Raw genomic sequence first — 57671 nt, 5'->3', positions numbered from 1 at the left:
GTCAGCACCGAGTACAGCGATACATATCTCGCTGAAGATGAAAATTTGCCCGATCGACCTTTGTGTCTCGTCAAGCGCCTGAAAAGCCAGTCAGAGAAAACCAGCAAGCTATTCGATCTAGAAACGCGAGTGCTATATCGCTTAGGCCAACACGATCGCATACCAGAATTGTTAGCTCGATTTGAAGAAGATGGATATTTTTATTTAGTCTATCAATTCATCGAAGGACAACCACTCTATCAAGAACTCATCGAAGGTCAACCCTGGGAAGAACATCAAGTTATTGCTTTGTTGAAAGATATCTTAGAAGTGCTAGTCTTCGTTCACAAAGAAAATGTAATTCACCGCGACTTGCACCCTAAAAACTTAATCAAGCGCTCACCAGATAGCAAAATTGTATTAATTGACTTTGGGGCAGTCAAAGAAATCAATACCTCGCAAAATAGCAACGGTCAAACCAAATCGCGTGGCGGTGGCACTCAGCAAGAGTACATTCCCCCGGAACAAGCCATCGGCGCACCGAAATTTTGCAGCGACATCTATTCTGTCGGGATCATCGGGATTCAAGCCTTGACAGGGATGCGCCCGAAACAACTCAAAGTCGATAATTTAGGCAATCTTATTTGGCAGAAAAATGCAACTGTGACGCCGGAGTTTGCTAGCATTTTAGACCAGATGGTGCTGTACTCTTTCCCCCAGCGTTACCAGTCAGCAACTGAAGCTTTGGAAGCAGTTCAAAACTTGGGAGTCTGTCGTCATTAGTCATTAGTCAGTTGGTAGGGGCGGTGCCCCCGCGCCCGCCCTCCTGGTTGTCAGATTTGATACCAAATCTGGCTTGAATATCCCCTTTTTGAGTCCGCGAAACCCAGGGCAGTTTTATTGTCGGAAAAAGAAATCTGAAACTATCGAAAGCATCGCTCAAAGGTCGGATAGCACTTTTGCCAAGGTACGTAGTTGCGCTTCAGCGCTCTGTCCTAATCTTAGAAAGAGCGCTGAAGCGCAACTACGTACCTAATTTATATGACAACAATAAAACCACCCTGCTCTTGAGTCCGCGAAAGCGGACGAAAGTTTGTCTAGGATTGGTTTCAAGCGCACAGTTTTATCTTTTGTGAGGTTAGCGGAGCCAACGGATAGGATAGCACGAACCACAGCCACAGCAGCCGGTTGACAATCCGACTGCTATTTTTGTTGTTAGCGCCCTGCGGAGTCGATCGCACAATCCTTTACCATTACCCCTCGAATGAGTGAGTAAAAACACTCTGCCCGGAAGATGAATCGGGCGATCGCACTTTTTACCACCTCGCTGGAACAAGGAATAAGTAACAAACAATAAGGACAAATCCGAAAGAAAAAAGAATTTTTTATTTTAACTAACAATCAAGAAAAATCATTGAATTCTGACGAATGCCTTATACATCAAAGCCTGTTACTTTTAGTTGACAATCTATCTCAAGTTAGATAAGATCGTTAGTATTATGTGCTATCTACACCGTTATAACAATATCTTAAGCAGCTTGGTATATCTGGCAACAATATAAGTAGAGTGTTTATTGTTACCTTCTACACCTAGAAACTCACATAATTTGAGGGAGCGAGAAATTGGAATTTTTTGAACGATCGCAAAAAGTGCAGCCGCCCTCAACCCCAATTGCAGCACTCCAGTCTTTTTCCAAAAAAGCTGGTATTGCAGTAATCGCGATCGGCTGTACAGTCATGTTGGGTTGGATCTTTGACCTGCAACTCTTAAAGAGCATTTTTCCAGAACTCCCGAGCATGAAAGCGAACACAGCGTTCTGCTTTATTTTGAGCGGATTGTCTCTATTTCTGCAACAGCGCAGGCGCGCCAAATCAACAACAATTAAACCTCAGAAAATAGATAAAGCTTTAATTGTTTCCAGTTCACTTTTAATTATATTAATCAGTCTATTCACCCTAATTCAATATAGCTCTAATTTAGACTTAGGCATCGACCAACTGCTATTTAAAGACAATTCCAACCTCACAAGTATCTCAGCACCGGGACGGATGGCGCCGAATACTGCCACTGCTTTTTTATTGCAGGGAACTGCCTTGCTGCTGCTGTCTCTACGCCGCCCCAAATACCTGCGGGTTCAAATCTTAAGCTGTTGTGCATTTTTAATTGCATATCTGGGCTTGATCGGCTACATCTACGGCAAACCTTTCTTTTACACAATTGGCTATACAGGAATGGCTTTGCACACCTCCGTAGCATTTATTTTGCTGAGCCTCGGCATTTTATTTGCCAGTCCAGAGCGAGGATTGATAGCAGTAATTGCGAGCGATCGCGCGGGCGGCATCATGGCAAGGCGGTTGTTACCACAGGCGATGGTTATTCCGACTTTGGCAGGTTACTTCATCATCTCGGGAGAGCGGTTGCAAGCCTACTCCCCGGAGTTAGGAATATCGCTGTTAAGCGTATTGAACGCGATCGTTTTTACTGTTCTGATTTGGCAGAATGCCAAAACTATTTGCATCGCAGACAGGAGGCGCTATCGAACCCAACTGGGGCTGATCAAAGCTAAATCAGACTTAGAAAGTCAAGTTGAGAAACGGACTCTTGAACTGCAACTTGCTAACGAGCAATTGCAGCAGCAAATTCTCGATTCTCACACAACAGAGCAGGCGCTCCAAAAAAACTACAACCTGTTGCTCACAGTCATTAACAGTACGCCGACCGCCCTATTTGTCAAAGATATTCAGGGCTGCTACATGATGCTCAACGCTGCGGGAGCTAGCATCATTGGCAAGTCTTTTGACGACATTATCGGCCGAGATGACAGCGAGTTATTTCCGGCGGAAATTGCAGCCAATATTACCAAAACCGATCGCCAGATCGTGACAGCGGGAAAAACGCAAGTAATGGAAGAAGAATTGCTAGTTCAAGGAAAATTGCGGACATTTCTTTCGACAAAAAACGCTTATCGAGACGGGCAAGGAGAAATCAGCGGTATAGTTAGCATCGCGCGGGATATTACCGATCGCAAACAAGCAGAAGTCGCCAACAGAAGTCTGGCAGCAATTCTCGAAGCAACACCGGATTTTGTAGGTATCTGCGATCTCGACGGGCACGCTGTTTACATGAACAAAGCAGGCAGAAAAATGGTGGGTATCGACGAAAACGAAGATATATCGAACAAACAAGTTGGAGAATTCGCCGCAGCCTCAGCCCGCAACACCTTCCAGGAAGCGATCGCCACCGCAATCTCAGGCGGTGTTTGGAGTGGAGAAACAGCCTTCGTGTCAGCCTCGGGAGTCGAAATTCCCGTCAGCCAAGTCATCATCTCCCACTCAGCACCAGACGGCCAACTCGCATATATTTCTACCATCGCCCGCGACATCAGCGATCGCTTCCAAGCCGAAACAGCCCTGCGTTTAAGCGAGCAAAGATACCGATCGCTGATCGCTGCTACCGCGCAACTCGTATGGATCACAGACGCACAAGGAAAGCCGATCGCGCCCACAGACTGGATGGCATATACAGGCCAAAGCTTGGAGGAAGCTACAGACAACTGGTTTTCGGCGGTGCACCCAGACGATCGCGATCTCACGCTGCAAGCTTGGATGCGCGCAGTCGAAACCAAAAACCTCTATGAAATCGAACACCGCTTGCGGGCGTCTGACGGCAGCTACAGGCACTTTTGGGTGCGCGCAGTCCCAGTTTTAGCAACAGACGGCAGCATTCGCGAATGGGTGGGCACGCACACGGATATTAGCGATCGCGTCCAAGTATTGGAAGCACTCAAGCAATCAGCAGCACAGTATCGATCGCAAGCAGCCCAGCTCGAAAAAGCTTTCCGCGACTTGCACGAAACCCAAGCCCAACTAATCCAAACCGAAAAAATCTCTTCACTAGGGCAGCTAGTTGCCGGAGTCGCCCACGAAATCAACAACCCGATTAACTTCATCTACGGCAACATCACCCACGCCAGCCAATACGCCAAAGACTTGCTCGAATTGCTCCACCTTTACCAAGAAAAATACCCAAATCCCGTCACGGAAATTGCTTTATCAGCCGAAGAGATAGAAATTGATTTCTTAATGGAAGACTTTCCGAAGATTTTGGAATCAATGAAAGTAGGAGCCGATCGCATCCGCGACTTAGTTGTATCCTTGCGTAACTTTTCCCGACTCGACGAATCGCAGATGAAGCGAGTAGACATTCACGAAGGAATCGAAAGCACTTTAGTAATTTTGCAGCACAAGCTCAAAGCTAATTCAGTGCGTCCGGCGATCGAAATTATCAAAAACTACGGCAGCTTCTCCAAAGTCGAGTGCTATGCAGGTCAGCTCAATCAAGTATTTATGAATCTGTTAGCAAATGCGATCGATGCCCTCGAAGAATACAATAGCAAGCGTTCTCCAACAGAAATATATGCTAGCCCCAACACCATTCAGATTAACACCAGTGCGAATACAGACACAGTAACCATTCGGATTGCCGACAACGGGATGGGAATCAATCCTGAAGTTATGAGCAAATTGTTCGATCCATTTTTTACTACCAAACCCGTCGGCAAAGGCACTGGCTTAGGACTATCAATCAGCTATCAAATTATAGTTGAAAAACACCGAGGAAAATTGAAATGTGTTTCTGCACCCGGGAAAGGTGCAGAGTTTATCATAGAGATTCCCATTTCCCAGAATCTATCAGCCCAAGCAACGGAAAACATCAAGGAAAAGGAAATGGTGAGCAGTAATCAGTCATTAGTCATCAGTCATTAATGCCTGAGTGTCACACAGGTACGTAGTTGCGCTTCAGCGCTCTTAGGTACGTAGTTGCGCTTCAGCGCTCCGAGGGCTAAAGCCCAACTACATACCAGAGATACCATAGGCACGTAGTTGTGCTTCAGGGCTATTGGGGCTAAAGCCCAACAACATACCTTTCTTGGTACGTAGTTGCGCTTGGGCGCTTTTGGGGCTAAAGCCCAGCAACATACCTCGCCACATAAAACCCTCCGCAGTATTAAGCGACGCACCTTGCAAAATAGTCATCTCCCCGTCTGGGTCGATCGCCCAAAATCGCAATAATTCTTTACAATACAAGAGTAAATATAATTATTCACTTAAAAAAATCCCTTGAAAATGCCCGTAAACCAACTTTCTGCAACAACAGCCCCCATCCAAACACCGGAATTAGACTATGACATAGCCATAGTCGGCGGCGGCATAGTCGGCGCCACCTTAGCCTGCGCCCTCAAAGATTCCGGCTTAAAAATCGCCATAATCGAAACCCAACTCCCTGCCGCCGCCGCAGCCAAAAAACAAGCCTACGCAGTCACCCTGCTGTCAGGAATGATTTTAGAAGGCCTCGGCGTGTGGGAGCAAATCTTGCCACAAATCACCACCTTCGAGCAAATTAGCCTCTGCGACGGCGACTATCCCGGAGTAGTGGAATTCCACCGCCCAGACTTAGGAAATACAGGCAAATTACCCGTACCAAAAGAGGCATTAGGTTATGTCGGCGAACACCGAGTCATGCTGTCAGCTTTGCAGGAATCCTTAGCAAAAAACCCGAATTTCAGTTGGGTTTGTCCGGCGGAAGTAATCGAAGTAAAATATTTAAATGATTGCGCTGAAATAGCAGTAAAACAGAACGGTGAAACTCGGACAATTCGGACTAAATTATTAGTTGCAGCCGACGGTTCGCGATCGCAAATCCGCACATCCGCCAACATCGGCACTCGCGGCTGGAAATACTGGCAATCCTGCGTAGCTATCACCATTAAAGCCGAAAAGCCGCACAACGATATTGCTTTCGAGCGCTTTTGGCCGAGCGGCCCGATGGGAGTTTTACCATTACCAGGAAACCGTTGTCAAGTAGTTTGGACTGCGCCCCACGCGGAAGCAAAAGCTTTGCAGTCAATGGATGAAACAGAGTTTTTAGCTTTGTTGGAACAGCGCACCGGCGGGCTGTTAGGGCGCTTGGAATTGGAGAGCGATCGGTTTTTGTTTCCCGTGCAGTTAATGCAGAGCGATCGCTACGTGTTGCCCAGATTAGCACTAATTGGCGACGCCGCCCACTGCTGCCATCCCGTGGGCGGCCAGGGATTGAATATGGGCATTCGAGACGCAGGGGCGATCGCCCAAATCTTGCAGCAAGCGCACCAAAAAGGCGAAGACATCGGCGATTTGCGAGTATTGAAACGGTATCACAATTGGCGCAAAAAAGAAAACTTAATCGTGTTAGGATTTACCGATTTTCTAGATAGATTGTTTTCCAATACATGGCTGCCGATTGTAGCATTTCGCCGCTTCGGATTGTGGTGCTTGCGGACAATTCCCCCGGTGAGGTTTTTAGCATTGCGATTGATGACCGGTTTAATGGGGCGGCCACCGAAATTAGCGCAAAACTAGGTTCGTAGTGAGGACTTCAGTCCTTCCAATCCAAGAAACCGGGTTTTTACGATTTTTATCGATAATAACGAATAATCTCAAAAAAACCCGGTTTCTCGCCACCCGCGCACCATCTCAGAAACCGGGTTTTTTCCTGAATATTTGCAATGTTACGAAGTTGGTCGCAAAAACCCGGTTTCTCAACCCTCGTCACAAAAGTCAATCTGTACTTTCGTGCGCGATCGCGCTACAATAATCCGCTCAGATCAAACCCAGCCCTGACGGGAGTAGACAAACCATGCAACCCGAACAAGAACAAGAAATTCTCAGCCTGCGCGATCGCCAATTAACGCCCAAACAAATCGCCCGAAAGTTAGGATTGAAAGTATCCGAAGTCAGTACCTTCCTGATATCCCAGGCAGAACAAACAGCCCTCGCTAGCGCCGAAAAAGGAGATTTATTGCCCGTTGCTCAATGTCTCGTGGATGTAAATTTTGCCAATGTCTTGTTGCGAAATGAAACAAATGAAGCGGGCGGTTTGGGTTTAGTGATGGTTACTCGTTCCAAGGGATACAATCGTTTTGTTGCAGCCACTTATTTGATCGACTACTGGTGTTTGGGAGTGAAGGATGCCATGCCGCCGCGTAACTGCAACGATAGCCAATATAAAAATCTCATCGAGAATTCTTACTCGCCGTTTGTGGGATACGAAGAGATTAGTTTAGAGCAAGCACAAGCTTTGGTTTGGGGCGCGATCGCCTATGCCCAAAAATTAGGCTTTAAACCGCATCGCGATTTCGAGGAGTCGAAGGCTCATTTAGGAGAACCAACCAGCGAAATTAGCTTGAAATTCGGTCGCGATGGAAAACCTTATTATATTGAGGGGCCCTACGATGACACAAAGAAAATCATCAATACCCTTAGAAACTCTGTGGGAGACGGTAATTTCGATTACTTGTACGGGATTGGGTAGAAATTGATACGGTTCAGTTAATCCTTAAGAGGTATGAAATCAGCGCTTATATTCCTACCGCGCGCGATCGAATATTTCGATCGCCGTCAAAAAATCTCCTTCAAAATCATTCGCTGTAGGGGCGGGTTCACCAACCATAATCGCCTGAAACAAACAATCTCAAAAACCCGCCCCAACCCAACCAACAATCATCCGGTTTTTGCGATGCGATGCAAATTTCAGGTTGACGTGGGTTATCGGTGGTGTGGGGGCGGGTTTATCTAGATGGTTGGTAATTGTTAGATATTGTTGGTGAACCCGCCCCTACAAAATATCGTAAAATCATGATAAAATAAACATCGGTGTTATTGACAACTCCCCACAATGGACGAAACCCGCGATCGAGCCTACCTCCAATTAATTCACACCCTGCTGAATTGCCCTAACGGTGAAGAAAATCAAATCTTGAATGCAAACTCGGAATTGGTGGATGCTGAGTTAGTGCAAATGATGCTGGTTGTTGCAGCCCAATTGTCGGAAAATAATCAAGAAAATGCGGCTACTTTTTTATTAGAAACGGCAAGTCAAATAGCTAATTTCTTGGGAATGAACGATGACGGAGATAGCGATAATTCTGAAGTTGAAAAACCCCAAGAATATGCAAATTTTATCAGAGAATTATTGCAAGCAGAACAAGATAGCAATAGCGATATAAAAGTAATTTACCCGATGCTGATCGGGCGACAACATCTCCTCAATCACTGTTTTGCCGAGACTTTACAGCAAGTCGCCCAGAAGTTAATTGCCGAACATCCAGAAGCGATTGAGTCAATTGTCGCCACCATTGGAAATTTGAGTATTGATATTAGTAACTTTCCGCTGGGAAGTAGATCGAATAATATTGAAATTGCAATTACTGGTTATGAAATAGTTTTAAATCATCGGGAACCGGGAAGCGAAGATTGGGCAGGGATGCAAAATAATCTGGCAGTTGCTTACTCTGACAGAATCAGAGGAGAGAAAGCACAGAATATCGAAAGCGCAATCTCCTCTTATACTGCCGCATTATCCGTCCGCACCCGCGAAGCCTTTCCAGAAAAATGGGCAGAGACGCAAAATAATCTGGCAAATGCTTACTCGAACAGAATCAAGGGAGACAAAGCAGAGAATATCGAAGGGGCGATCGCATCTTTCAATACTGTATTAGAAGTTTATACACGCGAGGCTTTTCCAGAAAAATGGGCAGGGACGCAAAATAATCTGGGACTTGCCTACTCGAACAGAATCAGGGGAGAGAAAGCAGAGAATATTGAAATGGCGATCGCATCTTTCAATGCTGCATTAGAAATCTACACAGCCGATGCCTTTCCCGAAGATTGGGCGATGACACAAAATAATCTGGCTGCTGCTTACTATGACAGAATCAGAGGAGAAAAAGCAGAGAATATTGAAATGGCGATCGCATCTTACACTGCTGCATTATTCGTCTACACCTGCGATGCTTTCCCCCAAGATTGGGCAGGGACGCAAAATAATCTGGCAAATGCCTACTCGAACAGAATTAGGGAAGAGAAAGCAAAAAATATTGAAGAGGCGATCTCATTGTACAATGCCGCATTATCCGTCCGCACCCGCGAAGCCTTTCCAGAAAAATGGGCAGAGACGCAAAATAATCTCGGAATTGCCTACTCCAACAGAATCAGAGAAGAGAAAGTGGAGAATATTGAAATGGCGATCGCATCTTTCAATGCTGCATTAGAAATCTACACCAGCGATGCCTTTCCGCAAGATTGGGCAATGACGCAAAATAATCTGGCAACTGCCTACTATGACAGAATCCGGGGAGAGAAAGCACAGAATATCGAAAGCGCCATCTCCTTTTACATTGAGACATTAGAAGTCTACACCCTCGATACCTTTCCCCAAAATTGGGCAATGACGCAAAATAATCTGGGACTTACCTACTCGAACAGAATCAGGGGAGAGAAAGCAAAGAATATTGAAATGGCGATCGCATTTTTCGCTGCGGGATTAGAAGTCTACACCCGCAATGCCTTTCCAGAAAACCATGCTGGAACATTGTTTAATTTAGGGATTGCCTATCACAAACTTCCTAACTTGCAGCTAGCTTACAATACTTTTGCTGATGCCATCGATCACATAAATTTTCTCCGAGGTGAAATTTATTCGGGAGATGAGAGCAAACAGAAATTAGCAGAAGAATGGAACCAACTCTATCTGAACATGGTAGAAGTTTGCATTCAACTGCAACGCTACAATGAAGCTGTGGAATATGCCGATCGTTCCAAGGGGCAAAACTTAATAGAGTTGCTATCGGTGAAAGATTTGTATCCCAAAGGTGAAATACCCGACGCATTACGCCGAGAGTTGCAGCAGTTAAGGCTGAGAATTGCCGAAGAAAATCAACGTTTAAAACAAGCTGAAGTCAAAAATTACGACACCATCAACCAACTTCGCCAAGATTTAGCTGCAAAATATCCCTATACACCTCTGAAGTTTGGTGAAATCAAGCAATTAGCCGATGAAAAAACAGCAATTGTAGAATGGTACATTTTGATCGATAGTTTTTGTGCGTTCATCATCACTAATGACGATTCAGAACTACAACTTTTTTCATTTGATAAGTCAGATTTAGAAAAACTAATTGATTGGGGAAATGAATATTTAGGAGATTATGACAGCAACCGTCAACAATGGCAAAATAGCCTAGAAACAAAACTACCTAACCTAGCCCAAATCCTCCACATCGATGAGATAGTCAATGCGATTCCTAAAACCTGCGATAAACTAATCCTAATTCCCCACCGCTACCTCCACCTCCTCCCTCTCCACGCCCTCCCACTTACCAACAACACCGCCAAATATTTAATAGATGCCTTTCCCGGTGGAGTTTCCTACGCCCCTAGTTGCCAAATTCTCCACCAAGTCCAAAAATACGAACGCGGTAAATTCGATAAGTTATTCGCCATTCAAAACCCCACAGATAACTTATTAGCTGCCGAAATGGAAGTAGAAACCATCAAAAATATCTTCCTCAACTCAGAAATTTTAGCTAAAGGAAATGCCAAAAAAGGCGAACCATCAGAGTTAAAATTAGAAATAGCCGAAAAAGCTGCAGACAGCCATCATCTGTTCTTTTCCTGTCACGGTTCCTTCGATCGCAACGATCCACTACAATCTGGTTTAGAACTAGCCGACGGTACTCTCACCCTACAAGAAATCATCTGCTATTTCAACCTCAGTGAATGCAGCCTCGTCACCCTTTCCGCCTGCGAAACCGGACAAGTCCAACTCGACAACACCGACGAATACATCAGCCTCACCAGCGGTTTCCTCCTCGCGGGCTGTCCCAGTTTATACATCAGTTTGTGGTCAGTCAATCCCATTTCTACAGCAATTTTACTGATCAAAACCTACGAAAACCTCTACCACCAACCCGGTAAATTCGCCCTAGCATTAAACCAAGCCCAAATCTGGATGCGAGACACCGACATCCAAGGCTTCCTCGACTGGACAAACCAATGTCACCTCCTAGACAAAAAATGGCGACTAATTTTACAATACTTGCTGAAAAAAGACGCAGAAACTCAAAGAGTTTGTGCTAAAATTTATCAAAACCCATATTATTGGGCTGGCTTCTGTGCGGTGGGTAAAGGAGAGCAAAACATGAGTAATAGCGGCGACAAACTAGAAATATTCCAGCGATTAATTCAATCAGATTTATTTGTTAACTTGAGAGATGCCCTAATTTCTCTCAAAGCCGAACTAACGGACAGTGATGAAAAAAATGTCGAAATTATTGAAAATTGGCTGCAAGATAAGCCAGAAGTCCAGATTCCCTACCTAGCTGAATTGATGAGATATCCTACAGATAAATTACCCAACAAAGGCCGATCGACTACCACACCGGAACAACGAATTCAAATCTTAAAAGACATCATAGAAAATCTTACCGTAGCTGCGGAAAAACCTCCCGAACCAAAGCAAGCTCCGCCGTCTTCTCTATGAAAAACTTTAGTATCAGTGCGTGTTTTTTCCATCTCAATCAGACTTTAGCTGAACCTCTCGATCGACTTTCACCTAAAGCCGATTTAATTTGGGAAAATCTGATTAAGATCGGTGATAAACTGCCTTTCACTGAACTAAAAGATGTGAAATCTCAATTAGTTTGCTATGAGTTCGATGAAGAATCACAGGTTTTCAAACATCAGACAAAAGCCTTAAATTTAATCGATCGATGGTACCTAACCAAAGACCAAAAACCGATAGAACTTGCTGCCATTAACCAAAATGGATTAGCAATTAGCGGGAATTTGCAAGCATTTATATTAAACGATACCTACGCTTTCGATCTCACCTTATCTCCCGCAGAGTGCGATCGAGATATCGCAGCCGCAGACATCGATTTATTTGAACCTAGCAGCCTGTTTTTAGATTTTTCGGAAAACACTCTCGGTGAAACCATCTGGCTTTACGGCGAAACAAACATAGACGAGCCAAAATGTCAATCCGTAGCCGATGAATTGGTCGCGAATCTTCTGAAAAAAACTAACTTTACACCCAGATTAGTCGGTGAAGGTAAATTGCTCGAAGTTCCTTTATTTGAATACGAACTCTACCAGGACGATCGACCCAATAAACTATATCGGATTTTAGTTTGGATCGACAATCGATCGATATCTCCAGATGTCTCATCAGTAATTTACGACTTTTTATTTAGGTCACTTGGAACGCGCCACAAAATAGAATATGCCTACCAACAAGCGCAAGCAAGTTACAGTCAAGCCAGAAAAGTTTACAGCGAACTCGAAGCAAAGATTAAAGAATTCAAGCAAGATGAGCCATTAGAAAAACTGCAAAAAATTCTGGAATCAATGCCCGAACTATCCATGCAGTATCAACGGCAACTCAGAAATTTGCAAGCTCATTATACCACGATCGAAACCAATCAGCGCAACTATCAAACTTACTTGCAAAAATTCTGGCAACCGGGCGATATTCCCACTTGGCAAGAGTTTGGCGAAACTACCTGCAAGCGCTATCTCGACCAAATAGAAACCTACCTCAGTTATATCAAGCCCGGTAAAGATTTGAGCGGCGAATTGATCGATACATTGCGGGGTTTAGTGGCAATAGAACAAGCCAAGTTCGATCGCCAATCACAGATAACTTTACAGGATAAGGAGATAAATGAGAAGAATCGCGATCGAGAATTAGAAAATACGATTCAAGCAGTCGGTACCGGTATCGGCGTCGGAGTCGGCTTTGCGGGAATCTTAGCCGCCGGCTACCCCTTAATCGAAAAACCTTGGGATTTTCCCTCTCCTCAACATCCTGTGTTACCGCCTCATCCCTTCGTTATTGCGGTTGTAGTTAGTTGTTTATGCGGTGGTGGCTTGGGATGGTTGGCTTGGTTTTTCACTAAACGCCACCTCCAGAGTAAATCATCACCTGTGGAGGCAATTTCATCTAGTCGCGAAAGTCTACCTCCCTCTTAATTGATATTTGTGGGCGCATCAAAACCACAGAAACCGGGTTTTTTCCGAAAGCTGGGAGTTGTCGCCAAGTCTGTCGCAAAAACCCGGTTTCTCGCCACCCACCCAAATCTCAGAAACCCGGTTTTTTCCTAAATCTAGGAGTTGTCACCAAGTCTGTCGCAAAAACCCGGTTTCTCGCCACCACTTTTAGAATAACAATGGCTCAATTTTGGTTTGTACCTCCTCAATCACATCTTCAGATACAGACTCAACGAATCGAACACCGCGAACTTTCCAGTCTAGACACTTGATTTGATCTGCAAGAATCACTCCCTGAACTTTTAATCCAATTGGTAAAGCAACTTCAAAAGGATACCCTTTTTGTTGCTTGGTAATAGGCATAAATAAAGCTAAAGAACTTTTCTGATTATAAGCACGAGGCGACAGCACAAAACCAGGTCTAAGTCCTTTTTGTTCGTGTCCCTTAGTGGGGTCAAAGTCTAAATAAACAATATCGCCTCGACTCGGAATGTAGGGATTTGATTGTGTCACCAAACTTCATTCCCCACAGCAACTCCACTATCAATCTCAGTATGAAGATTTTCTGGAGTAATCGCCTCAATCAACTCCTCAAGCGAATACCGCCGACGAGTTATCGGTTCGATCGTCAGCCTACCATCTATCAAGACAAGCTGCACTTGGGAACCTTCCACTAAGTTAATCTCTTTAGCTAAATGCTGTGGAATCCGAACAGCAAGACTGTTTCCCCACTTTGCGATCGTCCCAACCATAGTCCAATCCTCTAGCTAGTAATATTATTCTCAGGACTTCACCCTTGTTTAAGGATGTATATACATAGTGTCTACAGTATAGCAACTAAATCTCAGAAACCGGGTTTTTTCCCAAATCTGGGAGTTGTCACCAAGTCTCTGCCAAAAACCCGGTTTCTCGCCACTCACCCGACGATACTCAATATAAAACAACTGCCAACAGTCAAAACTGCCAGCAGTTGTTTCATATATTCAATGCGGATGGCGAGACTCGAACTCGCAAGGACATAATGCCACACGCACCTCAAGCGTGCGCGTATACCAATTCCGCCACATCCGCTCTTTCTGACAATCTCTGGGATTTTTTGCGTTACGAGTTAAAGATTCACAGGCTGAGGTTCCTGACATTTAACTTGTGACTAGCCCTTTTCGACCACCGATTTAAAACCATAGCACAACTATCACCAAAATGTAAAATAAATTTTTATTAAGAATTTATGGGCAACCATTATCCAGAAGATACCGAAAGGGATTATTCTACAGAATATTGAGTGAATAAGCACCGAAGATGGGGTTCTCGAAAATTTTAATCGCTAATCGGGGGGAAATCGCCCTCCGCATACTACGCACCTGCGAGGAAATGGGGATTGCCACGGTCGCCGTTCACTCCACCGTAGACAAGCACGCCCTGCACGTTCAGTTGGCCGACGAAGCCGTTTGCATCGGCCCCCCCACCAGTAGCAAAAGCTATTTAAACATCCCTAACATTATCTCGGCTGCCCTGACGCGCAACGCCGCAGCGATTCACCCAGGCTATGGCTTCCTCGCCGAAAATGCCCGATTTGCCGAAATCTGCGCGGATCATCAAATTACTTTCATTGGCCCCTCTCCGGCTGCGATGCGGGCGATGGGTGACAAATCTACTGCCAAAGAAACCATGCAGCGGGTGAAAGTCCCCACAGTTCCCGGTAGCGGCGGATTGCTGGCGGACGATCGCGAAGCTTTAGCAATAGCCCGCGACATCGGTTATCCTGTCATAATCAAAGCCACAGCCGGCGGTGGAGGCCGCGGCATGAGGCTAGTCAGAGAAGCATCGGAACTCCCCAAACTATTCTCAGCAGCCCAAGGTGAAGCCGATGCAGCCTTCGGTAATCCCGGAGTCTACCTCGAAAAATTCATCGAAAAACCCCGCCACATCGAAATCCAAATCCTCGCCGACAACTACGGTAACGTCATCCACCTCGGCGAGAGAGATTGTTCGATTCAGCGCCGACACCAGAAACTCTTGGAAGAAGCGCCCAGCCCCGCCCTCAGCCAGAAACTGCGCGATCAAATGGGGCACGCCGCCATTGCCGCAGCTAAATCCATTAATTACACCGGTGCGGGAACTGTGGAATTTTTGCTTGACAAATCGGGCAAGTTCTACTTCATGGAAATGAACACTCGGATTCAGGTAGAACATACTGTGACGGAGATGATTACGGGGCTGGACTTGATCGCGGAACAAATTCGGATCGCCCAAGGTGAAAAGCTGCAAATTAAGCAGAACCAGGTAATTCTCAATGGTCACGCGATCGAGTGTCGGATCAATGCTGAAGACCCCGATCGCAATTTCCGGCCCCATCCCGGCAGAATCACCGGCTTTTTGCCTCCTGGCGGCCCCGGCGTGCGGATGGACTCCCACGTTTACACCGATTACGAAATACCGGCTTACTACGATTCTTTAATTGGTAAATTGATTGTATGGGGGCGCGATCGACCTTCAGCCATCCGCAGGATGAAACGGGCGTTGCGGGAATGCGCCATCACCGGCGTCCCCACCACCCTCAGTTTCCACCAAAAAATCCTCGATTCCCCCGAGTTTCTCAGGGGCGAAGTTTACACGAATTTTGTCGAACAGTTCATGGGCCAAAATGGTTAGTGGTCATTAATCAAACCCTGCCAGCAACAAAGGTACGTAGTTGCGCTTCAGCGCTCCTTATATATGCAAAAGAGCGCTTTCATCGCAACTACGTACCTAGATTTGAGTAACAAATTTTACAGTATTGTGGGATGGGCGTCTCGCCCGTCAAGAAAGGACGGGCGGGACGCCCATCCCACAAAATATGTGTAAATTATTTAATTTGGGTTCCTTGACATATGCAAAAGAGCGCTGAAGCGCAACAACGTACCTTGATGTGAGTAATAAATTTTACATCATCATCGTCAGGATGCCTTGCTGGCCGAGCATCATTTCTCGCAGCAAGCTACAGATGCCCACCCAGATAATCGGCGTAATGTCCACTCCGCCGATCGGCGGTACAATCTTTCTAGTTACGGCTAAAAAAGGTTCCGTCGGCCAAGCAATCAAACTCAACGGTAAACGACTCAGATTCACCTCGGGATACCAAGTCAGAACGATCCGAAAAATAAATAGCAAAGTCATCAATACTAGAACAGAGCCCAGAATCCAACTTGCAACGGTAATACCAGTCATGGGTCTTATCTCGAAAATCTTAAGTTTTGTGAAGTCAGCCTTTCATAATTTTAACCGTTTCACAGGTGCGATCGAACACGATCGGCAGAATTATTCCGGCCTTATACCTTCGGATGGAAAGAGTTAGAGGGTTTGAGGCTGAGAGGTTTAGAGTTTTTCAGGGTAAAAATATTGCTGGTAGCACCACATCCATTGCAAAATCCGTTGCCGAACTTCTCCCTGAGAACTGACTGCTGATAAAATTAATAAAAATCAAATTGTTGTAACAAAGGTCTTGAATTTATGACTCCTTCACTCGCGAACTTTTTGTACAGCCTGCTGGTCGGCGTTTCGCTGGTAGTCATTCCAGCAACCATCGCCCTGATCTTTATCAGCCAAAAAGACAAAATCAAGCGCACCTAAAAAGTCGGCGGGACTTAAGTCAGGCGCTGTAAGTCAATATTCGGCTGCACGTCGGGCATTTTCCGGCTTGTGAAACCTCGGCTACCAGCAACTGTGAAGGCAAAACCTTCGGTTGACGGCCAAGCTGAGGTTTTTTCCCGTTAAACTCATAACTATAAGGTGCGCTTCCCTGTTCTGAAAGCTTCACCGGATGCTGCCCTGTGAAACCACAGTCGGGATAACAGACTGACAGACTTATTGATAGATGTAAAATCTAACTCGCTAACATAGGAAAGAGATAGGAGATAGGCTAATGGTCAATTTAGGATTGAACTTGAGCAGCCTGTTAGGGATCATCCTAGCAGTAGCAGGGGCAGGACTGTACTTTCTGCGATCGTGGCGTCCCAAACTAGCCCGAGACCACGATATTTTTTTTGCAGCCGTGGGCTTGCTCTGTGGCGGTATTCTGTTATTTCAAGGATGGCGGCTTGACCCAATTCTGGCATTCGGTCAATTTTTACTTGCAGGTTCCGCCATATTTTTTGCAGCCGAAAGCATCAAACTGCGGGGAGCGACCACAGCCCAAGCTAAAAGTCGCTCCCAATACGTAGATGAAGAGCGACCAGTCAGCAACGCCTACGCTTACGATGGCTACGATAACGACTTCGACCAGATAGAACCAGAGGAAGACTACCCGCAGCGTCCCCGGATTAGAGGCAGTCAAGAAAATCGTTCCTCGCGGGAAGTCTACGACGATGAGCCCCGCCGCCGTCCCTCGTCGAATCGCAACGGTAGCGCGAACGCATCTCGGGAGTCGATCGATCGCCCTCCCTCGCGCAAACGTCCGGCGCGCCCAGAAGCCCCGCCCGCCCAAGGCTCTGACAACTGGGACGTTTCAGACAACCCCGAAGAAAGACCGGCCCGCAGCAGCCGCAACCGCCCCCCAACTTCGGAAAACCGCAGTTCTGACGCGCCGCCGAGAACCAAAAAACCCCGGCCTTCCGAAGCATCAAGGTCTCGCCCCGGCAACCGCGAGATAGAAGCACCGCCATCAGACTACGTGGAGTATCGCCCCGTAGAATACCCGGAAGACCAACCGGATAGTTCCCCCAATTTCGACAAATAGACAAAGATAAGTAGGTGGGTTAAACTAAACATTTCTCGCGCGATCGAGACAAATATTAACTGCCAGCCGAGAAGTCCCTCGGTATATTCAGAGGGGATGAATCTGAGCGTTAAGCGAAGTACCCCGAATGAATTACCGGAGGGATGAAAGGCTCGTCGGATGGAGGAACGGAAGCCGACAATTAAGCTTAGCCACGATGAATTAGTCTTCGGGGGCGTCTTGATTTTCAATGTACTTCCTAAGTGCTAAAACTGTGAGCAGGTCGAAAAAAAAGGAAGTTTCTATGCAACTGACGTACAAATACCGCCTCAAGCCCACAAAAACCCAATTGGTAACGATTGCGACTCACCTAGAACTATGCCGCCGTCAGTACAACTACCGATTGAGCGAAAGATTTATATGGTGGGAAGCAACGAGAACACCCGTCAACTCTTGCCCTTTAACTGCATCCATAGTACCTGTTGACGAGATTTATCAAAATATTCCCTTGACCAGAGTGCAAACTAGGGATGGCAGAAAGAAGGATGAGTCAGGCAATCCTGTAACCAGGAAAGGTGATGTTTTTTCAAACATTGAAGGCGGATATGTGCAGTGGCAAACCATCCAGTTAGCCGATCTAAAAAACATTAAGAAGCTGTTTCCTGACTACAAAGTTTTGAATTCTCAAGTTTTGCAGGATGTGGTCAACCGAGTGGAAACTTCCTTCTCAAATTTCACCACGCCCGACAAAAATGGCAATCGTAGAGGCAAGCCTCGGTTTAAAGGATTCCATTACTACAAATCTTTCACTTATCCCCAATTAGATAATTTAGATATTATCAAGGATCAGCAAAATAGGATTTGTATTAACCTTGCCAAAATAGGTCAAATACCGATGGCATTCCATCGTCCAATACCTACAGGATTCACGGTTAAGACGGGGACAGTTATCAAAGGAGCAGACGGGTGGTATATTGCCCTGACGCTAGAAGATAAGACGGTTCCCGTGACGGTTGCCGAAATTCAACCGACTGATGAAAACACTCTTGGTATTGACTTGGGAATTACCAATTACGCTTACCTTTCTAATGGCGAAAGGATTGAAAATCCTAGGTTCTTGAGGAAATCTGCCGAGAAATTAGCTCATCTTCAGGCGAAACTAGCGTCGAGAGTTAAAGGTTCTAAGCCTTGGAAAATTATCAAAGACAAAATTTCTAAGCTGCATCAATTTGTAGCCTTAGCGAGACTTGATTTTCAATTCAAAACAGCACATGAGTTGTTTGGCAAATGCGATGTTTTAGTGGTTGAAGATTTGAGTCTCAAGAATCTAACTAGATGTGCCAAACCCAAGACTGAGATTGAAAACGGTAGTCTGGTTTATCTGCCAAACGGTCAAGCGGCTAAAAGTGGCTTGAATAAATCAATACTTGATGCTGCTCACGGTCAATTTGCCAACGTCCTCAAGTATGTCGCCTGGAAATTGGGTAAAATCGTTTTGTTTGTCGATCCGAAGGGAACTTCCCAGCATTGTTGGCATTGCCTCAACAAAGTTCCGAAAGAATTATCCCAGCGGTGGCATTCTTGTCAGTGCGGCGAGTCTTTGGATCGAGATGAAAATTCGGCCAAACTTATCAAGAAAATTGGTCTGAATCACGAAAGTGGCGGGGGAACTCCGTCACTCAAAAAAGCCTTTGCAAAAAAGGAAAAAGAAGCCTGCGGTCTAACTGTACTCAGTTGACCGTCAGGTTTGTTCACGTTGCGTTTATTGATGCCCATCTACTTATTCTCAGATCTTAGAATGTTTAAATAACTAAAGTAGTGAAAAAAGCTAATAAAAACAATCTTGAAATATATTTAATAGTATTCCTATAAATAATCCTTATGAGGTTTGTAGTGAGGACTTTAGTCCTTCTCATATTTGCGGACGAAGGTCATCACTACAAATCTTTGCGATCGCACAAAATACAAATTCTGGAACTAACCCAAAGTACAATAGTCTAAAATCTAAAATCTAAAATCTAAAATCATCAATATGCCCTTACTGGAAATAGGAGACCCGGCTCCTTGGTTTTCGATTGCTTCGAGCAATAACCCCTTATTTCATTTCTCGACGGTTGGCGGCCGACGAGTCGTGCTGTTTTTCTTTGCTAGCGCAGCTTTTGAACAAATCCAAGTTATCCTCAAAAACTTTCAAGAGCTTTCAGAAGAATTCAAGACTTTGCAAGTACCGCTGTTCGGAGTGAGCGTTGATGCAGCAGACAAAGAACAAAACAGAGCCACACTAATTGCTCCGTCATTCATCTTTTTCTGGGATTTCGACAAAAAACTCAGCCAGCAGTACGCTGTTTCCCAAAATGTTGAAGAAAATGGAGTTGGAGGAGTTCAATATGCCCCCCAAACTTTTGTTCTCAACGAAAACCTTCAGGTAATTAACATTTTACCCATTGGCGAGCCACACCAACACGCTCAGCAAGTGTTGGATTTTATGAAAACTTTGCCCCCAATTGAGGAAGCCCGAGCCGCCACTCGCCACGCCCCGGTGTTGGTAATTCCTAACGTTTTGGACAAAGCATCTTGTCGCAGTTTGATCGATATATACAAGGCTGACGGCGGCACTCCCTCAGGTTTTATGAGGCAAATAGACGGGAAAACTGTTGGCATTCACGATGATAATTTCAAGAAACGTCGAGATTTATTTATTGAAAACCCGAATTTGCAGCGACAATTGAGTGCGATTATTCTGCGTAGGGTGGTACCGGAAGTACAAAAAGCTTTCCAGTTTAAAATTACTCGGTTTGAACGGTATTTAATAGCTTGTTACGATGCCCAAAGTGGCGGTTATTTTCATCCACACCGCGACAATACGAGCAAAGGTACGGTACACCGCAGGTTTGCGATGACTTTGAATTTGAATGTGGGGGAGTACACGGGGGGATTTTTGCGGTTTCCGGAGTACGCGCCGCACGGTTATAAAGGAGATTCTGGCACGGCGATTATTTTTTCGTGTTCTTTGCTGCACGAAGCGACGGCGATGATTAGCGGTGAGCGTTTTGCTTTGCTGTCTTTTTTCTATGGCGATGAGGATGCTGTGGTGCGGGACGCTAATCTTAAGTATATTGTCGATCGCCCGCCAGAAGATTCGAGAATTGCCGAAACTGCTGGCTTATCTTAGTTTTGCAACCAAACTCTGGCCCTATAAGTCGATCGACTTACCGAAAACTCAGCAGCAGGCGAAATCTTAAAGCAATCTCAAGCTTTAATTTATCCATACCCTTCTCCAAGTCCTAAAATAATTACAGGTCATAGTTAGCAGTTGACCCGAACACCTAACTGCTAACTGCCGATCGTTAAAAAATACTAATTCACGATCATGAATTTCAAACTTCTAAGTTTAGCGGTATCAGGAATTTTCATAGTTGGGGTTGCAGCCAGGGCTGCTGCGGTTGTTAAGGTGCCCCCCGGACAGCAGAAGGCAAATTTAGCGGAATTTAACTCGGTGCCTCGGACAGGCCCGATCGCCGAAAATGCCGAAGAACAAACGAATATTCGGGTATACGAAAAAGCCAGTCCGGCGGTTGTTACCGTCGATACAGCTAAATCTAACGGTAGCGGCACAATTATCAGCCCCGACGGCATGGTGTTAACCAACGCTCACGTTGTTTCTGCCGGCGGTACCGTAAATATAATTTTGTCAGACGGTAGAAAACTGGTCGCGGATGTCGTTGGATTCGGCGAAGAAGGTTTAGACTTAGCGGTGGTGAAGATTCGCGGTCAAAACAATTTGCCCACAATTCCTTTAGCCCGTGCCGGTTCGGTGAAAGTCGGACAACAAGCATTTGCGATCGGCAATCCTTTCGGTCGATTTCAAGGTACTTTTACAGTCGGAATTGTCAGCCGCATCGACGCAGCCCGTGGCTTAATTCAAACTGACGCGGCCATCAATCCCGGTAATTCCGGCGGCCCGCTACTTAATAGTTCTGGAGAATTAATTGGCGTCAATACTTCTATTTTTACTCGCGGCCAGGGCGGAGGCAATATCGGTATCGGTTTTGCAATTGTCATAGACAAAGTGCCAGCTTTCTTGAGTGCGGTGCGAGAAGGGCGAGCTCCCCGCGTTGCTCAAAGGCGATCGCCCTTTGGCAACAAATCACCTCAAAAAGTTGCGTTAAACGGGCCCGCCGTCACAGGCAAACTTACCGACAAGTCTAGCATTCTGCCCGCAGACAACAGCTTTTTTGACCTCTACTCCTTTGAGGGAAAAGCGGGACAGCAAATCACAATAGAAATGAAAAGTCAAGAGATAGACCCTTATTTAATTTTGCTCGGCCCCAACGAGCGCGAAATCGCGCAAGATGATAACGGAGCGGGCAATAAAAACGCCCGAATTACAGTCAGGCTCCCAGCAGATGGCACTTACACGTTGCTGGCAAATTCCAACGAAGCTAGGCAGTTGGGGGCTTATACGTTAGAACTGAAAGCGAGTGCTCCTAGCGCACCTTCTCGGGCGATTTTGCAAGAAGAAGGCGCTTTAGTCGCAGGTGGCCCGGTATTGCCTTCTGATAACAGTCTGTATCGCGAGTATACTTTTGAAGGTCGATCGGGTCAGTCTGTCAGCATTTCCCTGGAAAGTACAGATTTCGATCCCTATGTGGCTATCTTTGACCCTAACGGCAAATTAGTGGCAGAAAATGACGATGCGAGCGATTCGAGCAAAAATGCGTTTCTGAGCGTTACTTTGCCAGCTACGGGTCGCTACCGCGTGATTGTCAATGCTTATGATGCTTCAGGTCGGGGTCGTTACAATCTAACTATCCGCTAAAAGTTGGTAATTGGTAATTGGTGATTAGTGATTGGCAGTTAAAACGTTCTTCATTCTCATAACTAACAACTAACAACTGACTATTGACAACTGCCACAGGTCAACTGCCACAGGTCAACTGTCAACTGTCAACTGTCAACTGTCAACTGACTATCGAGGTAATTCATGGGTCAAATTAGATTTTGGGCGATCGCGCCAATTGCTCTACTAGCTATTTTTTCTGGGAAACCGACTCTCTCCGTACCAGTGTCAAATTTAGGTGGAGTTACCAACAGCATTTCCCCGATCCTTTCAGCAGAATTTCCTCAAAATGTACATAATGCGAGTCAAGCGGGCAAGGCTGTTTTAGCTCAAGCAAGCCCCAACCCGTCGCCTTCCGGGCCGCCAACTCCAAAGCCCTCGTCAACTCAGACCCCAACTGTACAACCTTCGCCAAGTCCTGATGGGCGATCGTCTAAAATCATTTTAGAGCAAAAGGGAGAACTCACAACTTCTAAGTCTTCGGTACTGCCCTCGGACAGCAGTTTGTACGATGAGTACACCTTTGAAGGCACTCAGGGTCAGAAAGTGGTTGTCAATGTAGAAAGTAGCGAGTTTGATACTTATCTGGCTGTCCTCAACTCCCAGGGCGAGCTACTGGGAGAAAATGATGATGTCACGCAGCAAAATTCCAATTCTGAGCTAACTCTTACCTTGTCTGCAAGCGGTCGCTACCGAGTAGTTGTCAATGCTTACGATCCACCTCCAAAAGGTAGAGGTAAGTACAGTTTGATTATCCGTGAAGTGACTGGAAATTAGTTTGATATCGTATCCGATCGATTAACCGCAATCAGATAAGTTCGTAGTCCGCACTACAAACTGCAAAATGCTGCGGACTGAAGTCCGCACTACAAACTGCAAAATGCTGCGGACTGAAGTCCGCACTACAAACTGTTCTTGTGATGGTAATTGACCGGACATGATATGAACGCAACTTCGGAGTCAGGACACGGCATTGCCGTGTCTTGATAATTTTAGGACGATCGCACTACAAGCAACTACTATTAACTTTTGTAAATTCATCGGTTTGTCTGCAATTATCAATGTTTTTAAACTGCATCTATAATTCGACACACTGTATTGTAAATATCTATTAAAATTAGAAGGAAAGCGAAAAAATGATATTTTTTCAACTTTCATTCTGGATTGATTTACATGAATTTAACGGAGACCCAGCCAGGTAAAAAAATCCTGGCGGGTGAAAAACTCTAGCAGCAAAAGTCCCACGAATCCCACCATTGCAAATCGTCCGTTGATTTGTTCGGCGTAGGCATTCCAACCAAATGCAGGTTCTGGTTTTTTGGGGGATTCAGGAGTTGGCGGTGTTGGAGACGGAGGAGTTTTAGCAGCCATTTCTAAGTTTGAATTTTTGAGTTTTGAGTTGAGATTTTTGAGTGCAAGCCGGCAATGACTTTTTTAGTATTGGACGCACATCGAGACCAGAAACCGGGTTGCTTCGCAGCTCTATAGTTGAGAATCTTAGATTTTGCCCAGAAACCCGGTTTCTTTCCATCAGTCCTATTTTTCCCTCGCCGTGCCGATCGCACAATCTTTAATTTATCCGAAAATGACAGCCGATCGCTAATCTGCCGACTTTTCTAAATTTTGCACCGATTCGATCAAATCTCGCACGGTTTCGGTACCTTCAGAAGGCTCAAAGGACAAGGGGAATTTGCCGCGGGCGAGCATTCTTAAACCCAACGGGCCCAGACTCAGCAAACCTTGAACGTCGCGGAAGTAGTTTCCGACTACTTCGATGCCAAATTTGCGCTCGTCTATCCAGCCACCTTCTTTGACGAGATTAATTAAGACTTTGCGGTGGCGGATCGATCGGCTGGCTTGGTCGTCTTTGCGATCGAGAATCTCCTGTTTGATCTTACCAATTTGATCCATCGGCGCCACTTCCATCGGACAAACCGAGTTGCAGTAGTAACAGCGAGTGCAGCCCCAGACGCCTGCGGTTCCTTCGTTGTACTTTTCGAGCCGATTTTCGGTTTCGCTGTCGCGGGAATCGGCGATCGTCCGGTAAGCTTTGGCGAGGGCGTGGGGGCCGACAAAATCCGGGTTGACTTCCCGAGCGTTGCACTCAGAATAGCACGCGCCGCAGAGGATGCAGTTACCAGTTTGGTCGAGTTTCGATCGCTCTTCGGGAGTTTGCAGAAATTCGCGTTCGGGAATTGCTCGCGAGGCGGTGCTGACATAGGGTTCAACAGCTTCCAGGTTGTCCCAAAAACTGGTCATGTCAACCACCAAATCTTTAATTACCGGCATATTTCCCATGGGCGCGACGGTAATTTCTGGGATGAAATCGGCAGGCTGTTGTGCTGAACTTGAATTAGCTATTTTTTGCAATCTCGCAAGTTCGCTACCGACATTTTCTTTGCAAGCTAAAGCCGAACGCCCGTTAATTCGCATCGAACAACTGCCGCAAATTGTATTGCGGCAATTTTTGCGAAAAGCTAAAGTGCCGTCTTGTTCCCACTTGATGCTGTTGAGGCAGTCTAGGATGGTATTGCTCTCATCCACGTCTAGGGTGTAAGTATGTACGCGGGGAGCCTCATTTTGATTTTGGCGGACTACGTTAAAACGGACTTGCATATTTTGAGTAAAGAATTTAGTTTCTATTTTAAGCTAGATTTTCTGGCGACATAAAAAGACATTTATTTTTTAACAACTAGCTAAAGCATGAGATTTAAGCAGCTTGATTATTGTTTGAGAAACGGCAATAATCCTTAAGTTATAAATCATCAATCGCAACTGTTTTCAGCGGATTTTTTAGCTGATAATTGGATAAACAAGTGATCGATCGGTGCAGTTGGCGAAGGAGGAGGTGCCTGATGTCCAGCTTGTTTGTTTTAACTTTCATGTTTTCAACGCCAGCATTTTGTCTGGGCTTGGTAAATCCTCAATGGGTGGGACTGGCAACTCGCAAGCTATCTGTGGCTGTTTACGGCGTTTTGACGATCGCTTCGTTTGTATCGGTTGGCTTGGTAGCACCTAAGCAGCCGCAGCCTGTTTCTTCGCTGCTGACCTCGATAGAATGGCAAGAATCTAGGCCGATCGCTTCTTGGCGATAAATGAGGGAGTGCTTTAATAGCATAGTTACGAGCAATTTTACCTGTTAGAGGTAGCTTTGATCGGCTCGATCGAGATAAAGACTCGATCGACAATCGAAACGCTGCGTTAGATTTGCACGCGCCAACAGCCTCGGTTAATAATTTAGCTGTTTTGGGCGATCGTACTGATTTCAAGAAGCACGATCATCGGCTAAGATGATTTAATTGTTGAGCTTGCGGTGCCAGTGCATCTATGACTTACAGCTTAAGAATTGTGGATTTGCCGAGTAGCGAACGGCCGCGGGAACGGCTGATGGCCGGCGGCCCGAAAAGTTTAGCGACTGCGGAATTGATTGCTATTCTACTGGGTACTGGTCAGGGCCCCGGCAAACTTTCGGCTGTCGGACTCGGACAGTATATTTTAAATCAGTTGAGCTTGCACCAGCGCGATCCTCTGGGTGTACTGCGGAGCATTAGCGTCCAGGAGTTGACCCAGATTCACGGGATTGGCCCAGCCAAGGCTACTTCGATTTTGGCTGCGGTGGAATTGGGAAAACGAGTGTTTCAGTCGCGGCCGCCAGATATGGCCGTAGTGGACTCTCCACAAGCTGCTGCGGATGCTCTCAGTCAGGATTTGATGTGGCAGTCTCAGGAACGTTTTGCTGTGGTGCTGCTGGATGTCAAAAATCGGCTGCTGGGTACTCAAGTAATTACGATCGGCACAGCTACCGAAACTTTAGCTCACCCGAGGGATATTTTTCGGGAAGTGATCCGCCTTGGCGCAACGCGGGCGATTATCTCGCACAATCACCCCTCGGGGAATGTCGAGCCGAGCCCGGAGGACATAGCTTTGACACGGCAGTTGCTTGCTGGAGCGCAGTTTTTGTCGATTCCGCTGCTCGACCATTTGATTTTGGGAAATGGCGATTTTCGGAGCTTGCGGCAGACTACGACACTTTGGGATGAGTATCCCCAAGGCGATTGAACTACTATACTTAACTAACTTCATTGCTATCATTAGTTATTTGTATCTTTGGGCTGTTCGAGGGCTGAATCAGCCGTCACAGCACAAGTTTTTTCGGGGCCAGAGTCTCGGATTAGATAGTGTTTGAGGTTAATGTCGCTGCTGATACTTAGTTGCGATCGCAACTCGGTTAATCTAGTAAAGGTAGGCTGAAGAGGTCGCTAATTCGATTTTTTTTCAGCATACTAAACGTATACTGAACCAGCACCTAGATACTCAATTCTTAAGAAATTATGAAATTGGGTGTAAAATATACGGCGTGGTGATAGGAGAAAAACTGTGTTTCTGAGACTTGCAGAACAACACCGTAAATTCGTCCAAGATTTGGTCATGAACCTCCAGGCTTTGGCGATCGTGCTAGAGCGTCGAGGTTATCTGGCATCCTGCTACACTTGCGGGGGTCAGATGAACAGTGCCTCATTTATGGTCAGTTTGACGGACAACCATCTGATTCGATTTTTAGTGTCAGATTACGGTATCACATGGACTGAGATGCGGGACGATCGCGAACTGATGAAACTAGAAGGTGCAGAGGCGATTAGTCAGTTACAAGAACTGGCAAATCTCGTAAAGTACCAAATCCAACCTTCGGAAGCTACTTTGGCGACGGCGCAGCGAGTTTAGCAATTGCACGGTTCCGAGGAAAGCGGCAGCGAAAGTCGGTGTTTGCCACCTGCAACCAAATCCCCAACGAGTTAGTTGAGAGGAACAGGTTGCACAGCAATGGCAGCTCAATAGACAAGGCGAATTTCAGGGTGCTTTTAGACACTCATTTTAGCCGTCAGTCGATCGAAGTCTGCCAGGGCCGACAGCAGTCATGCTATATGACGCGATATCAATGGTGCTTTTAACATTCAGTTAAAAGCTTTGACAGATACCGCAACATCTGACATGAAAGTTTCATTTCAGATTGTGCCACAGACAGAAAACTCCGGCATCAGCCTGATTTTCCTGGTTTAAAGGTATCTGTATACTTTATGCAAAAAGTGTCTAACTTGGAACCTCTAGTTTTTTGGCAGCAGTTGATTCTGTCTTAAGAGCGATTCGCCAAAAGTAAAAGTGCTAATGCTCGTCGCCTGCGATGTTAATTTCTCACTTTGACATTCAAAAGTCAAGGCATTGAAATTAACTATGAGCAGGCAGGTAAAATTTAACATCCAGAGTGAGGATGAGGCTGTGAAGATTGGGCGAAAAGCCGCCCCAGGGTGGATATGCGGACGAATTGCGTTTATTTTTGCTTTTCGATTTAGCTGATAAGGCTCAAAATTAACTTAAAACAGCATCACTGCTGTAAAAAATCTCACAGCCGGCTTTAGCCGGCTAAGTTTTGTCTGAATTTAAGCTTCTGCGTGATGTTTGGCTGTTGTACCACAAGTCTCAGTCATCAGTCAGTCAACGGTCAACGGTCAACGGTCAACGGTCAACGGTCAACTGTTTTTTGAAGTGCGCGATCGCAGTTGCTACTAATATCTTATCAAAAAAATAGGCTTAAAACCCCGTCTTTTAAGACGGCTTTGCATTTAGGCTGTCCTGTGTTACCATAGTATCACTGGTTTGGTAAAAAAATGTTAAAAGCCTTCAAGTACAGAATCTATCCGACAAGTGAGCAATCAGTTTTGCTTGCCAAGTCGTTTGGATGTACTAGATGGTTCTATAACTATGCCCTCAACTTAACGTCTGAAACTTACAAGCAAACGGGGAAGGGGTTAAGCAGAAATGAAATAATCAAACTTCTACCCTCCATGAAGAAAGAGTATGAGTGGTTGGCTGAAGCACCATCACAAGTCCTTCAGCAAGCTGCTTTAAATCTTTCTAGTGCTTTCCTGAACTTCTTCGAGGGTAGGGCTAAATATCCCAACTTCAAAAAGAAACAAAATAGACAGTCTATTAGATTTCCTCTCTTGTTGTGAATTAAAAGATGATACATTGAAACTGCCTAAGATTGGTGATGTTCGTTGTAAAGTCTCACGACAACCAGAGGGTACTCTAAAGTCTGTTACGGTTTCAGTTAATCCATCGGGGGAATACTTGGCGGCCTGCCTCTATGATAACGGCAAAGACTTACCTGAGAAATCAACAGAAGGAAAAGCCATTGGCATAGACGTGGGACTAACTCACTATGCTGTTACATCCGATGGAACCAAACATGGGAATCCCAAATACTATCGAAAGTATGAAAAGAAATTAGCGAAGAGACAAAAGCAATTAAGTCATAAGCTTAAAGGGTCTGGCAACCGCAACAAAGCTAGGGTTAAAGTGGCCAAAGTTCACGCGAAGATAGTTCGGTGTCGCGAAGATTTTTTACACAAACTAAGTCGTAAATTAGTTGGCGAAAACCAAGTCATAGTTGTAGAGAATCTAGCAGTTAGAAACATGGTGAAAAACCACAAACTGGCTAAATCTATTAGTGATGCTGGTTGGGGACAATTCTGCACCATGTTGAACTACAAAGCCCAGTGGGCAGGAAAAACCTACATCGAAGTAGATAGGTTCTATCCAAGTTCTAAGACTTGTAATAACTGTTTAAATCGCGTGGATAGCTTGAGTTTGGATATTCGTAGTTGGCAATGTCCTAAATGTGGGGAAAACCATGATAGAGATATTAATGCTGCTAAGAATATTCTATATGAAGGTTTACGAATTTTGACGGTAGGGCATACCGTTACTGCTTCGGGAGGGAGAGTAAGACCAAGTAAAGGCACTGCTTTTACAAGGCATCTCCCTGTGAACGAAGAATCCTAGCCCTTTGGGGCGGGGAATGTCAAAATATCTTAATAATTTTTCTCAAAATATTTATCCCCAAGCTTGGAGTCAGAATCAAATGGTAAATTTAAGCGAACTTCTAGAACCCATCGCCAGCCAATTTCGCAGTCTCGGAATTCCCGAACCAATTACCCATTGGGGACATCCTGTAATGATGGGAATCGTGGTTGTGGCCATGGGTAGCTTCGTTGGATATACGGGATGGCAAGGACGTTTGGCCGCCGATAAGGATGTCGCGCTCAAAAGTCGAGCGGATCACCGCAAGCTAGCACCGTGGATGTTTCTGTTTCTAGCTTTGGGCTACACAGGCGGCTTGCTGTCGCTGGTAATGCAGCACAAGCCTGTTATGGAAAGCCCGCACTTTTGGACTGGTTCGGGAGTGCTGGTTTTGCTCGCTGTTGGTAGCCTGATTTCGCTGACAGGTTTTGGAGGCAATAAGCTGGCACTGCGGGCGGTTCACGCTTATTTGGGCACAACTGCCCTGGCACTTATGGTGCTGCACGCGGCTTTCGGTTTAAAATTAGGTCTGTCTATTTAAGGTAATATCAGTCTGTAGTTCTTCAGATGAGTTCCGATCCCCCCTAACCCACTTAAAAAAAGGGGGGACAAGAGACGCAAAGTGTCTCTTAACACCAGGAGCAGGACTGGAGCGCTTAAAGTCAACTCCTACTGCCATTTTTAAGGAGGATTTAGGGGAATGGAGACCAATAATCAAAGGGAAATATCTGGTTTTCAGCTTAATCTGTGCGGTTTGGAAAAGTAAAACAAACTATATTTGCGATCGCACAAATTGCCGATCTTAGTAACTACCAAGACAGTCAGGACGTTATTAAATTGCAGGAATGATTGATTCTATTGATTTCAATCTGCCTGATGACAGTTGTAGGCGCAGTGGATGGTGCGGGCCTGCCCTCTCCGTTGACAGTTGACAATCAATTACCGATTGCCAATGACTAATAACGTTCGCGAGCGGGGACGCTCGCACTTCTGACTGATGACTAATGACTTATTCAATAGTTTTTATGAATCAAGTAACGGGTGTCATTTTCTGTCTTGCCTACATTGTGGGATTGATTTCTACAGGAGTTTCTTGGGGTAGGTACGCGATATTTGCTTTAGGAATAGCGGTCGCAGTCGCCATGCCTAAATTGTTGTTAAAGCATACAAGGAACTCTTTCAAAACCACTAATAAAAGACGCAGCAGAACTAAAGAAAATGGTCTGGAGGAACCCTTAGAAACGAGGGAAAAATTGAGTTTGCTTGAGATGCTGCCGAGAGCAAAATGTGTGTGGGCTGTCGCGGGTTCGATCGCATTTTTGGCTAGCATTTATTTTGCAATTCGATCGCCCCAACCGGCAATGAATGACATCAGCAAACTGATTCCCGTTGGCGGAAACACTCAAGAAGTGGCGGTGACAGTTCGCGGTAGACTGGCTAGTACGCCCCGATTAACTCGATCGGGTCGATCGCAATTTTGGCTGGACACGGATGCAGTTAGCGAAATCAACGGCGGCGAAGGAGGAGTAGTCGTCAACCGCCCAGTATCCGGCAAACTCTACGTTACAGTGCCGCTGCTGCAAGCAACGGGCTTGTACGCCGACAATACAGTCGCAGTTGTGGGCTCGTTGTACAAACCGCAGCCGCCGTCAAATCCAGGGGGTTTTGATTTTCAAGCATATTTAGCCAGAGAAGGGGCTTTTGCAGGACTCAAAGGGCGTCAGATTGACTGGAAGAGAGAAAATGCGATCGCGGATGTCAATCGACTTAACACCAAAATGGGTGCTTTCTGGGAGTCAACCGGGATGCAGCCGTCGCCAATTCAAGCGATGCGGATGCGGATTGTGCGATCGCAAGTATCGCAGTTGAGTGTTCCCGAAGGGCCGTTGATTAGTGCGATCGCCCTGGGCAAACAAGCAGTTGATTTACCTTACAACATCCGCGACTCTTTTGTGCAGGCTGGATTGGCCCACGCGATCGCAGCTTCGGGTACTCAAGTTTCGATGGTTTTGGGTTTAGTTTTAGCTTTAACCAGGCGTTTTTCCAAACAATTACAATTTGGTTTTGGCGTCGGTGCTTTATTTTTGCTCGTGGGATTAACAGGCTTTGAAGCTTCAATCTGCCGCGCCGCTTTAATGGGATTTGGTACACTATTTGCTTTGGTACTAAGTCGCGAAGTTAAGCCCTTGGGATTGCTGTTAATCGCTGCTACTATTTTACTGCTAGTTAATCCTTTGTGGATTTGGGATTTAGGTTTTCAACTGAGTTTTTTGGCAACTTTGGGATTAGTGGTGACAGCGCCGCCGCTGATGGCAAAGTTCGACTGGATGCCGCCTGCGATCGCTTCAATTCTGGTGGTTCCCATCGCCGCTTCAGTTTGGGTGCTACCGCTGCTACTTTACGTTTTTAGTGTGGTATCACCTTACAGCATTTTAGTCAATATTATTGCGGCTCCTTTACTGTGGATTTTGAGTATTGGCGGGATGATTAGCGCCTTGGCTGGATTGATTTTTCCACCGGCTGGGAGTGTGTTAGCGCAATTGCTTGACTATCCGGCAAAGGGGTTAATTGCGATCGCCGAATATTTCTCGCAATTGCCCGGTAATTCAGTAGCTGTCGGTCAAGTATCGGTGTTTCAGCTAATCGCGCTTTACAGTTTAATCTGCTGGGTTTGGCTGGGGGGAAGTTCGGCAACGAGCAATGTGCGGGATGTAACGGATGTAACGGATAGAAGGAAAAAGTCCGAGGGAAAAGGGAAACAGGAAGATAGGAGAGGGAAACAGGAATTAGGAAAAGGCAAGAATCAAGGAAATGGGAGAGGGAAGAAAGGGAAAAGCCGAGTTTTTGCGTTGCGGATTTCTTCGGCTTGGATTTTACCGCTGGCGCTGATGGCGGGAATTAGTATCATAGTTTTACCAGCTTGGCACGTTCAAGCATCTTTGTTTCAAGTTACTTTACTGGCGACGACATCTGATGAACCAGTTTTAGTGATTCAAGATAAGGGAAAAGTGGCGCTAATTAATACTGGTGATGAAAATACGGTGAGGTTTACAGTATTGCCTTTTTTGCAGCAGCAAGGAATTAATTCTGTAAATTTTGCGATCGCCACTCACGGTCATTTAGGTTTGAGCGGCGGTTGGGGAAAATTATTACAACGCTTGCCAATTAAAACGTTTTATGATAACAACGCTCCCAAACAAATTAACCGCGGCAGCAATCAGGAATTTATAACGGCTGTGCAATCTCGCCAAGGCGTTTACTTTCCTTTAGAAACTGACAGCAAAATTGATCTGGGTTTGACGCGGTTGCAGTTCGTGGATGCCGAAATCCCGGTGGTAGAATTGCTGGTGGGCGAGCGTACTTGGTTGCTTGTCGGTGAAATGACACCAGAAGCGCAAAGTATGTTATCAAAGAGATTAGCAGCCACGGGAACATTGAAGCGGGTAGAAGTGCTTTGGTGGTCGGGAAAAACCCTGACAGCGGAGTTATTGGGTGCAGTTCGGCCGCAAGTGGCGATCGCATCTGCGGACGAAATCGACCCAGAAACCGCCGCCCAACTGCGCCAAAGCAAAACCCAGATTTTCTGGACAGGGCGCGACGGAGCTCTTCAGTGGACGCCAGCAGGGGGATTTAAGACGACTCTGGAATCGGAAGAAAATCAAACTTCTTTTCTGTAAGGATTTACAATGTGGCGCATAGTGCGGTAAAATACTTTTAGCTCGCATCCCAAGTTTATTGGAGAGGTGGCAGAGCGGTTGAATGCGGTAGACTCGAAATCTACTTTAGGGGTGACTCTAACGTGGGTTCAAATCCCACCCTCTCCGTTTTTGAAGACTTCTGGCGTAAGATATGCAAAGTACATCAAGAAAAACTTGCATATCTTACGCCATATTTTAGTGAAGATTTAGCGAAAGGCAATAATTCCTCCACCTCGCTGTTACTAAGAGTTTAGGTGACAACTCATTTGAGGGACTTGACAATTTGCTTTTGTTACAATGATAGAAAATTTGACACAATTCTTAAACTTCAAACCGCGCATCTTATTTATGTACGGAAAGAGCGATCGCCCAACTGCTGTTTTGAGCCACATACACAGTATTGTGGAAGAATTCTATCATGTCCGAAAAGAACGCTCCCAATAAAGTTGGTTCGTAGTGAGGACTTTAGTCCTCGGATGATGCGGACTAAAGTCCTCACTACAAACACGTTTTATTGCGGTAATACAACAGGCATGAGATGAGTTATTGAAGCCAACCTAGGCGAATATGACTTTTATGAACTTAATAATATGATTTTTATGAGTCCATCCAATGACTTTATGAATTGACTTTAAAAAAGCTTTTATTCATAATCATCATATAAACCTAGGACAGGAAGAAACTCATGTCGCCAAAGCCTAGCAGCTAATATTGCGCTCGTCGAGCTAAATCAAATATATAGCCTTTCTCAAAAACATGAGGTATGACTGACAGCTTATATAACCGCTTAAACTCAGGAGGCTAAAGCCCAACAACGTACCTCACCTATCTGAGAAGGGCTATATGTAGATATTTCTACAGGTTGTAAGCGGGAGTATTTGCTGGTAAGTAACAGATTTATTAGACTGTGCCAGGAAATGCTGACAGAAATCAAAGTATCTAAACAAAATCTAGTGCAGGAGAACTAATTATGTATCAGCAACCTCAAAAAAGGAAAGGCCCGCCCCCAATTGTTTTTATTGCATTTCCTTTGATTGCCTGGGGTGCATTCACGTTTATTCCACAGATATTAAATGGCAGCACTGCACCTAGATTAGTTTCTGGTAACAGTCGTCTCAGTTGGGGAGATAAGATATTGATGCAATCGCAAACAACAGCAGGAAAACAAGCAGGTGTCAAAGCTTTTGCTGAGGGTAATTACAAAGAAGCTGTTAAAAACTTTCGGGAATCGCTGCAACAAAATCGCAACGATCCAGAGACTCTAATTTATTTAAATAATGCCAAAATCAACAATGATAATTCTCTGCAAATAGCCGTCAGCGTTCCGATTGGCACTAACCCGAATGTAGCCCAAGAAATGCTCCGAGGAGTTGCCCAAGCTCAAGAGGAAGTTAATGCTGGGGGAGGGATTAATGGTGCGGGTTTGCAAGTTTTGATTGCCAACGATGACAACAGTCCAGATTTTGCCAAAGAAGTTGCAACCGAATTCGTAAAGGATCAGAAAATTTTAGCAGTCATCGGGCACAATGCTAGCAATGCTTCTCTAGCTGCTGCTCCCATTTATCAAGAAAAAAAATTGGTGATGGTTACACCAACTAGCTTTGCTAACAATTTATCAGCTTTCGGTAGCTATATTTTTCGGACAGTCCCCGCGATTCAATCGATGGCGGCTCCTTTAGCAGAATATATGGTTAAGAAAGCTGGCAAAACTAATGTTGCTATCTGTTATGATTCTCAAGCTCCTGATAACGTATCGTTTAAGGATGAATTTGTTTCGTCGTTTTCGGCTTTGGGTGGCAAGGTAGTGCCTACAGTTTGTGACTTTTCAACGCCAACTTTTAATTCGAGTGCTAGCATTGCTGATGCTGTTAGCAAAGGTGCACAAGCGTTAATGCTAGCACCTCATATCGATCGCATCGATCGCGCGATCGACCTAGCTCGCCTCAATGCTGGCAAATTAGCACTCTACGGCAGCACGACACTGTACACCTTTCAAACGGTAAAAGAGGGGAACAAAGACGTTGACGGGCTGGTTTTGTCCGTTCCGTGGCATCCTGACACTAATCCCAACAACCCATTTTCTAAGAATGCGATTCAAAAGTGGGGAGGTGCCGTGAATTGGCGAACCGCTACGAGTTTTGACGCGACTAAAGCTATTATGAGCGGTTTGCAGCGCAGCAATACGCGAGAAGGATTGCAACAAGCACTTAGGGCTCCGAATTTCGTTACCTCTGGTGCGAGTGAAGATGTGAGGTTTTTGCCAACGGGCGATCGATGGAACAAAGCGATTTTAGTACAGGTTCAACGCCAAGGCAATGATTACAGGTTTGTGGCGCTGCCTTAGAGTTGCGTAAATCTTCGATCGACAGAGCAACCGCAGATATGAGGCTCCTTAACACTGATTAACGCAGATAATTCCTAGAATTGAGAGCGAATGCTTGGAATACAGTCTATTTGGAAACCTGCAAGCGGAAATGCTCGATCGACCTATAATGAGAATTGTTATCATTCGCAAATTAGCAATTCTCCATGCAAGCGACATCAGCAGCCACGCCGCCCCAAATTGATTTAGCTTTAATCGGCGCTGGGCCCCACGCCCTGACTCTAACTGCACACATTTTGCAAAAACGCAACTGCCTGCGGGATAAACTTTTAGCATTCGATCCGAGCGGCGAATGGCTGACACAGTGGCGGAGGCAATTTGCAGCTTTAGAAATTGGGCATTTGCGATCGCCCGCAGTGCACCACCCAGATCCCAACCCTTACGAATTGCGGAGGTTTGCCGAAAATCGCTCTTCCGAATTGTTTCCCCCCTACGATTTGCCGGGAAGTCGGTTATTTGAGGAATTTTGCGCTAATACAGTTAAACGGTGGGATTTGGGCGATCGAGTTATCAAAGCAAAAGTAACTCGCATTCAGCCGAAATCTGACCGTTTTCGGCTGTGGTTTGAAGATGGCAAAAGTGCGATCGCCCGCCGAGTAATTGTCGCCACAGGTAGCGGAAAACTGAATTTCCCAGGCTGGGTAAATCAAATTAAAACACAGCATCCCGCCGAAAGAATTCGCCACTCTAGCCAAGTAGATTTACGAAATTTAGAATTATCAGGAGAACAAATATTAATTGTCGGTGGCGGGCTAACTAGCGGACATTTAGCAGTAGGAGCAATTGCTAGAGGAGCAAAAGTTTTGTTAATGACGCGGCGCTATTGCCAAGAAAAACTATTTGATGCCGAAGCCGGTTGGTTGGGGCCAAAATACCTGAAAGGATTCGCCGCTGAAGCTGATTGTCATAAACGTTGGGAAGCTATTCAAGAAGCTCGCAATGGCGGCTCGATGACACCGGAAATCATGACGCAGTTACGCAGGTTGTCTCACAGCCAAAAGCTGAAATTTCACGAAGAGTGCGAAGTTGTTGGAGTTCGGTGGGAAAATAACAGATGGACTGTGGATTGTAGCGGTGGGGAGATGTTATTTGTCGATCGCATTTGGCTGGCAACTGGCACTAAATTAGATATTACAGCCGATCCTTTGTTCGAGGAAATGCTAGAAACTCATCCCATTGAAATAGTTAAAGGTTTGCCAGTTTTAGACAAACACCTGCGTTGGGCTGGATGCGAATTATTTGTAACTGGTGGTTTAGCAGCGCTGCAAGTTGGCCCAGTGGCGAGAAACCTTTCAGGGGCGAGAATGGCGTGCGATCGCATTGTACCAGCGATCGTCAAATCCAGCGTTGCACTCTCGCCCGCAATAATTAGAACAACAGCTTAACTATTGCAACTTAACCGCAGCCCGCTGAATCGGCAAAACTTCGTCTAATGTCAATTCGCGATCGGCTGTCAGGTGACTGGAGCAGCAAATTGTGCTGAAATAAATAGGACGACCGACAACTTGAGAAAAATGCTGTTCCAAAAGTAAGCGAGAAGTGATATCGCCCAACAACTCAGAGATATCTTTTGTCAATTGTTCCGTATCGTCGCGGTGAGTAATTCTGAACTCAAAAGGCGTTTTGCCGTTAGCGCAGCCCTCGGAGAGGATCGACTTTTTAATCTCTGCATCAAAAGCATCATCTTTACCAGCCACAAAAGCAGCAGACTGAGCTGTCAAAAATTGCCAAGCTTCGGGAAACATCTTGCGAATGTTTTCCAGGGGATTTCCTGTTTCGTAAACCAAAGTAGCAGTTTTGCAATCCATGAATCAAACCTCGGGTAGTTAGTAGTGTGTCTAGACTGTATTTCAAGTTTTGATATTGATTATCATATTCATAATCGGCCACTAAATCAAGGGCTTTTCTCTCTTCTCTTCCTCTGCGCTCTCTGCGGCCTCTGCGGTTTAATCATTCAGAAACCGGGTTTTTTTCCCAATTTGCACGCCATAACAAAGCATTCTCCCAAAAAACCCGGTTTCTGACTACCCGCACCCCAATGCCCCATGCCCCATGCCCCATGCCCCATGCCCCATGCCCCATGCCCAAAACTATCTTTTCCAATACCTGCGCCAGTGAAACAAATTCTCCCATAAATTCTGCATAAAAGTATTGCTGCGGAGACGCTGCGACTCCCAAACAGCAGCAGTTTGACCGTTAATTGCCGAAAAACTCGACCAAATATAAGGAAGTTCGGCGATCGCCTCAACCTTCATTCCGTGACGCACAGCAAAGGCGATCGCATGAATCAACTCCGCAGCTTGCGGGCCCACAATAGTCGCTCCCAAAATCTCCCCGTCACGCCGCCCGACAATCTTACAAAAACCCGTTGTCTCCCCGGACATTTGAGCTCTTTCAACATTCTTGAAATATTCCCGAGCCACAATCAGATCGTCTCCAAAACGTCGCCTTGCTTGCGCTTCTGTCAAGCCAACTCTCGCCAACTGCGGATCGGAAAAAACTGCCCAAGGAATTCCGCGATAATCTATGTGAAACATCGGCAAAAACAAAGCATTTTTCACAGCCACCGCAGCTTCGCAATTGGCGATATGAGGGAACGAATAACCGCCAGCAACATCGCCACAAGCGTAAATTCGAGAATTAGTTGTTTGCAGCTTTTCATTTAAAATCAACCTGCGATCGTTAAATTTAACCCTAGCAGCTTCCAGATTTAACCATGCAAAATTGTGTCCGCGGCCAGCGGCGAGAAAAATCTCCTCAGCTTCGATCGCCCTTGGCCCAGCTTGAATCCACTTTTTACCGTCAATCATCCTAGCTTGAGTCACCTCAGTCGCAGTCAGAATCCGCACTCCTTCAGCTTCCATTCCAGCTTGCACCAAACCAGCAGCCTCGCGGTCTTCTTTAGCCAAAATCTGCGAACTTTTCACCACCAAAGTCACAGCAACGCCCAGCCGAGAAAAAATCTGAGCCACTTCGACACCGCTGGGATCTGCACCGATTACAGCCAAACTTTTCGGCAACTTTGGCAGTTTTGCTAATTCCCCGACTGTTTCGGAAGTAAAAAAGCCGACAGACGAAAGTCCTTCAATATTGGGAATTGCAGGCATTGTTGGACAAGCTAGCAAATAACAGCGCGATCGCAATTTCCGATCGCCCGCAATCAAAGCCAAATTCGGTTTGGCAACAAACTCGCTATTACCAAAAATAATATCAACCCCGCGAGCAGCTAAAACGCCAAGATCGTCAATTTCTGACAAATTAGAAACAACGCCGTCAGCCCACTTCTTAACCCCGTTAAACTGCAATGCGATCGGCATTTCGGCATTAGCCAGATCTGGGCGAAGTCCGAACTGTGGGTGGCTAATCTGGTGAGCAAAACGAGCAGCCTCCCTCAAAGTTTGGTTGTATTTCAAACCCAGGGCGATCGACTTTTCCCCTCCTGCGGGCAATTCTTGGGAATTACTGAGCGGCTCCACTAAAGCAACGCGAGCCGGGAAATTAGTTGCAGTCAAAGCAGCATAACGTCCGGCCGCAGTTCCACCAATAATCACTAAATCATAATCAAGCATAAATAGTCAGTGGTCAGTTGTCAGTTGTCAGTTGTCAGTTGTCATTTGTCATTTGTCATTTGTCATAGCAAGCTTAAAAATACCAGCGAATCTTTATATTTCTATTTCTTTATTCTCCTTCTTCTCCTTCTTCTCCTTCTTCTCCTTCTTCGTGTCCTTCGCGTCTTCGCGGTTCGTTCAAAAAATCAATCAACAGCGCGAGCGAGAATATATTATTACTTCCAAATAATTTATAAGAGTGCGAGCATCTCTCTCGCAATGCAAGAAACATCTCGCACTCCCAGCAACATCAGGGGATTCACAACTGACAACAGACATCGGCAAGTCCAGCAATCAATCGCAGATTGTCCGCCCTCCCGCGCACGGCGACTCGGAAAAATCGATCGCCCAACTCAGGAAAACTCAAACAATCTCGAATCAAAATCCGGTGTTGTTGCAACAGACTTTTTTGAATTGCAGCCACCGACACCGACGACTCAACTAACAAGAAATTAGCCGCCCCAGCCATTGGCCGCAAACCGGGTAAATCAGCCAAACCCTCAAACAGCTCTCGCCGAGCCACAGGCAGCCAATCCCAAGTTTGCCGCTCAAAAGCAGCATCTCGCACCATAGCAGCAGCAGCAGCAGCAGCCAAGGCATTCACAGGCCAAGGATCGCGCAGCAACTGCCAGCGACGCAGGATGTCGGGATGGGCGATCGCACATCCCATCCGCAGCCCCGGCAGAGAATAGAATTTGGTGAGCGATCGTAAAATCACCAAATTCGGAAATTCCTCAACTTGAGCGATCGAACTTTGCTGCTCTGCTGGCGGTAGAAAGTCCATAAAGGCCTCATCCACCACCACCATACCCAACTGCTCCAAATAAGGCCGAATCGCCTCCCTACCGAAGAGCAAACCCGTAGGATTGTGAGGGTTGTTTAGCAGCAAAGCTCGATCGGCACCGAGAGGAAGAGGAACCGGGAGAGCCAAAGAAGGAGAGACAAGGGAACCGTTAGAAACCGATAAATCATCCGTTACCAACCCGTTACCCGTCTCCGGGTTCAACGATTTCAGATCCAAAGGACAATCGAGCACCTGCGCGCCGAAAGCCGAAAGAGCTCGCCAGTAATCGCCAAAAGCCGGAGTCACCAAATAAGTCGCCTCCAGCTTCGACAAATCCCAAGCCGCCCAAGTCAACAATTCCGCCGATCCATTCCCCGGCAAAATCCAATCCGGATCAACATTCAATGCCTCACCCAAAGCAGTCCGGAGCTCTCCATAATCCGGATCTGGGTAAGCCGTGAGACTGCTCAAATGAGCTTGAATCGCAGCCAGGGCAGACTCAGGAGGGCCCAAAGGACTGATACTGGCAGAAAAATCGAGAATAGCAGAGGGAGGGCAGCCAGCCAATGCGGCTGCCCAAGCTAAATTCCCACCGTGTACAGGTCTAATCAAGACTCAGTTCACCAATTAAATTTTGGGTTCTTTCGGCGGTGCAACTCTGTCCTTGAACAACTTACCTGCGGAAAATGCAGGAACTTTAGTTGCCGGGATTTCCATCTTGTCGCCAGTTTTGGGATTGCGACCTTCACGGGCCTTGCGTTCCCGCGACTCAAACGAGCCAAAACCGACCAATGTCACCTTGTCGCCGTCGGAGACAGCTTTCATGATTGCTTCCAAGGCTGCACTCAAAACGGCATCTGCCTGTTTTTTCGTGACACTAGCATTTTCGGCCACTACATCAACCAATTCACCTTTGTTCATTCCGAACTCCTTCTGGGATTTGCAAAATACGTTAAACAGAGTTCAACTATTAGCTGTGAGTTGTAACTGTATTGGAGTTTGGGTTGGGAGCGTTTGGGTTGTCCCCTATTACTCCAGCCCGCTTCCCCAATTAAGAACTCCTGCTGAATACTAATTACCCTAGGGTAATTGGTCAGAAAAGGAATTTTCGTTTTTAGTTGCTGAAAACCCGACAGCATCTAATTTTCACTGCATTATTCTAAAGTCTTGCCGACCGTTATGGATCGGTGGAACCTTTAATTTATATGGATTTGGACAATTTTTTAAATTAATACCTAAATTTCGGTAAAAAAATACCTCTTTGGAGAGAAGATTTCTCGCCTCCGTGGATTTGAAATGAGGGAAAAAGCAGAAATAGAAGGAATAAAATGTCATTTGTCAAGGGTTAAACAAAACTTTTTTTCCTGATTCCTGATTGCTTCTGAGAGAAAGAAGGTGAATTAAAAGGAATAAAGTCTGAATTGTCAAGGGGAAAAGAAAAATTTCTTTTCCTCGAACCTCTTCTCTCTTCCCATTCGTGTCACCAATCGCCTAAAAACCTTTGTATCTCTCGTTTATAGCCGAGTCTCGATCCCCCTAAATCCCCCCGATAGTCGGGGGACTTTGAGAAGAATCCTGTCCCTCTCCCCGGATAGTCGTTTGTATCTCTCGTTTATAGCCGAGTCTAGATCCCCCTAAATCCCCCTTAAGAAGGGGGACTTTGAGAAGAATCCTGTCCCTCTTCCCGGATAGTCGTTTGTATCTCTCGTTTATAGCCGAGTCTAGATCCCCCTAAATCCCCCTTAAGAAGGGGGACTTTGAGAAGAATCCTGTCCCTCTCCCGGATAGTCGGGGGACTTGGACGACGCTCTTGTCCCCCCCTTCTTAAGGGGGGTTAGGGGGGATCTAGACTCGGCAAATCGTCAGACAGCACGCCGGCACGACTTTTGACCTTAAGTTGACACCTCTTCTATCTTCCTTCTTCCCTCTTCCTTCTTCCCTCTTCCTTCTTCCTTCGTCCGATGACTACTGTCTGGGCTGAACGGGTTGACTGCGCTGCAACAGTTGGCGGGCGTCGGGACTGATGTTGTTTTGGTAGCCAAAGTTCGATCGATCGCTATCATCCAAAATCTGGGGAGTCAGCAATACAATCAACTCTGCCCGCTGGTTGTCCTTACTGGTTCTCCTGAACAGCGAACCGATAATCGGCAAATCTCCCAAAATCGGAATCTTGTTTGCTGTAATCCGTTCTTCGTCGCGGATAATCCCGGAAACAATCAAAGTTTGACCGTCCCGCAGGCGAATTAACCCCGATTGCAAAGATCGCTCGCCCAGCAGCCTGATAATATTGGTGTTCGCGCCAGTAGACAGTTGTTGTTCGAGGCCAGGTGTCCTGATAACCGGGTTCACCCGCAAAGAAACAAAGCCATTATCGTCAACCCGATCGATCGCCACACCCAACTGCAAACCGGCCTTATCTTTCACTGCCGTCGTGGTTGTGGTACTTGTATTTCCCGTAGTCTGCGTTTGCTGAGTGATGTTACTGAGTACCTCATCAGTAATATTCACATTCGCCGTTTCTCCTTCTTGAACCACCAGAGTTGGATCGGTAAGGATTTTGGCATTCCGGGTTTCAATAGTTGCTTGCAACGCCGACAGGAACCTCCTCGGGTATTGGAACAGCGGGAACAGCGCGAAAGTTGCACTTCCGCCAGCGGTAGCCGAGCCAGGATCGTAAGTGCTAATCCCAACTCGTGAGGGGTCATTAGTGATCGGCGCTGTCGGCTGCACGAACAACCCGCCACTAGAGCCGGGGATTAAATTACCATTCCGATCTCTAACAGGAGAACCTGTCAGGGGTACGTTGATTAAATTGCCGTTCGGATCGTAGAAAGGTTCCTGATTTCCTAGGGGGTTCGGGACGATCGGCCGAGCATTGATCCCCCCAAGGGTAGTCCCACCGGGCGGATTGATGCCACCAAAATTGAGACTTGCTACTCCGTTGTCATTGACAAAGAAATTGTTATTAATTCCGAAAGAGAAACTGCTGCTACTTCTGTTGTTTCCCAGCAAGTTGACATCGATCACCTTGACGTTGACAGCCACTTGACGGCGGCGCAAATCTAGCTGAGTCAAGAAAGCTACCGCAATATCAACTTTGCGAGGATCGCCCACCAAAGTGATCGAATTGAGCCTCGCATCCGCCAGCACCGACAGTCCCCTCAGCAAGAGCGGCCCGTTGCCATCCTTAGCGCCAATTGCCTTAATGTCCGGTTCCCGAATTTCCACATCCCGCGCCGCATTTCCCTGGCCCACGGTTTGAATAGTCACCCGAGTAATCGGCAATTGAGTTTCCGCACCTTGAGCGCTCAAAAAGTTAGCTGCATCCGTAGATCTGACTTGATTGAGTCGCAGCGTCCGAACGATAATATTGCGGGAGTCGAGAGGCAAATTAGAGCCGACAAAAATCGTGCGCCCGACGCGGTTGGCTTGCAGCCCGCTGATCCGCAGCACGTAGTTGAAAACATCTTGCACCGACTCGTTTTCGATGTCCAAGGAAATTTTCGGCCCTTCATCGGCGCCTCCTGCTGCTCCCGGTGCTGCTGGAGCGGCTTGGCCCGGTTGGCCGGGGGCCCCGCCGCCTGTAAAAGCAATGTTCAATCCGGCTGCGCGGGCCAGCAGAGCTAAAACGTCGCGGACTGGGGCATCGCGCAGCACCAAACGGGGGATGCGTTCTCCCGAACTCAGTTCAATATTTGCCCCTGCCGGCGCGATGTTAGAAACCGCGATATCTCCCAAGGGTGGCGCTACAGCCCGCGGCTGGAAAGACGGAGCTTGATTGTTCTGAGATTGTATTTCGCTGGGGAGGGGCGGGCGATCGTTCCTAGTAATAGTAACTTCGGGATTTTGCAGCATCACGCCCGGGGTTTGCGACGTGCGGACGGGGGCAGGCCGGGAAGTTGTTGGGCTTAGCGGCAGTCCTGGAGGCGGCGGAGGTACATTTTGGGCTTGGTTTAGCGAGGGCAATGCAGCCTGTGTTGCTGGGGCAGACTGCGCTGTCCCGCCCTGTCCGGCAACGCTGAGGACGATGTTTTGGCCTTGTCCGGGGACAACTTGTCCGTTGGGAATTCCGTTGGTTCCTGCCACTACAACGCGGATGCTGTTAGCTTCTACCTGGGTGATTTCTACTGAGGAAATGCCCGGAGCTGGGTTATCTTGGCGGAAGCTGTTGCCTTGGCGCAGGCGGAGCTGGGTGTTGGTAATTGTGGCTTGGTAGGTATTGCCGTTGTTGATGGCAAAAACTTGCGGGCGATCGCCCTTTTCGGTAGCTAGAACAATACTTACGCCATTATTAGCTTGACTTACTTGCACTCCTGTGACTTTAGTCGGCGCGGCCGAGACGGGCGCTTGGGCGATCAGAACTCCGGCAACGCTGCTCAAGAGTCCTCCACTTAACCGTAGATGCTGTTTCACGTTCTCTCCTCTACACTTATATTATTTATGGGCATGGGGCATGGGGCATGGGGCATGGGGCATGGGGCATGGGGCATGGGGCATTTATAGCATTATTGGTTGCTTTTCGTAGAAGGGAATTGCCAATTGCGATCGTGAGTACCTGAATTACTTGAGAACGCCTTCTTCGGTTCTCAAGCATTGTGAGGTATGGGGACTTCTACCCATGCCCTATGCCCTGTTTGGCCCATGCCCACGAGTCCCTCATATGGGATCTCGAAAGGCTATAGCGACTCAGAATACCTAATATCTGACCAACTACTGCTACTTAGCAGGAGGAGTTGGAGCAGCAGGACTTGGAGCCGGAGTTGGCGGTTTTTCTTCTTGCTTTAACGGCAGCAGTGCGTGCAAGTCAAAAGTCGTTTTAATTTTAGTTTGCGGCTGCTCCACAGGGACTATTCTTCCCTTCAAAAAATCGACATTTAGTGTCCCAGTTGATGTTAGCAATTCAGATTTCAAATTCCTCACTACCAACAGCGACTGCATCAACTCCAAGTTACGCATGAAATTGCGGGTTTGAGCGAAACTGCCTTCAAACTCTAACTTGTATTTTTTGCGTCTGAGCTTGCCAGCCAGGGACGGCCCGAAGGACGTATCGCTGAGAATATCAGGGTCAGGGGCTCCCGGCACGGGTGTTGGCGATCCTGCTGGCGGGACATCCGGCTCAAATTTGGTAATTTTAGCCTTGAGGTCGTCCCCTTGCACGCCGGCGTTGATGCGATTAACCAGTTGGTTCATGTCAAGCAGCAGCGTGTTGGAACCTGCGTCGCTGGCAAACATTGCCGTCACGTTGGCCCGGCGCTGTTTGGCTTCATCTTGCTTTGCTTGTGCTTCTGACTTTTTGAGAATTAGAGTTTGCAATTCGACTTGCGTTTTCTTGCTGGCGGCAATTTTTTGCTTGATTTCGTCGCTTTTTTGGAATTCGGGGAGTACGAACTGGGAGCCGATGTAGCCGGCTACTCCGAGGCCGAGAACCGCGATGGCTATTGCTTGGACTTGGGGTGTCAGCTTAATGCCGAATATTTCCTGAGTCCCTGCTTCTTCTGCTTGTGCCCCGCTGGGAATAAACTCTGCTGTCATGGTTTTTTCACCTCTGTTTTTTGTGGTTCTAGCACTCCTTTTTCTTGAAGTGTTTCTATCCGTATTGCTAGCCCGTCTGCTTGCTTGCTCCGCAGCTCGGGGAGCAACTCGGAGGCGCCAGTCGGGCTGAGCGTTGTTTCAATTTTATATTCCACCACCGGCCGCAGTTTGGGAAGTTCTGCTGCTGCTGCGTTTGGGTTGCGTACTTGTAATTGGGTGGGGTTGCTTTTTAATGTGGCCGCTACCAGTTTGGTATCGGTGTTGAGGAAGAAAGGAGAGCGCTGGACTAGAAGCATAAAGTCGTTAACTTGAGCAAAGGTACTGGCTATCCCTGAAATTTGTACTTTTGCCGCCTGTGGCGGGGCGACTGGGATAGGAGCAGCCACCGGCGTAGGGCTGGCTGGGGACGGACTCGCCCCCGGGGAAGGACTCGCCCCAGGGGAAGCAGCGGGAGTTGGTGGGGGGGGAGGCGGTGCTGCTGCAACGGGGGAGGGACTGGGGTCGATTTGCTCGATTTTGGCAATTTGCACTCCCGCCGGAGTGCGGGCACTCAGGTCTTGCAGCATCGCCGACCAAGGTTTAATTTGGTCGAATACTCCGGCTAATGCTTTGTATTCGGCGGTAACTTTGTCGGTTTCGGCGTTGATGGCTTTGATGGCGTTGGCTTGAGTGCTTAACTTTGCCAGTTCTTGTTCGATGTTTGCTTGTTCTGTAGCCAAGCTGCTATTTTGGTTGGTCGCCCACCACCAGGTGCCCATGACGGCGGCATTGAGACCCAAGGCAAACAGCCCCGCCCCAATTAGGGGCAGTTGGTCTTTGGCTCCCCCGGAACTTCTTCTAGCTGAGCTTTTGGCTGCTGTGACTGGTTTGTAGTCGGGGCGATCGTTGAGAAAATTAATATCTAGGCTGTACATGGCTTCACTCGATTTTATAGCAGAAGGAAGTTCGGCAAGGAATTCTGTAACGGATGTAACGGATGTCAGGAAGAAGGTTTTAGTTATTTAGGAGAGAAGGAAGAAGGAGGAAATCCTATGGAAGGTGCCATCTGCCGCATGGTTTGAGCAATTAAGAACGTCCCAACCGTCTTGGCTGTTGCTATAGATTTTAATTTGAAATTTTAGATTTTAGACAGAGCGCCAGATTGCCGGTATAAGTGAAGGATTTATTTAGGGAAGAAAGAAACAACTTTCTGCCTTCTACTGAAGGAAGTGGTTGCTTCTACCTCCGATATTCTACCTTTTACCTTTTACCTTTTACCTCCAATATTCTACCTTGTGCATCAGGGGGCTTCTTTTTGCGGAAGAAGCTTTTTCCTAAAATTCTCAAATCTGTTTTTCTATTATCTAAAACTCTTAGGTCACATAACCTCCCTGAGTCCTAAACCTAAGGCTACTCCTAAGCCTGCTCGCTGTTCTGGGCTAATTTCTTCGCTGATTTCGAGTCCTAGGGTTTCGATTGGGTCTACTTGAGATGCCGGCAAGCTTAATCTTTGCATGAAAAATTCGTCAAGTTTGCCGATCGCAGCTCCTGGCCCTGCTAGCAACAGTTGTGCTACTTCGAGTTCTTCGCTCTGGTTGAGGTAAAAGTCTACTGAGCGGCGGAGTTCGTCTGCTAGTTCTCCCAATACTTTAATCATCGCATTGGTGCCGGGATTGGTGTCTCCAGACGCGCCCATTGTGTCTGTGACTGGCAGGGTCATGCCTTGCAGTTCGCTGGTGTCTCTGGTGGGAGGCAGGTTCATGGCTTGGTTGAGGGCGGTCTGGATTTGGTAGGTGCCGATCGGGATGGTACGGTTAAATTGCGGTATGCCGTCCACTACTATAGCTAACTCGGTACTGTCAAATTCTATAGCGGTGAGAACTGCGGCCTCTTGGGACGAAAATTGTTGCAGTTGGTCTTTGAGGGTGCGGATCAGGGCAAAGCTGGTTACTTCTAGTACGTCTATATCCAGTCCGGCTTCTTTGAATGTTTCGATGTAGGTATCGGTAACTTCTCTGCGTGTTGCAACTAATACCACTTGCACTTTTTCTACGCCGTCGTCATCTACAAATAGGCCTATTTTTTGATAGTCTACGTCGGCGTCTTCTCTGGGAAACGGCAAGTACAGCCCTGCTTCTGCGTTCATGTAATCCCGGAGTTCTTCTTCGTTGAGTTCTGCGGGAACTGGAATTAGCCTGATCACGGCTTCGCGGCCGGGAATGGCTGTGGCTACTTTCTTGGCTTTGATTTTGTTTTCGGCGAGGAGAGTGCGTATTAGTTCTGCAATTCCAGGCGGATCGACTATTTGCCCTTCTTGTACCATGTCTTCTGGAACTTCTATTGAAGCCAAAGTGGCTAGTTTTAATCCCTGAGTTTTCTTTTCGAGCTGAATGATGTTGATGCGGTCTGGGGCTATTTCGATCCCGATTCCTGGCTTGCGTGGGGAAAGTAGATCTTTGAAAAAGTTAACCATAGGATTGGGTCGTCGGTAATTGGTATTTTTTATGTTGTACGCTTGCCAGCCTGATTGGGCTGTTGGCTGTTGGAAGATTGGTTTCCAACTCCCGCCGATACTGCGATCGCAGCGATCTCGGTATCCCGCCTGATTCTGCGCTGCACAGTCTTTGTGGCGCGATCGCCAGTTCCGATTTTATGCTATCCAATTTACTTGACAATAGCTATTCTGCTGCGAATGTCAACAAATTTAAACTCGATCGACCGAAAACTGCCGGTTATGCAGCAAAACCGACTCTCTCCCTCCCAAAGCCCGCACGCCAAACTCTGGCGCTTAAGTCTCTCGGGTTTTGGGAGGGCGATGCTTGTTTTCTCCTTAGCCAACCTTGAATCTCAAATTAAATCCTATGAAACGTAAATCTTGGCAACTGTTCGCTGTTTTTGGGCTGGTGGGGCTGCTGCTGGCTGCGGTGGTAAGTTGCAGCAAGCCGGCTGTTAATTCCCAGACCAACAATGCGGACGCGATCGAGTTCTGGACTATGCAACTGCAACCTCAGTTTACTGAGTATTTCAACAAGACGATCGCCGGTTTTGAAGCGGAAAATCCCGGAGTGAAGGTGCGCTGGGTGGACGTGCCTTGGTCGGCGATGGAAAGCAAGGTTTTGGGGGCTGTGTCGGCGAAAACTGCGCCGGATGTGGTGAACCTGAATCCTGATTTTGCTTCGCTGTTGGCGGGGCGCAATGCTTGGCTGGATTTGGACTCTCGGATTTCGCAGCAAGTGCGATCGAGCTATCTCCCAAATATCTGGAAAGCTAGTGTACTTGAGGGCAAGACGTTTGGCATTCCTTGGTATCTGACAACTCCGGTAACTATTTACAATACGGATTTGTTTAAAAAAGCTGGAATTACCAAGCCTCCGGCTACCTATGCCGAGTTAGCAACTGTTGCAAAACAGGTAAAAGAGAAAACTGGTAAGTTTGCTTTTTTTGCGACTTTTGTACCGGAGGATTCGGCGGAAGTGTTGCAATCTTTCGTGCAGATGGGTGTGCCGTTGGTGGACGCTCAAGGTAAGGCTGCTTTTAATACAGCTAAGGGCAAAGCTGTTTTTCAGTATTGGGTTGATTTGTACAAAGGCGGGCTGTTACCGCAGGATGTTTTGGTGCAGGGACACCGGAGGGCGATCGAGCTTTATCAAGCTGGAGAAACTGCTTTGTTGGGTTCCGGGCCTCAGTTTTTAAAGGCGATCGCGGAGAATGCTCCGAGTATAGGTGCTGTTTCAACTGCTGCGCCTCAAATTACCGGAGAAACTGGCAAGAAAACTGTGGCAGTAATGAATTTAGTTGTCCCTCGCGATAGCAAGCGCCCTGATGATGCTGTCAAGTTTGCTTTGTACGTAACTAACTCTCAAAATCAGTTAGCTTTTGCCAAGGCTGCCAATGTTTTGCCTTCCACGGTTGAGACTTTGCAGGACGGTTATTTTAAGAGCGTGCCTGCCGATGCTGCTTCGAGCGATCGAGCTAGGATTATCAGCGCTTCTGGGTTGGACAAAGCAGAGTTGTTGATTCCGCCTCTCAAGGATGTTAAGAAGTTGCAAAAGGCAATTTATGACAATTTGCAAGCGGCAATGTTAGGCGAAAAAACAGTAGAGCAAGCTGTCACTGATGCGGCGGCGGCTTGGAATCAAAGGTAGTTTTTCGTTAAAGCTGGGGCGACTTTTTTTGAGTCCGCCCCTTGCTTTTTTTTGGCAACTTGACATATCATTAAATAATGGAAATCTGTGCCGCCATATATATAGGTCAATATCGGCATTAAAACTATTATCCTAGGTTCGTAGTGAGGACTTTAGTCCTTCTTTAGTAAAACTAATATTATCGTTCCCAGTTGTATGGGAATAATTTAACCGCAGAGAACACAGAGGACACAGAGAGAGAATAGAGATTTGAATGCAGGTTATGACAATTTGCAAGCGGCAATGTTAGGTGAAAAACCTGTAGACCAAGCTGTCACTGATACGGCGGTGGCTTGGAATCAAAGGTAGTTTTTCGTTAAAGCTGGGGCGACTTTTTTTTGAGTCCGCCCCTTGCTTTTTTTGGCAACTTGACATATTATTAAATAATGGGAATCCGTGCTGCCATATATATAGGTCAATATCGGCATTAAAACTATTATCCTAGGTTCGTAGTGAGGACTTTAGTCCTTCTTTAGTAAAAGTAATATAGCCTTTATCAAAAAGATGAGGTATAATTGACAGCTTACATAACCGCTTAAACGTATAGGGCCCAAGCCCAACAACGTCCGCGAATCTTTCTGAGAACTGCTATATTATCGTTCCCAGTTGTATGGGAATAATTTAACCACAGAGAACACAGAGGACACAGAGGGAGAGAATAGAGATCTGAATGGAGGTTATGACAATTTGCAAGCGGCAATGTTAGGTGAAAAACCTGTAGACCAAGCTGTCACTGATACGGCGGTGGCTTGGAATCAAAGGTAGTTTTTCGTTAAAGCTGGGGCGACTTTTTTTTGAGTCCGCCCCTTGCTTTTTTTGGCAACTTGACATATTATTAAATAATGGGAATCCGTGCTGCCATATATATAGGTCAATATCGGCATTAAAACTATTATCCTAGGTTCGTAGTGAGGACTTTAGTCCTTCTTTAGTAAAAGTAATATAGCCTTTATCAAAAAGATGAGGTATAATTGACAGCTTACATAACCGCTTAAACGTATAGGGCCCAAGCCCAACAACGTCCGCGAATCTTTCTGAGAACTGCTATATTATCGTTCCCAGTTGTATGGGAATAATTTAACCACAGAGAACACAGAGGACACAGAGGGAGAGAATAGAGATCTGAATGGAGGTTATGACAATTTGCAAGCGGCAATGTTAGGTGAAAAACCTGTAGACCAAGCTGTCACTGATACGGCGGTGGCTTGGAATCAAAGGTAGTTTTTCGTTAAAGCTGGGGCGACTTTTTTTTGAGTCCGCCCCTTGCTTTTTTTGGCAACTTGACATATTATTAAATAATGGGAATCCGTGCTGCCATATATATAGGTCAATATCGGCATTAAAACTATTATCCTAGGTTCGTAGTGAGGACTTTAGTCCTTCTTTAGTAAAAGTAATATTATCGTTCCCAGTTGTATGGGAATAATTTAACCGCAGAGAACACAGAGGACACAGAGAGAGAATAGAGATTTGAATGGAGGACAATGGTATCGGCTGAATAAGTAGGGCTAGAAGTTATTCTAGTTGTCAAGGCAAGCCCAAGGGATGAAGAGAAGACTTTAGTTGGTGCATTTAGCTTTTGGGGTTTTTAAGTCCCAAAAGCCTTTCGACTCAATTTTTCTATCGCCCCTTCTTGACTTGTCAAGACAGTACCTACGGGATTTTGGGAGTGTTTTTGTAAAGCGAACCCCAACCTACGACCAATTAATATGAGGATATTTCCATTCGTAATAATTGGGAAACACAAAATTAGTAAACGAAACCGAAATACTCACATCCAGCGATTTTACGTGATGCCACCAACCCACAGGAATAAAGATAACCTCTCCCGGTTCCAAAATCACCTCAATGATTTTCGCATTTCTGTAAAGCGGATATTTGTCATAGTCAGGATTTTCACCGTCAACTTTGCTGAAAACTCCGACATGATTGTAAAGCAGAGGTGTTTGCTGCGGACAAATCAACTTAATCAGTTTGCGTCCCGATACCTGTGCTAAAACTAAGTTAACCGGGTCGTGGTGTAGCGGTGTAATTGTACCTTTCGGGCCAAACCAAAAGAAAATTCTGCCTTTGGTATCGTCGGGAGTCAGATATTCTGGGAAAATTTCAAAGTCGTTGAATAGCGGTTTAAATTCCTCTCTTTCCAAAGTTTGGTTGTTAGCAACCATGTAGCAGTCGTTGCTAGGGCCGCCGTTGACGACCATATCTATATATTCGCGGAACTGAACGGTTTTTTTGTGGTTGTGTATCTTAATTTCGTAATCCGGGTCAGAGTTGCGGTTGGCTTGAATTTCCACCTCTGCATCGCCATATTTTTCCTGCAAATACTCTGGCGTCCACAACTGTAAGGCTTTCCAGTTGTGCATGATGTTGGTAATAATTACCGGAGTATTTTTAGCGTAATAATTTTCCAGAAAATACTCTCGGGAAAGACTGCTTTTGCGTTCGATTGTGCCAAACTTGGAAGAGAGGGCTGCTAATTGATTGTTAATGGTGAGTTGCGATTCCAGTTTCTGCAATAACTGCACGTAATGGCTGCCTGCTTGGAAGTACGGATGAGAGGATATTTTGGTAACTTCTGCGGTTGCTGTTTCGGCATCAATGCCTGTATTTATTAGGCCTTGAATGATGTCTGTATCTGGTTGATTTAATAATTTGTTGGCCGCCACCCACTGTTTGAGGTTGTCGGGGACTTCTGGTTTGCTTGGCGCTGCTGCGAGTAGATTGGGCAAGTTTTGCGTCAGCCATTCTAGATTAACCTGTTGTTCTTCGGTTAGGGTAATCCGCAAAGGGGGAAGTGTGATGGTTAGGGGTTGGGTGTCAGGCATGATTGGAGTGTTTTGTTTTGGGGTGGTTTTGTTTTGCTTGAAGTTGCTTAACTAATATAGCAATCTGGTTGGATTTGTGAATTTTGTTTGCGAACCGCGAAGACGCAAAGGGCGCGTTCGGCGAAGCCGTTCCCGAAGGGTAGGAAGAGAGGAGAGGAGTTTACAAGTTCTGAAAGGGTTGCTAGGACTATTTTAGCTTAATGAGTGTTGGCTGTTTGAGTTTTCTGGGTGCGATCGCTTTTGTCCGGATTTTTTTGTTAATTTTCAGTTAAGGTTGCAGATTTTTTATCCATTGGCGGGTTCCGAAAAATTTGCAGGAATCGGATGCTATCTTAGCTGCGGCGATTAGGGCGTTTGTAAAGTTTTCTTGTAAAATGTAGTGACAGAATGCGCCGTGGAAGATGTCGCCGGCGCCTAATGTGTCTGTGGCTTGAATTTGAGGCACTTCTAAACTACCAAAACTTCCTTTGCACAAGTATTGGATTGGTTTTTCGCCGCGCGTGATGGCAATGTTGGGAATTCCGGCTGCTGAGAGATAAGCAAAGACTTGTTCGGAATTGTGACAGTCGGGCGGATGAAAGTTATCCGAACACACAACCCATTCAACGAAGGGCAATATTTTTTCTAATCCGGGTTTCCAACTGCCGCCATCGAGGACGATTGGAATGTTTTTTGATTGGGCGAGTTGAGCAATTTCTTGGCTGGCTGGGATTTGATGTCCGTCAAAGAGTATGATATTAACTGATGTTAAAATATCTCGGTTAATTGCTTGGCTGTCAACCTGGGATTTAGTAGCGTTGACTGAGATTACTGCCCGATCGCCCGTTTGTTCCGTTACGATAATGGAAGAGACTGGCGGAGAGTGCGATCGCCCTGGCTGCAAATCGATTATCCTGACATTGTACTCTGCTAAGTCTGCACGGATTAATTGGGCGATCGCGTGAGTGCCGAAAACTCCCGCCAACACCGCCGCATTCCCCAAACCGCTAAAAGCGACCGCAGCATTTGTCGCCGGCCCGCCCGCAGCAATGGTAGAATCAACAGCAACAACTTTCTGATTTTCCCCCGGAGGCTTGGAGGCTAAATAAACTAAATCCAAAGTTGCCAATCCCAAAAACAATCCAGTGTTCATATCTTCTTAAATTTGTGGCATGGGCGTCTCGCCTGTGTTCCATCTCAGGTTAAAAATAAACAATATCAAAATGCAGCCAAATCCCAATACAGGAATACTGTACATTGTCGGAACGCCGATCGGCAATCTGGAAGATATGACATATCGCGCCATCCGAATTTTGCAAACAGCAGACTTCATCGCCGCCGAAGACACGCGCCACACAGGCAAACTTTTACACCACTTTCAAATCAAAACGCCCCAAATCAGCTATCACGAACACAACCAACACCAGCGACTCCCGGAATTAATCGATAAACTGCTGTTAGGAAACAGTATCGCCCTCGTCACCGACGCCGGAATGCCGGGAATTTCTGACCCCGGATACGAGTTAGTCAAAGCCTGCGCCGATGCTAATATCAATATTATTCCGATTCCCGGCCCGAGCGCTTGTATAGTTGGGATAAGTGCATCGGGATTACCTACAGACAGATTTGTGTTTGAAGGATTTTTACCCACCAAAGGTCAAGAACGCCAGCGGAGTTTAGAAAGTTTGCAAATAGAATCGCGCACTATTATCTTATACGAATCTCCCCACCGATTGCGGCAAACTTTACAAGATTTAGCAAACAGCTTGGGAAGCGACAGACAGATTGTGCTGGCACGGGAGTTGACGAAAATGCACGAAGAATTTTGGCGCGGTAGTATGGAAAGTGCGATCGAACTTTACACCAATCGCGAACCCCAGGGAGAATTTACCCTAGTGATTGCCGGTATCCAAACAAACGCACCAATTTTTTCAGAAGACGCCATCAAAGCCGAATTGCAAACATTAATAGCAGCAGGTGTAAGTCGTTCCCAAGCCAGCCGCCAGCTAGCCCAACAAACCTCTATTCCCCGACGCCAAATCTACCAACTCGCCCTCACAATAGGCGATAACAGTTGACAGTTGACAGTTGACAGTTGACAGTTGGAGAGCGACCTCTACCTAAAAGAAAGAGGATTGGAATAATGAATAGCCTGATTTTAATTTCTCTCTCAAAGGGAGAGGCTTTCAACCAATTTTTTCTGGTAAAAAACTCCCTCTTCTCCCCCTCTGCGCCCTCTGCGCCCTCTGCGGTTAAATAAAAAAAGCTAGACAATCACACTAAAAATTATATGGTACGCGGAAACTACGATCGCCAAAAACCCTATTTACGCAACCCCCACATCAACAAACCAATCGCCGAAATCTATGCAGACTTAGACGCCTTTAGCTGGGAGATATTTGAAGACCAACCCCACCGCTTCGATACAGTCAGTTTCTACGTCTTGCTTCCCCCGCTGTTTTACGAAGGAAAATTCATCAAAGGGATTTACTTCAGCGAAGGAGTCGAACTCATCAATAAACTATTTCCCCAACTTTCCTCAGCATTTTTCTCCTTCACCTATTCCCCCGGAACGTCCTACTCCTGGGCACCCGTAGCCGACGCTTACTCTAGTTTATACAAAAATCCGCAGCGAGCCAAGTGGTTTCGCGAAACATATCCCGATCGCGCCAACAAACCAATTATACCGCTACAAGACACCGACTTTATCAACGAATACTTAATTTCCCCTCGCAACGTCCCCGCCAAAGACATCGAACTCCTCGCAGTCGCCCGATTTTCCGAAGAAAAGAACTTGCCGATGATTGCCAAAGCCTTAAAAATTTATCGGCAAAAGTATCCGCAAAAACTCATAAAATTAACAGTTGTCAGCGGTCACGACTTTGATGTCAATAACTTGAAAACTCTTGACGAGAATGCCTTAAAAGAATTGCACGAAGTTGAAACAATTTTAGGAAATACCTCCGACTACATCAACTTACTGCCACGAGTTGACTACTACCAAGAAATCCCTAACTATTATTCGCGGGCGCAAGCATTCGTCCTGGGTTCCCTTCTCGAAGGCAAAAACCGGGGAATTACCGAAGCCATGAGTTGCAACGTACCAGTAATTTGTTTTGAAGAATTCAACCAATACGCCCGAGGAAACTCGCCCGTTTTCCCGGAAGGTGCGGGTCTTTATTCCAAATTTGACGCGGAATCCTTAGCGGATACGATTCATACAGTCTTGCAAAATCAAACTGAATTCAAACCGCGATATCAGTATTTAAAGCATTGCGGACGCAAGAACTTTTTCAATACTTGCCTTGATAGTTTTCCCTACTACCAGCATAACATTCCCGACTACAAACCAGGAGCAGCATTTAAGAATTTGTGGCTGGATTTGGCGGTGCAGCAAAATTATCAAGTCAGCTTGGATAGTTTTTTGTACGGAGGTTCTCCCCTATCTCACATTCGCGGGACAAATGCGATTGGGCAAAATCTTGGTGAATTAACCAAGTTTTTAGGCTAATTCCAAATTAATATGTATGGTGTGTAAGTTGTTTTTTTAGGTTTGTAGTACGGACTTTAGTCCGAATCCAAGAAGGACTAAAGTCCTCACTACAAACCTGAAGAACTAAAGTCCTCACTACAAACCAGGTTCGTAGTACGGACTTTAGTCCGAATCCAAGAAGGACTAAAGTCCTCACTACAAACAGGTTCGTATTACGGGTGATTGACAGACCTTGATATAAATACAATAGATGTAATTCTCGATACTAAAATCTAAAATCTAAAATAGTATGTATTAGGATTTCACTCAGCAGGAGAAACACAGAATGCACGACTTAAAAGTTGTCATTATCGGTGCCGGAATTGGTGGCTTAACTGCGGGTATCGCCCTCCAACAAGCAGGTTATGAAGTTGCAATTTACGATCGCGTCAAAGAACTGCGTCCAGCAGGCGCTGGTATCTCCATGTGGTCGAACGGCGTCAAAGTTCTCAACCGCCTTGGTTTAGGCGAAAAAATGGCGCAAATTGGCGGAAAAATGGAGCGCATGGAATACCGCACCAAAATCGGTCAACTGCTAAATGACATCGATTTAATGCCACTAATTAAACAAGTCGGTCAGCGTCCTTATCCGGTGGCGCGCCGCGACTTACAACAAATGTTATTAGCAGCTTTTAAGGGAGAAGTCAAGCTCGATCGCAAATGTATTGCCGTGGAAGAAGACGCAACCAAAGTAACTGCAATTTTTGAGAACGGAGACAAAGCGCGCGGCGATTTGTTGGTGGCTGCTGACGGCGTGCGCTCAATTTTGCGAACCCATGTATTGGGCCGCGAAGTACAGCCGAAATACGGCGGTTATATCAATTGGAACGGGCTAGTAGCGGCGGATGAAGCACTTGCGCCGAAAAATACTTGGGCGATTTATGTCGGTGACTGCAAGCGCGCCTCATTAATGCCCGTAGCGGGCGATCGATTTTACTTTTTCTTCGATGTTCCGTTACCCACAGGAACTCCCGCCAATCCCGACAATTACAAAGCCGAACTTAAAGAACATTTTACAGGTTGGGCCGAACCAGTGCAATTGCTGATAGAAAGATTCGATCCCGCAACAGTCGCCCGCCCGGAAATTCACGACGTAGGCCCGATCGACTCCTACGTTCGCGGTAGAGTTGCTTTGCTGGGAGATTCCGCCCACGCTACCTGCCCGGATTTGGGCCAGGGAGGCTGTCAAGCCATGGAAGATGGACTCGTACTCAGCAACTACCTTTCGACTACGAATTTAGGCGTAGAATACGCCCTCAAACGCTACGAAACTGAGCGGAAGCAGCGGGCGAATGCAGTTGTCGAAAAAGCGCGCCAGCGTGCCGAACAAATTCACGGCAAAGATCCGCAGGTGACACAACTTTGGTACGAACAACTGGCTAAGGAACGGCCAACTGACGTGACAGATGCGATCGCCAAAGTCATCATGGCAGGTCCGTTACACTAATAAAAATAAGGACACAGTGCGGCGATCGTTAGTGTCAACTTAACGTCAAACCAGGAGTCTCTCTTGTTTGTATCCAAGCTTCGATCCCCCCTAACCCCCCTTAATAAGCAGGGTGGATTAATTGTCAGGATAGGAGATATAAAACTACCAAAAGTATCGCTCAAAGGTCGGCTCGCGCGATCGGCCAAGGTACGTAGTTGCGCTTCAGCGCTCTTTATAAGATTAAGAAAGAGCGCAAAGATCGCAACTACATACCTAATTTGTCTGACGACAATAAAACCGCCCTGCCTAACCCCCCTTAATAAGGGGGGGACAAGAAATTTTATCAAAGTCCCCCTTCTTAAGGGGGATTGAGCAGGGTGGATTAATTGTCAGGGGGGAATGTATGATAGAACAGGTAATCAAGTCTGCCCTGTCCGGGTAGACTATCCCTTCTGAAATGAATTAACCATGAATTTAATTGAAGCAATTAAATCTGTT

The 57671-nt window shown here is 46.4% G+C and carries 45 protein-coding genes and 2 tRNA genes (1 of these 47 running past the window's edge); 28 read left to right on the top strand and 19 right to left on the bottom strand.

The features are described from left to right. Together QZW82_RS13745 and QZW82_RS13740 are read left to right on the top strand one after the other, a co-directional pair. Positions 1-762: the 3' portion of a serine/threonine-protein kinase gene (locus QZW82_RS13745; protein ID WP_293148983.1), read on the top strand. Its footprint begins 387 nt before the window's first position; the window shows 762 of its 1149 coding nt (coding positions 388-1149); its start codon lies beyond the left edge, outside the window; the stop codon is at positions 760-762. An 840-nt stretch (positions 763-1602) separates the two neighbouring features. After that, positions 1603-4746, top strand: a complete 3144-nt coding sequence (locus tag QZW82_RS13740) for a PAS domain S-box protein (RefSeq protein ID WP_293148981.1) — start codon at positions 1603-1605, stop codon at positions 4744-4746. Positions 4747-4833: 87 nt separating this feature from the next. Here the strand turns inward: QZW82_RS13740 and QZW82_RS13735 are convergent, their stop codons facing one another. Next, the gene (locus QZW82_RS13735) at positions 4834-5067 is read right to left on the bottom strand and encodes a hypothetical protein (protein ID WP_293148979.1); all 234 of its coding nucleotides are present in this window, start codon (positions 5065-5067) and stop codon (positions 4834-4836) included. 39 nt (positions 5068-5106) lie between these two features. Here QZW82_RS13735 and QZW82_RS13730 point away from each other — a divergent pair, with 39 nt between their 5' ends. The 4 genes from QZW82_RS13730 to QZW82_RS13715 all read left to right on the top strand — a co-directional run bounded on the left by QZW82_RS13730 (position 5107) and on the right by QZW82_RS13715 (position 12828). Continuing rightward, positions 5107-6378: an FAD-dependent hydroxylase gene (locus tag QZW82_RS13730; RefSeq protein ID WP_293148977.1), complete on the top strand. Its 1272-nt coding sequence runs from the start codon at positions 5107-5109 to the stop codon at positions 6376-6378. 277 nt (positions 6379-6655) lie between these two features. After that, a complete protein-coding gene (locus QZW82_RS13725) occupies positions 6656-7330 on the top strand; it encodes a DNA-binding response regulator (RefSeq protein WP_293148975.1) in 675 nt (224 codons plus the stop codon). A gap of 363 nt (positions 7331-7693) precedes the next feature. Continuing rightward, positions 7694-11338, top strand: coding sequence for a CHAT domain-containing protein (locus QZW82_RS13720; protein ID WP_293148973.1), 3645 nt, complete (start codon positions 7694-7696; stop codon positions 11336-11338). Then, complete coding sequence (locus QZW82_RS13715) at positions 11335-12828, top strand: hypothetical protein (protein WP_293148971.1); 1494 nt, start codon at positions 11335-11337, stop codon at positions 12826-12828. The genes QZW82_RS13720 and QZW82_RS13715 overlap by 4 nt, the downstream gene beginning before the upstream one ends. A gap of 186 nt (positions 12829-13014) precedes the next feature. Here QZW82_RS13715 and mazF read toward each other — a convergent pair whose 3' ends face one another. From mazF to QZW82_RS13700, 3 genes are all read right to left on the bottom strand, one after another. After that, positions 13015-13359 (bottom strand): endoribonuclease MazF, encoded by a 345-nt coding sequence (gene mazF, locus QZW82_RS13710; protein ID WP_293148970.1) that lies wholly within the window; start codon positions 13357-13359, stop codon positions 13015-13017. Beyond that, on the bottom strand, positions 13356-13598 hold the full coding sequence (locus tag QZW82_RS13705) for an AbrB/MazE/SpoVT family DNA-binding domain-containing protein (protein ID WP_293148968.1): 243 nt from the start codon (positions 13596-13598) through the stop codon (positions 13356-13358). Before QZW82_RS13705 ends, mazF begins: the two co-directional genes overlap by 4 nt. Positions 13599-13833: 235 nt before the next feature. Beyond that, a tRNA-Leu gene (locus tag QZW82_RS13700) sits at positions 13834-13917 on the bottom strand. 228 nt (positions 13918-14145) lie between these two features. Between QZW82_RS13700 and accC the strand changes: the two genes are divergently transcribed. Further along, positions 14146-15498 (top strand): acetyl-CoA carboxylase biotin carboxylase subunit, encoded by a 1353-nt coding sequence (accC, locus tag QZW82_RS13695; RefSeq protein WP_293148967.1) that lies wholly within the window; start codon positions 14146-14148, stop codon positions 15496-15498. A gap of 270 nt (positions 15499-15768) precedes the next feature. On the opposite strand, the gene QZW82_RS13690 is transcribed toward accC, so the two are convergent. After that, positions 15769-16053 carry a YggT family protein gene (locus QZW82_RS13690; protein WP_293148966.1) on the bottom strand — a complete coding sequence of 95 codons (285 nt, stop codon included), beginning with the start codon at positions 16051-16053 and terminating at the stop codon, positions 15769-15771. Positions 16054-16335: 282 nt separating this feature from the next. Here QZW82_RS13690 and QZW82_RS13685 point away from each other — a divergent pair, with 282 nt between their 5' ends. The 6 genes from QZW82_RS13685 to QZW82_RS13660 all read left to right on the top strand — a co-directional run bounded on the left by QZW82_RS13685 (position 16336) and on the right by QZW82_RS13660 (position 23156). Then, entirely contained in the window at positions 16336-16455 is a 120-nt protein-coding gene (locus QZW82_RS13685) for a photosystem II reaction center X protein (RefSeq protein ID WP_293148964.1), read from the top strand. 292 nt (positions 16456-16747) lie between these two features. Further along, entirely contained in the window at positions 16748-17560 is an 813-nt protein-coding gene (locus QZW82_RS13680) for a Ycf66 family protein (protein WP_293148961.1), read from the top strand. 283 nt (positions 17561-17843) lie between these two features. Then, on the top strand, positions 17844-19277 hold the full coding sequence (locus tag QZW82_RS13675; RefSeq protein ID WP_293148959.1) for a transposase: 1434 nt from the start codon (positions 17844-17846) through the stop codon (positions 19275-19277). Between the two features lie 294 nt (positions 19278-19571). Next, positions 19572-20711, top strand: coding sequence for a redoxin domain-containing protein (locus tag QZW82_RS13670; RefSeq protein ID WP_293148958.1), 1140 nt, complete (start codon positions 19572-19574; stop codon positions 20709-20711). A 198-nt stretch (positions 20712-20909) separates the two neighbouring features. Further along, on the top strand, positions 20910-22358 hold the full coding sequence (locus QZW82_RS13665; protein ID WP_293148956.1) for a trypsin-like peptidase domain-containing protein: 1449 nt from the start codon (positions 20910-20912) through the stop codon (positions 22356-22358). Positions 22359-22523: 165 nt separating this feature from the next. Then, complete coding sequence (locus QZW82_RS13660) at positions 22524-23156, top strand: pre-peptidase C-terminal domain-containing protein (RefSeq protein ID WP_293148954.1); 633 nt, start codon at positions 22524-22526, stop codon at positions 23154-23156. A gap of 21 nt (positions 23157-23177) precedes the next feature. Here the strand turns inward: QZW82_RS13660 and QZW82_RS13655 are convergent, their stop codons facing one another. The 3 genes from QZW82_RS13655 to QZW82_RS13645 form a co-directional block, all read right to left on the bottom strand. After that, the gene (locus tag QZW82_RS13655) at positions 23178-23318 is read right to left on the bottom strand and encodes a hypothetical protein (RefSeq protein ID WP_293148952.1); all 141 of its coding nucleotides are present in this window, start codon (positions 23316-23318) and stop codon (positions 23178-23180) included. A 240-nt stretch (positions 23319-23558) separates the two neighbouring features. Beyond that, the gene (locus QZW82_RS13650; RefSeq protein ID WP_293148950.1) at positions 23559-23750 is read right to left on the bottom strand and encodes a chlorophyll a/b-binding protein; all 192 of its coding nucleotides are present in this window, start codon (positions 23748-23750) and stop codon (positions 23559-23561) included. 228 nt (positions 23751-23978) lie between these two features. Beyond that, complete coding sequence (locus QZW82_RS13645; protein ID WP_293148948.1) at positions 23979-24995, bottom strand: succinate dehydrogenase/fumarate reductase iron-sulfur subunit; 1017 nt, start codon at positions 24993-24995, stop codon at positions 23979-23981. A gap of 239 nt (positions 24996-25234) precedes the next feature. Between QZW82_RS13645 and QZW82_RS13640 the strand changes: the two genes are divergently transcribed. Both QZW82_RS13640 and radC read left to right on the top strand, forming a co-directional pair. Then, a complete protein-coding gene (locus QZW82_RS13640; RefSeq protein WP_293148946.1) occupies positions 25235-25474 on the top strand; it encodes a hypothetical protein in 240 nt (79 codons plus the stop codon). A 232-nt stretch (positions 25475-25706) separates the two neighbouring features. After that, positions 25707-26438 carry a DNA repair protein RadC gene (gene radC / locus QZW82_RS13635; RefSeq protein ID WP_293148944.1) on the top strand — a complete coding sequence of 244 codons (732 nt, stop codon included), beginning with the start codon at positions 25707-25709 and terminating at the stop codon, positions 26436-26438. Between the two features lie 32 nt (positions 26439-26470). On the opposite strand, the gene QZW82_RS13630 is transcribed toward radC, so the two are convergent. Further along, positions 26471-26602 (bottom strand): hypothetical protein, encoded by a 132-nt coding sequence (locus QZW82_RS13630; RefSeq protein ID WP_293148943.1) that lies wholly within the window; start codon positions 26600-26602, stop codon positions 26471-26473. 154 nt (positions 26603-26756) lie between these two features. On the opposite strand from QZW82_RS13630, the gene QZW82_RS13625 reads away from it, so the two are divergent. The 8 genes from QZW82_RS13625 (at position 26757) to QZW82_RS13595 (ending at position 36703) form a co-directional block, all read left to right on the top strand. Then, complete coding sequence (locus QZW82_RS13625) at positions 26757-27101, top strand: DUF1815 family protein (protein WP_293148941.1); 345 nt, start codon at positions 26757-26759, stop codon at positions 27099-27101. Positions 27102-28042: 941 nt separating this feature from the next. After that, complete coding sequence (locus QZW82_RS32255; protein ID WP_363318779.1) at positions 28043-28387, top strand: helix-turn-helix domain-containing protein; 345 nt, start codon at positions 28043-28045, stop codon at positions 28385-28387. 16 nt (positions 28388-28403) lie between these two features. Next, a complete protein-coding gene (locus QZW82_RS13620; RefSeq protein ID WP_366665020.1) occupies positions 28404-29219 on the top strand; it encodes an RNA-guided endonuclease TnpB family protein in 816 nt (271 codons plus the stop codon). 79 nt (positions 29220-29298) lie between these two features. Next, positions 29299-29778 (top strand): DUF4079 domain-containing protein, encoded by a 480-nt coding sequence (locus tag QZW82_RS13615; RefSeq protein ID WP_293149068.1) that lies wholly within the window; start codon positions 29299-29301, stop codon positions 29776-29778. 484 nt (positions 29779-30262) lie between these two features. Next, entirely contained in the window at positions 30263-32914 is a 2652-nt protein-coding gene (locus QZW82_RS13610) for a ComEC/Rec2 family competence protein (RefSeq protein ID WP_293148937.1), read from the top strand. A gap of 60 nt (positions 32915-32974) precedes the next feature. Further along, a tRNA-Ser gene (locus QZW82_RS13605) sits at positions 32975-33061 on the top strand. An 844-nt stretch (positions 33062-33905) separates the two neighbouring features. Then, positions 33906-35279, top strand: a complete 1374-nt coding sequence (locus QZW82_RS13600; protein WP_293148935.1) for an ABC transporter substrate-binding protein — start codon at positions 33906-33908, stop codon at positions 35277-35279. A gap of 185 nt (positions 35280-35464) precedes the next feature. Next, positions 35465-36703 (top strand): FAD/NAD(P)-binding protein, encoded by a 1239-nt coding sequence (locus QZW82_RS13595; RefSeq protein ID WP_293148933.1) that lies wholly within the window; start codon positions 35465-35467, stop codon positions 36701-36703. Here QZW82_RS13595 and QZW82_RS13590 read toward each other — a convergent pair whose 3' ends face one another. The 8 genes from QZW82_RS13590 to pilM all read right to left on the bottom strand — a co-directional run bounded on the left by QZW82_RS13590 (position 36704) and on the right by pilM (position 47694). After that, positions 36704-37126, bottom strand: a complete 423-nt coding sequence (locus tag QZW82_RS13590; RefSeq protein WP_293148931.1) for a hypothetical protein — start codon at positions 37124-37126, stop codon at positions 36704-36706. It lies immediately after the preceding gene. A 282-nt stretch (positions 37127-37408) separates the two neighbouring features. After that, entirely contained in the window at positions 37409-38887 is a 1479-nt protein-coding gene (locus QZW82_RS13585; protein ID WP_293148929.1) for an NAD(P)/FAD-dependent oxidoreductase, read from the bottom strand. Positions 38888-39185: 298 nt separating this feature from the next. Continuing rightward, positions 39186-40322, bottom strand: coding sequence for a threonine-phosphate decarboxylase CobD (gene cobD, locus QZW82_RS13580; RefSeq protein ID WP_293148927.1), 1137 nt, complete (start codon positions 40320-40322; stop codon positions 39186-39188). 15 nt (positions 40323-40337) lie between these two features. Continuing rightward, positions 40338-40631, bottom strand: coding sequence for an HU family DNA-binding protein (locus QZW82_RS13575; protein ID WP_293148925.1), 294 nt, complete (start codon positions 40629-40631; stop codon positions 40338-40340). Positions 40632-41675: 1044 nt separating this feature from the next. Next, complete coding sequence (locus tag QZW82_RS13570) at positions 41676-44123, bottom strand: type IV pilus secretin family protein (RefSeq protein ID WP_293148922.1); 2448 nt, start codon at positions 44121-44123, stop codon at positions 41676-41678. Positions 44124-44426: 303 nt separating this feature from the next. Continuing rightward, a complete protein-coding gene (locus QZW82_RS13565) occupies positions 44427-45242 on the bottom strand; it encodes a pilus assembly protein PilO (RefSeq protein WP_293148920.1) in 816 nt (271 codons plus the stop codon). Then, the gene (locus QZW82_RS13560; RefSeq protein ID WP_293148918.1) at positions 45239-46156 is read right to left on the bottom strand and encodes a PilN domain-containing protein; all 918 of its coding nucleotides are present in this window, start codon (positions 46154-46156) and stop codon (positions 45239-45241) included. The genes QZW82_RS13565 and QZW82_RS13560 overlap by 4 nt, the downstream gene beginning before the upstream one ends. A 443-nt stretch (positions 46157-46599) precedes the next feature. Further along, entirely contained in the window at positions 46600-47694 is a 1095-nt protein-coding gene (pilM, locus tag QZW82_RS13555) for a type IV pilus assembly protein PilM (RefSeq protein WP_293148917.1), read from the bottom strand. A gap of 62 nt (positions 47695-47756) precedes the next feature. Here pilM and QZW82_RS13550 point away from each other — a divergent pair, with 62 nt between their 5' ends. Both QZW82_RS13550 and QZW82_RS13545 read left to right on the top strand, forming a co-directional pair. Then, the gene (locus tag QZW82_RS13550) at positions 47757-48065 is read left to right on the top strand and encodes a hypothetical protein (protein WP_293148915.1); all 309 of its coding nucleotides are present in this window, start codon (positions 47757-47759) and stop codon (positions 48063-48065) included. 17 nt (positions 48066-48082) lie between these two features. Continuing rightward, a complete protein-coding gene (locus QZW82_RS13545) occupies positions 48083-49366 on the top strand; it encodes a sugar ABC transporter substrate-binding protein (protein WP_293148914.1) in 1284 nt (427 codons plus the stop codon). Positions 49367-51099: 1733 nt separating this feature from the next. On the opposite strand, the gene QZW82_RS13540 is transcribed toward QZW82_RS13545, so the two are convergent. Both QZW82_RS13540 and QZW82_RS13535 read right to left on the bottom strand, forming a co-directional pair. After that, on the bottom strand, positions 51100-52233 hold the full coding sequence (locus QZW82_RS13540) for a cupin-like domain-containing protein (RefSeq protein ID WP_293148913.1): 1134 nt from the start codon (positions 52231-52233) through the stop codon (positions 51100-51102). 268 nt (positions 52234-52501) lie between these two features. Next, the gene (locus tag QZW82_RS13535; RefSeq protein WP_293148912.1) at positions 52502-53365 is read right to left on the bottom strand and encodes a sugar kinase; all 864 of its coding nucleotides are present in this window, start codon (positions 53363-53365) and stop codon (positions 52502-52504) included. Positions 53366-53435: 70 nt separating this feature from the next. Between QZW82_RS13535 and rsmI the strand changes: the two genes are divergently transcribed. The 3 genes from rsmI to hpxO all read left to right on the top strand — a co-directional run bounded on the left by rsmI (position 53436) and on the right by hpxO (position 57191). After that, complete coding sequence (gene rsmI / locus QZW82_RS13530; protein ID WP_293148911.1) at positions 53436-54290, top strand: 16S rRNA (cytidine(1402)-2'-O)-methyltransferase; 855 nt, start codon at positions 53436-53438, stop codon at positions 54288-54290. A 212-nt stretch (positions 54291-54502) separates the two neighbouring features. Further along, positions 54503-55723 carry a glycosyltransferase gene (locus QZW82_RS13525; RefSeq protein WP_293148910.1) on the top strand — a complete coding sequence of 407 codons (1221 nt, stop codon included), beginning with the start codon at positions 54503-54505 and terminating at the stop codon, positions 55721-55723. Between the two features lie 307 nt (positions 55724-56030). After that, on the top strand, positions 56031-57191 hold the full coding sequence (gene hpxO / locus QZW82_RS13520) for an FAD-dependent urate hydroxylase HpxO (RefSeq protein WP_293148909.1): 1161 nt from the start codon (positions 56031-56033) through the stop codon (positions 57189-57191). Positions 57192-57671: the final 480 nt, after the last annotated feature.

Origin of the sequence: Microcoleus sp. bin48.metabat.b7b8b9.023 (assembly GCF_013299185.1) — a bacterium.
Taxonomy (GTDB): domain Bacteria; phylum Cyanobacteriota; class Cyanobacteriia; order Cyanobacteriales; family Microcoleaceae; genus Microcoleus.
The sequence above is the reverse complement of the archived record's forward strand: the minus strand, read 5'-3'. Positions and strand labels throughout refer to the sequence as shown.

What these genes read in the sequence shown, in the direction of transcription:
- QZW82_RS13650 (WP_293148950.1), bottom strand. Translation starts at nt 23,750, where the DNA reads ATGGCTGCTAAAACTCCTCCGTCTCCAACACCGCCAACTCCTGAATCC.
- QZW82_RS13670 (WP_293148958.1), top strand. Translation starts at nt 19,572, where the DNA reads ATGCCCTTACTGGAAATAGGAGACCCGGCTCCTTGGTTTTCGATTGCT.
- QZW82_RS13585 (WP_293148929.1), bottom strand. Translation starts at nt 38,887, where the DNA reads ATGCTTGATTATGATTTAGTGATTATTGGTGGAACTGCGGCCGGACGT.
- QZW82_RS13535 (WP_293148912.1), bottom strand. Translation starts at nt 53,365, where the DNA reads ATGAACACTGGATTGTTTTTGGGATTGGCAACTTTGGATTTAGTTTAT.
- pilM (WP_293148917.1), bottom strand. Translation starts at nt 47,694, where the DNA reads ATGGTTAACTTTTTCAAAGATCTACTTTCCCCACGCAAGCCAGGAATC.
- QZW82_RS13575 (WP_293148925.1), bottom strand. Translation starts at nt 40,631, where the DNA reads ATGAACAAAGGTGAATTGGTTGATGTAGTGGCCGAAAATGCTAGTGTC.
- QZW82_RS13675 (WP_293148959.1), top strand. Translation starts at nt 17,844, where the DNA reads ATGCAACTGACGTACAAATACCGCCTCAAGCCCACAAAAACCCAATTG.
- radC (WP_293148944.1), top strand. Translation starts at nt 25,707, where the DNA reads ATGACTTACAGCTTAAGAATTGTGGATTTGCCGAGTAGCGAACGGCCG.
- QZW82_RS13540 (WP_293148913.1), bottom strand. Translation starts at nt 52,233, where the DNA reads ATGCCTGACACCCAACCCCTAACCATCACACTTCCCCCTTTGCGGATT.
- QZW82_RS13600 (WP_293148935.1), top strand. Translation starts at nt 33,906, where the DNA reads ATGTATCAGCAACCTCAAAAAAGGAAAGGCCCGCCCCCAATTGTTTTT.
- QZW82_RS13690 (WP_293148966.1), bottom strand. Translation starts at nt 16,053, where the DNA reads ATGACTGGTATTACCGTTGCAAGTTGGATTCTGGGCTCTGTTCTAGTA.
- QZW82_RS13525 (WP_293148910.1), top strand. Translation starts at nt 54,503, where the DNA reads ATGGTACGCGGAAACTACGATCGCCAAAAACCCTATTTACGCAACCCC.
- QZW82_RS13685 (WP_293148964.1), top strand. Translation starts at nt 16,336, where the DNA reads ATGACTCCTTCACTCGCGAACTTTTTGTACAGCCTGCTGGTCGGCGTT.
- QZW82_RS13645 (WP_293148948.1), bottom strand. Translation starts at nt 24,995, where the DNA reads ATGCAAGTCCGTTTTAACGTAGTCCGCCAAAATCAAAATGAGGCTCCC.
- QZW82_RS13595 (WP_293148933.1), top strand. Translation starts at nt 35,465, where the DNA reads ATGCAAGCGACATCAGCAGCCACGCCGCCCCAAATTGATTTAGCTTTA.
- QZW82_RS13680 (WP_293148961.1), top strand. Translation starts at nt 16,748, where the DNA reads ATGGTCAATTTAGGATTGAACTTGAGCAGCCTGTTAGGGATCATCCTA.
- accC (WP_293148967.1), top strand. Translation starts at nt 14,146, where the DNA reads ATGGGGTTCTCGAAAATTTTAATCGCTAATCGGGGGGAAATCGCCCTC.
- hpxO (WP_293148909.1), top strand. Translation starts at nt 56,031, where the DNA reads ATGCACGACTTAAAAGTTGTCATTATCGGTGCCGGAATTGGTGGCTTA.
- QZW82_RS13705 (WP_293148968.1), bottom strand. Translation starts at nt 13,598, where the DNA reads ATGGTTGGGACGATCGCAAAGTGGGGAAACAGTCTTGCTGTTCGGATT.
- QZW82_RS13560 (WP_293148918.1), bottom strand. Translation starts at nt 46,156, where the DNA reads ATGTACAGCCTAGATATTAATTTTCTCAACGATCGCCCCGACTACAAA.
- QZW82_RS32255 (WP_363318779.1), top strand. Translation starts at nt 28,043, where the DNA reads ATGTTAAAAGCCTTCAAGTACAGAATCTATCCGACAAGTGAGCAATCA.
- QZW82_RS13665 (WP_293148956.1), top strand. Translation starts at nt 20,910, where the DNA reads ATGAATTTCAAACTTCTAAGTTTAGCGGTATCAGGAATTTTCATAGTT.
- QZW82_RS13655 (WP_293148952.1), bottom strand. Translation starts at nt 23,318, where the DNA reads ATGTCCGGTCAATTACCATCACAAGAACAGTTTGTAGTGCGGACTTCA.
- QZW82_RS13565 (WP_293148920.1), bottom strand. Translation starts at nt 45,242, where the DNA reads ATGACAGCAGAGTTTATTCCCAGCGGGGCACAAGCAGAAGAAGCAGGG.
- QZW82_RS13545 (WP_293148914.1), top strand. Translation starts at nt 48,083, where the DNA reads ATGAAACGTAAATCTTGGCAACTGTTCGCTGTTTTTGGGCTGGTGGGG.
- QZW82_RS13720 (WP_293148973.1), top strand. Translation starts at nt 7,694, where the DNA reads ATGGACGAAACCCGCGATCGAGCCTACCTCCAATTAATTCACACCCTG.
- QZW82_RS13660 (WP_293148954.1), top strand. Translation starts at nt 22,524, where the DNA reads ATGGGTCAAATTAGATTTTGGGCGATCGCGCCAATTGCTCTACTAGCT.
- QZW82_RS13590 (WP_293148931.1), bottom strand. Translation starts at nt 37,126, where the DNA reads ATGGATTGCAAAACTGCTACTTTGGTTTACGAAACAGGAAATCCCCTG.
- QZW82_RS13715 (WP_293148971.1), top strand. Translation starts at nt 11,335, where the DNA reads ATGAAAAACTTTAGTATCAGTGCGTGTTTTTTCCATCTCAATCAGACT.
- QZW82_RS13610 (WP_293148937.1), top strand. Translation starts at nt 30,263, where the DNA reads ATGAATCAAGTAACGGGTGTCATTTTCTGTCTTGCCTACATTGTGGGA.
- QZW82_RS13730 (WP_293148977.1), top strand. Translation starts at nt 5,107, where the DNA reads ATGCCCGTAAACCAACTTTCTGCAACAACAGCCCCCATCCAAACACCG.
- QZW82_RS13615 (WP_293149068.1), top strand. Translation starts at nt 29,299, where the DNA reads ATGGTAAATTTAAGCGAACTTCTAGAACCCATCGCCAGCCAATTTCGC.
- QZW82_RS13640 (WP_293148946.1), top strand. Translation starts at nt 25,235, where the DNA reads ATGTCCAGCTTGTTTGTTTTAACTTTCATGTTTTCAACGCCAGCATTT.
- QZW82_RS13725 (WP_293148975.1), top strand. Translation starts at nt 6,656, where the DNA reads ATGCAACCCGAACAAGAACAAGAAATTCTCAGCCTGCGCGATCGCCAA.
- rsmI (WP_293148911.1), top strand. Translation starts at nt 53,436, where the DNA reads ATGCAGCCAAATCCCAATACAGGAATACTGTACATTGTCGGAACGCCG.